Here is a 56820-nt window from a genome sequence, read left to right as displayed (position 1 = left end):
GCAGGGCGAGCGACACGTTGAGCACCACCAGGCCCACGGAGAACCAGAGGCTGGCGACCAGCGAGTCGTGCAGACCGGGGTCGGCGAGCATCCGCTCGTAGTTCGCCGTGCCGCTGAAGGTGAACGTGCCGGCGAGCACGTTCCACTCGTGCAGGGAGTACCAGACGACGGTGAGCAGCGGCACGATGACGAACACGACCGTGCCCAGCACCTGCGGGGCCACCATGGCGTAGCCCACCACGCGGTCACGCTGCGCCGCGGAGCCGCGGGTGCGCGACGTGCGCACCCGCGGCCGCGCGGCGACCGGCGTCGAGGTCATGAGCCCGCCAGGATCGGGTCGATCGACGCGCACACGTCCGCCAGCACCGCCTCGACGTCGGCGTCCGGCGTCCACAGCGGGTCCAGACCGGCGCGGACCGTCTCCTGCAGCTTCGCGAAGCTCGGGTGGGCGGGCTTCGTGACGGCGTCGGCGATGCCGTCCACGACGACCGCCTGGAGCTGCTCCTCGCTGAGGAGCGGGTTCGCGGCCCCCAGGACGTCGGCCGTCAGGAGCGACTCGCGCGGCGGCGGGAAGTAGGTCGCCAGCTGCTCGGCGTTCTCCGGGTCGGTGAACCACGCCAGGAAGTCCGCCGCGACGTCGGGGTGCTCGCCCTGGGCGAAGACGCCGATGCCCGCCTGACCGATGACGTTCTGACGGCCCTGCGGACCGGCGGGGAGCGGCACGACGTCCCAGGCGAAGCTCTCGTCGAGCGCCGAGGCGCGCGAGATCTGCGTGATCGTCATCGCGGCGTCGCCGGCGAAGAAGTCGGCGGTCGTGCCCGGACCGGGCATCGCGCCGTCGTCGAACGTCGCGTCGTGGATCCAGGTCATGGCGTCGACCATGGCGGGGTCCGTGAAGGTGCAGGTGGCCCCGTCGGCGCTCCACGGGGCGGCGTCCCAGCCGTCCCAGACCGTCGAGAGGTTCTCCCACACCTTGTAGTCGAAGTCCCGCACCACGAGCCCCTGCTTGCCCGACTCCTCGGCGGCCGCCGAGGCGGCGTCGCGGGCCGCGTCGTACGTCCACTCCCCGGAGGCCACGAGGTCCGCGGGCGAGGGCTGCCCGGCCGCCTCCAGCTGGTCGGTGTTGACGAACATCGCGAACGGGCTGTTCGAGAACGGGTAGGCGTAGAGCGCCTCGTCCTGCTGCCACAGCGCCAGCGAGCTGTCGAGCAGGTCGTCGTAGGCGTACCCCTCGGTGCGCTCGAGGACCGGCCGCACGTCGACCAGCGCGCCGCTCTCGACGAACTCGGGGGCGTAGCTCTCGAGGATCCAGGCCAGGTCAGGGGCGTTGCCGCCCGCGAGGCGTGTGGTGAGCGACGTCGTGTAGTCGTCGAAGGGGATCGCCTCGAACGTCACCTCGGAGACCAGGTCGGGGTGCTCGGCGACGTAGGCGTCGGCGATGGACTGGAACAGGGCCAGCTGTGCCTCGTCGGCCGTCCAGACGGTCATCGTCAGGGGCACCGGCTCGCCCGGCGCCTCGGGCTCGCCGGCGGTCTCCGGGTCGGACGAGCCGCAGGCCGTCAGGGCCAGGATCGCCGCCGTCGCGGTGGCCGCGGCGAGGCCGCGGCGTCGGGTGGTGTGCATCAGTGCTCCTTCGAACTGGATGGGCGGTGGGTGCAGCGTGGGGGACTGCCGTCAGTACGGGTGCGCGCCGTCGGCCCAGCGGATCTCGACCCCGGCGGCGGTGAGCTCCCCCTGGAGGTCGGCGAGCAGGTCGGGCTTGGCGTGCACGTCGTGCGGGCGCACGCCGCGCTCGGTGCAGAACGCCGCGAGGTGCCCGGCGACCTCGCCCACGTTCCACTCCACGGGGTGCAGGCGGTAGCAACCGTTGGTGATGTGCGTGGTGCCGATGTTCTTCGCGGCGGCCAGCAGGTTGGTCGTGCGCTCGGGCAGCAGCGCGCCGAGCGGGATCTCGAACGGGGTGGACGGCACGTCGATGTAGGTGTCCCCGCCGGTGGAGGGGTGCAGGTCGATGCGGTACATGCCGACGCCCACGCTGTCGTCGTAGCGGGTGGCGCCGCGGTCCCCGCGCACGGCGTAGGAGACGTCGTTCTCCGTCACGGTGGTCACGGCGCAGATCCGGCGGCCCTCGCGGTGGTAGGCCGCCTGGGCGAGCCCGTCGGCGGTGCCCATGACGTCGGGTCGCAGGCGCAGACCCGGGAATCCCGTGCCGCCGTCGGGCCGCGGGGCCTCCGTCTGCATCCAGTAGAGCATCGAGAGGCTGAGCTGCCGGGCGTCCTCGATCCGTGCGAGCTCCACGTCGCGCGGGACGTCGAGCACCGGCTCGAGGAAGTAGTCGATGGCCGGCCAGTTCACCAGGCAGACGTCACCGGCGAACGCGCCGGGCTCGAACTGATCGCGAGCGAGGATGCGACGGAACGTCCACAGGTTGCCGTCGCCGGGGTTGCGGGACTGGTCCGCCACGACCGCGCCCGCGTCGTCGCCCGGGTCCGGCGTGAAGCTGCGCACGTCCATGTCGAGCGTGCGCGGGTTGGGCGCGTGCCAGGAGAGCATCCGCTCGCCGTTCCACGGGCCGGGCCGGTAGGAGCTCCAGAAGTCGTACCGCTCGGGGCGGTCGATCGTGTGGTCGCCGTCGGTGTGCTCGACGGCGAAGCAGACGCTCAGCGCCTGCACGTTCTGCGGCTGCGCGGTCGCCGGGGCGCTCGGCTCGCCGGTGACCTCCCGCGACTCGAACCCGGTGACGTACGCGGTGCCCGTCAGGGGCAGCAGCTCGCCGGTCTCCGTGGCATCGAGCACGTAGCCCGCGGTCACCGTGGTCCGCGAGCCGTCGAGCACGGACTCCAGCGTCACGGCACGCACCGTGTCGCCGTCGGTGTCGGCCGCGACCGGACGGACGCGCTCCAGCAGCGTGAGGCGGCCCGCGGCGCGAGCCGGCAGCAGCATCTCCTCGAGGACGCCGACGGCGACGCGCGGCTCGTGGCACAGCTTCGACACCCAGCCCGCGCCGGGGTTGAGGTCCTCGCGGGCCCGGGCCGCCGCCGTCAGCGGGTACCGGCGCCGGTACACGTCCCGGACGCCGTCGCGCACCGCGCGGTAGCGACGGGTGACGCCGAAGTCCTCCACCCAGGGGTGCTCGTCCGGCGGGACGCCCTGGGACGTGAGCTGGCCGCCGATCCACGGGTGCTCCTCGGTGAGCACGACGCGGGCGCCGCGCTCGGTGGCGGCGAGGGCTGCGGCGACGCCGCCCAGACCGCCGCCGACGACGAGGACGTCGGTGGTGAGGTCGGTCTCGGTAGTGGGCACGGGTGCGGTCCGATCTGTCGAGGGGTGGGTCACGGGACGAGGGAGTCGGGGGTGGGGCGGGCGTCGTGCGGGGCCGGCGCCGCGACCGTGGCGCCGTCGACCTCCGCGCACTCCAGGAGGCGGTGCAGCTCGTCGTCGGGGACGTCCTCGCCCGCGACGAGCCGGGACAGGAGCAGGAGCGCCCGGGCGCCCATCTCCTCCCGGGGGATCGCGTACCCCGACCACTGCTGCGGGCGCCGCAGCCGGTGGTGCGGCTGACCGAGCAGCAGGACCGACACGTCGCCCGGGACGTCGAGCCCGCGTCGCGCGAGGGCGTCGTGCAGCTCCTCCGGGTCGCGCTCGGGGGAGAGGACGACGGCGGTGAGCTGTTGCTCGACGACCGCCGCGACGATCTCGTCCGGCTCCTCCTCCGGGACGAGGCGTGCGCCGAGTCCGGCGTCGCGCACCGCGTCGCGGTAGCCCTCCCAGCGGTCGGTGGTCGGCTGGTCGGTGCCCATCGCCCCGACGTAGCCGATCCGCCGGTGGCCGAGGGCCACGAGCCGTTCGACCACGCGGCGCGTGGCGCTGGTGTAGTCGGCCCCCACGTAGGGGAGCCGCCCGCCCTCGCTGGACCGCTTGCCGATGAACGCGAACGGGTAGTTGGTGTCCAGCAGGTGCTGCAGCTCGCTGCGGTCCTCGTGCTGGCCCAGCAGCAGACAGCCGTCCGCGATGCCGAGGCGCTGCCAGCCGTCCCGGGTGAGACGACGTCGGCCCTCGACCACCCGTGCGCTGGTGAAGAGCAGGATGTCGATGCCGAGCTGCTCGGCGGCGTGCTCGATCCCGACGAGGAACGGGCCGTAGAAGTCCCGGCCGCCGCCGGGGAACGTCGCCTCGTACGTGAAGACGCCGATGATCTGGTTGCGCCCGCCCGCGAGCCGCTGGGCCACGGGGTTGGCGGAGTAGCCGGTGATGCGGATCGCGTCGAGCACGCGCTGCCGGGTCTCCGCGCTGAGGCGGACACCGGCGGGCAGCCGGTCGTTCAGCACGAACGACACGGTGGCCTGGCTGACGCCGGCCATGGCGGCGACGTCGGCCTGGGTGATGCGACGCTTCGGCATCCGATCCTCCTCGATCCGGTGACTGCGACGTGATCGAGAGTCTGCCCGGGCCGAGGCGTCGTCAACAAGGCGATTATGCGCATTATTATCGCGCCCGCGAAAAGGCCCTCAGCCGCATGCTGCTGCGGCTGAGGGCCCTTCCTGGCGCATTATCCGGGCGGACGATTCACCCCCGGGCGCACGCTCCCTCGTCCTGCCACGGACCCCACGGCGACGCCCCCGGCTCCTGGTCCCGGGTCCACCAGGCCGCGGACCAGCGGTGACCGGCGTGCACGACGACGTCACCCGCCTCGTGCACGGCGCTCGCCGTCCACGCCTCGCCGCAGTCCGAGGTGGCACCCTTCTCGGCCCAGGGCCCGTGCACGCTCGCCCCCGGCACGTCACCGCGGCTCCACCAGAGCGCCTCCCACGTGACGCCGTCGTGCGCGACCGTCGCGCCGTCGTCGTACACCGCGGTGGCGTCCCACGTGCGGGCGTCGCACGCGGCCGACTCCTCCGCCGTCGGCGTCCACCGGAACCAGTCGAAGGTCGCCTCGATCTCGGGGGCCGACGTGGCACCACGCAGGGCAGAGACCCCGACGCCCGTCGGCGCGAGCTCGGCCAGCGGGACCGGACGGCCGATCGTCGCGAACTCCTGCCCGTCCGTCGAGGCCGCGGCGAGCACGTTCGTCCCGTCGCTCGTCAGCCGGAGCCAGACCGTCGTCCCGGTGCCGGCCGGGACCGGCGGCGTGTCGATCGAGGCGTTGCGCTCGGAGCCGTCCTGCCGCCAGATGTACGAGAACCGCAGCCCGTTCGAACCGAACCCGTAGTCGACCTTCGCGTACGTGTCACCCGCGGTGTGCAGGATCAGGCCGGCCTGCTGGTAGCGCTCGCGCGGGTCGACGTCCACCTCCGTGGTGACCTCCCAGGGTCCGTCCGGGACGGTCTGCACCGGGAACGACGCCCCCGCCACGCCCGAGCGGTACGTCGGGACCGTCAGCGCGCCGTCGGCCACCTCGTGCCGCGCACCGTCAGGGTTCACGACGTCCCATCGCTCGCCGAGGTCGCCGCCGTCGAACTCGTCCGACGCCGCACCGCTGCACTGCTCGCGCAGCGGGTCCGGGTCGGGCGGCGTGGGCTCCACCCGGGTCGCGTACGCGATGGTGGCACCGAGCCGGTCCCCGGACTCGTAGAACAGGTACGTGTCCGCACCCTCGGTGACGATCTCCGGGGCGGCCACGCGGCCGACGTCGTCCCCGACGCCCGAGGCACGGTGCAGGACCTGCTGCGGTCCGATCTCGGTCACCGTCGGGTCGATCGTGCGGGCATAGGTGACGCCCGAGGAGCCGTGATAAGTGAGGTAGTCCTGCCCCTGCCAGGTGAACAGGTTGCCGCCGGACACGTTCTGCCCGGTCTCGGCGTCCGGGACGACGACGGGGTCCGGCCGCACGTCCCAGCTCTTGCCGTCCACCGACTCCGCCATCTTGATGCGGCGGAGGTTGTCGGTGCGGTTCTGCATGTAGAACATGCCCCACCGGTACGCCGAGTCCGGGTCCGGGTGCTCGAAGACCCGGGCGTACGACGTCTCGGTGGTGCCCGCACCACCGTCGGCGTTCGTCACCGCGACGCCCGAGTCGCCGAACGTGACGCCGTCGTCCGACGAGGCCCAGCGGGTCGTGGAGTTGCTCCCGTGGAAGTACAGCAGCACCTGCCCGGTGGCCTCGTCCCAGACGGCGTCCGGCGAGGACACGTGCGGGACGTGGTCGTAGTACGGGGGCCACTCGTTGGTGATGAGCGGGTTCGCCGCGTACTCGGTCCACGGTCCCTCGAGGGAGTCCGCATACATCAGAGAGATGCCGCCCGGGTCGTCGTGCGGGGCGTAGTACAGGTACCACTCGCCGAGCGGGTCGGCGAGGTGCTCGCCCGCCGGGAAGATGCTCGGGAAGATGAACTCGTCCGTCGGGTTGTAGATCATCGCGTCCTTGTCGATGACCCGGCCCGAGAAGGCGAACTCGGGGAGCGCCGGCTCGTCGTCGGCCTCTGTCGCGGCGGCCGGGGCCGTTGCCGGGGCCGCTGCGGCTGCCGGGGCTGCCGCGGCGGACGGCGGCGCCACGAGAGCGCCGAGGGTCAGTACCGCTGCGGTGGCGAACGCCGCCGGTCGGCGGCCTCCGGGGGATCGTCTGCGTCTCACGTTGACCTCCGTCGGTGAGCCCGACGGCGTCGTCACCGACGGGCGCCGGGACCCGCCCGGCACCGGCAGTCTCCGGAGGCCGCGCGACTCAGGTCAACGAGATGATGCGCATTATTAGCGGGTGAACGGGTTCGACCGGTCGATCGTCGACTCGGGGTTCGTGCTGTTCGCGCCCGTGCCGGAGCCCGGCCCGGCGTCCGACCCGGCGTCGGACGACGCGGTGCGCTGCGCCCCGCGGATCACCCGCAGGAACGCGATGCCCGTGCCCGCCACGCACACAACGATCACCCCGAGGAAGGCGTTGAACGGGATGACGTCCAGCGCGAGGAGGATCACCGCCGTGCCCAGGAGCGCGCCCTCGACCAGCGCGATCGTCAGGAAGCTCCGGGTCAGGGAGGACGAGGAGCCGGTCGAAGCCTTGTCAGCGTTCATGCGCCGAGCCTAGGTGTACCCGGTCATGAGGTTGGTGCCAGTTCCGGTTGGCGAGAGGGAGGACCTCCGGGCTTAGTGGAGATGTCTGAAGTCTTCACAACCCGGAGGTCCTCGTGTCCCACGCTAATGCCCGTCTGACCGCTCGCGGCAGGATGTTGATCGTCGAGCGTCGCCGCCGGGGCTGGAAGCAGGCCCACATCGCTGCGGCGATGGGCGTCTCGCGCAAGTGTGTCCGCTACTGGTTGCACCGGTTCGCAGGCGAGGGCGAGGCCGGCCTGGCCGACCGGTCCTCGCGCCCGCACCACTGCCCGACCAGGACCCCACGTCAGGTCGAGGCCAGGGTCGTCGCCATGCGCCGGGCCGAGCGGCGCGGGCGCGACCAGATCGCGGCCGAGCTTGGGGTGCCGGCCCGGACCGTCTCGAGGATCCTGGCCCGTCACGGCATGCCACACCTGGCGCTGCTGGACCCGATGACCGGCGAACTCCTGCGCGCCTCGAAGACGACTGCCGTGCGCTACGAACGAGACCGACCCGGTGAGCTGGTCCACATGGACGTCAAGAAGCTCGGCCGCATCCCCGACGGTGGCGGCTGGCGTGCCCACGGGCGCGGCGCCGGGGACAACCGGGACCGCAAGAACGGGACCGGCTACGACTACGTCCACTCCCTCGTGGACGACCACTCCCGCCTGGCCTACTCCGAGATCCTCACCGACGAGAAGGGCACCACCTGCGCCGCGTTCCTGGACCGTGCGATCGTCTACTTCGCCGCCCACGGCATCACCCGGATCGAACGCCTCATGACCGACAACGCCTGGGCCTACCGCTGGTCCCTGCGCGAGATCTGCGCCGCCCACGGCATCCGGCAGAAGTTCATCAAGCCGCACTGCCCCTGGCAGAACGGCAAGGTCGAACGCCTCAACCGCACCCTGGCCACCGAATGGGCCTACCGGCAGGTCTTCACCTCGAACGACGAACGCACCGCAGCCCTGGCACCCTGGATCGAGTACTACAACACCCGACGCCGCCACCAAGCCCTCAATGGCCTACCCCCGACCAGTCGGCTGGCACCAACCTCATGACCGGGTACACCTAGGGCGTCGCTGCGCCACACGGCGAGACCCCCCGACGTGCTGCTACCCGCCCAGGACAACCAGCAGGTACGCCACGACAGCCATCAGCACGAGCGCGGCGAGCGCGGTGATCCGGTCGGAGCGCGAACCCCAGAACTGCACGACGAACGCCACGAGGAACCACACCGTGACGACGGACAGCGCGCTGCGAGGGTTCCCGAAGAACGCGTAGAGCGCCACCTCCGCGACGAGGAACATGGCCGCGCCGACCGGCACCGCGGTCACGTTCCACGGGGCCGGTGTGCGTGCGTCGGTCATTCATCGCTCCAGACGTCGGGTCGTGCTGGGAGCATAGACGCGACCGGCCGGCTGTCGACAGGCCCTACGCGTAGTGGTGGACCGTCCGGCGAAGATGCTCCGCGTGCTCGTAGATCTCGTCGAGCGTGTCGATCGCGTGCCGGGTCTCGACCTTGTCCTCGTCGAAGAGCCCCAGGTACTTCTGGGCGGTATTGAAGTGGAGCCGCGCGATCGGCTTCCGGTTGTTGTCGTCCAGCAGTATGCCCATGTAGCTCTTGGTGTCTCGGTGGACGATCCGCGGTGGTGCGACCTCGCTGCACGTGATGGCTCGGATGATCTGGTAGCCCTCCACCTCCTCCAAGGTCGTCTCGATCCCACGATCGTCGCTGACCTCTGCGTCGGCAGTGCTCTCCGCGGCGGCTTCCGTGCCCGAGATCGCTGCAGCAGCGGAGTCCGTGTAGGCCTGGCCGCCCAACGCCGCCTTCAGGCGGTCGTTCACCTGATCCGCGAGGAACTGCTTCATCGCCTTCGAGGTCAGGACCCGGAACTGGTCCCTCACTCGCTGAGTGAAGGACCCGTCGTAGACCCGGTTGGTGAGGTTCTTGACCCACTCGTCGTCCGGCTCGCGGAACTGGGAGCCCAAAGCCCTCTTCAGCGCACCGATGTACTTGAGCTCCTCGGCGGCGTTGACCACGGAATCGAGGTCGAACGACTCCTTGGTGAGCTTCTGCACCTCCGGGACGAGCGACTCGTCAAGATCCAAGAGGTCGAGCTGCAAGAACGGCTTGTCGTCCATCCGGTTGGGGCGGTCGAGGTCGGTGAAGAAGTGGAAGTGCTGACCGTTCGTCAGGATCGCGATCCGCGCATTCGTCGTGGCGAAGTACCGGAAGAGCTGCGACGCATGATTGAGGGTGAGCGGGGCGCCGACGGTCTTCGCCTCGATGAGGATCTGCACCTCGCCGCCGGTGACGACGGCGTAGTCGATCTTCTCGCCACGCTTCGTGCCGACGTCCGCCGTGAACTCGGGGATGACCTCGTTCGGATCGAAGACGTCGTAGCCGAGGACCAAGGAGATGAACGGCATGACGAAGGCATTCTTCGTCGCCTCTTCTGTCTCGATGGTGGGCTTCTGCTGCTGGATCTTCGTCGCCAATGACGTCAGTCGTTCGCCGATCTCCACCTGAAGCTCCTCGTCAGACAACACTGTCGCCTGGGCAACATATCGGCGCGGGTCGCTCCTGTCGCTCCACCGGAAGGCCTTCGGTGGGTGAAATCGCGATCCTCCCCAGGCTCGTCCCAGGAGGCGGGCCATGAACGAGTCGGGGAAGGCCCCTCCGCGGTCGGCTCGTGCGGACCGGACTCACGCGGGGTACGTCGGCGAGCCGGTGGGCATCCTGATCGCTCTCTCCACCCACGTGGTGGCGGGCGGCGTTGCCGGGGTGTCCGGGCTGGCGCCGGTCAACCATGCTGGCGTGGTGGAGACACTCGGCTTCCTGCGGCTCTGGACGTCGAGGCTCACCAGGAGTGGCTGGTGCGCCGACGCCGCAGGCAGAGCCGCGGAGGACCTGGTGTCAGGTCCCCCGCGGCCCCGCCCGCGGACGAGGCTGCCGCGGCTAGCCGAACGTGACGTCCAGCGACCCGTCGGCCGTGAACGACCAGGCCAGGTCACCGGCGTACTGGCCGCACGCCGATCCGTTCGAGCCGTCCCAGAAGGAGTTCCCTCCCGCGTCGGTGCCACGGTAGCGGTCGGTGGACCCGCTGTCGCAGGAGACGTTCCCGCTGAACACGGAGGATCCGCCGTCGAAGTTGAAGTTCCGTTCCTCGTTGCCGATCGACACGTTCCCGGTGACCGACATCGAACCAAGGTTCCGGTTGTACGTGAACCCGTGCTTGCCGTTGTCCACCGCGTACGAGCCGCGCACGACGTGGTCGACACGGATGTCCTCGCCGCCGAGCTTGAAACCGTTGCGGTCGCCGTCGCCGGACTGGGAACCGTCCGACAGCGTGCCGTTCTCGAACGCCAGCGAGCTCTCGATGGTCACCTCACCGATCGGCCCCGTCTCGGTCTTCGTGTACAGGTCCCAGCCGTCGTCGATGTTGTGGTGCGCCACCGTGTCGCGGAAGACGTTCCCCGGCCCGGACGTGAGCTTGGCCGCGAAGCCGTCTGCGTCCTCCCCGTCCGAGTCGGCGTTGTCGTGCGACTCGCTGCTGACGATGAGGTTGTACGACGGCCACTGGTCCGACGGCGCTCCCGCGATCAGGCGGGAGAGCTGCAGGCCGGTGTCGTGGTTGTACCGGGTCACGACACGCTCGATGACGTTGTGGTCGCCGCCGAGCAGGATGCCGTTGTCCCCGGCGTGCTGGACGACGATCCCGTAGACGTGCCAGTAGTCCCCACCGATGGCGAGGCCGCGGTTCGAGGAGTCCTCCGCCTGGGCGGAGAAGTCGAGCACCGGCGTCTCGCCCGGGTAGGCGGAGAGCAGGGTGCGGTCGCCCGCGGTGCCGTCGTTGCCGGGCTCGATCGTGACCGTGTCGGCCAGGTCGTACGTGCCGCCCCGCAGGAAGATCTCGCCGCCCGCGTTGACCCGGTCGATCGCCGCGGTGAGCGTGGTCGGGTCGCTCTCCGTCCCGGAGGCGCCGGAGGAGCCGCCCGGGGCGACGTAGATGGTGTCGGCGCCAGGCTGGGGCTCGTCGGTCGGGTCCGGGTCCGGCTCGTCGGTCGGGTCCGGGTCCGGCGTCGGGTCGGTGCCGGGGTCTCCCGCGTAGGTCTCGAACTCGCCGACGCGGGGCGTGCCGCTCGAGGACGTGATGACGAAGTCGATCTTGCTGAGCGACGTCGTCGGGATGTCGATCACGCCGGCTCCGTTGCCGGTGGCCAGCACCTGGTCGTTGTCGTGGTTGACGACCTGCCACGAGCCGATGTTGCCCACGGCGCCCGCGGCCTCGCGGATGTTGATCGAGGACACGGTGGTGTCGGTGCCCCACTTGACCGAGATCCGGCCGGTCGAGCTCGACGGCGACCAGTAGCTGCTCATGTCGCCGTCACGCACGTTGCCGTAGCTGGTGCCGCTGGCCTTGCTCGAACCGTCCGAGCCCGCACCGATGCTGAGGTTCTCGCCGGTGGGCGGGTCCGTCGGGTCCGGGTCCGGCGTCGGGTCCGGGTCCGGCGTCGGGTCCGGGTCCGGCGTCGGGTCGGGGTTCTGCGGCGAGCACGAGCCGTCCGAGACCCGGAGCCCCTTGTTCGCGCCGGCGGTGGCGGCGAGCAGGTTCGGGACGCACTGGGCGTCGTTGAGCTGGTAGGAGTACGGCACGGACACCGAGGTGGTCGACGTCGGGTTCGGCCCGGCGGGGTGGTTGTCCGAGCCGTCCGAGGACCAGGTGATGTTGTCCCAGATGTTGCCGCTGACCTCCCAGTACCCCATGTCGTCCGTGTAGAAGGTGCCGAGCGGGTCCTTCGAGTCCTCGAAGTAGTTGTTCTCGACCAGCGCCTCCGCGCCGAGGCGGGAGTTGATGCCCGACTTGGTCAGGCCCACGAAGTGGTTGTTGTACGTGTGCGCCGTCCCGGCACGCAGCAGCGGCGTACGGGAGTCGATGTTCTCGTAGAGGTTGTGGTGGTAGGTGACGGGACCGTTGCCCGTGTCGCCGTCGCTGGAGCCCACGAGGCCGCCTCGCCCGGAGTTGCGCAGGATCGAGTACGACAGCGTCACGTGCGTCGTGTCCGCCTTCATGTCGAACAGCGCGTCGTAGCCCTCGGACTCGCCGCCGGACGCCTCGAGCGTGAGGTGGTCGGCCCAGACGTTGCTGACGTCGCTCTCCATGCCGATGGCGTCGCCGCCGTTGGACGTCGGGGAACCGGACTTCTTGACGTTCCGCACGTGCAGGTTCTGCAGGATGATGTTGTCCGCCGAGCGGACGTGGATGCCGAGCTCGTCGAACAGGGCACCGCTGCCCACGCCGACCAGCGTGACGTTGCTGATCTCCTTGAGCTCGATCTTGTCGTCGGCGGTGTTGCAGCTGTCCCCGGACACCTTGCTGGTGTTGCCGTGGTTGATGGTGCCCTCGACCTCGATGATGATCGGGGTGTCGCTGCTGGCACGGGAGCACAGCGCCTGGTGGATCTCGGTCCCGGTGCTGGCGCTGACGGTCTGTCCGCCGGCGCCGCCGGTGGTCCCGCCGTTCTGGGTGGCGAATCCTGTGGCGTTGCCGGTCGCGGCCTGCGCGTCCGTCATCCACAGGGCGGTCATACCCATCGTGGCGGCCAGGGCCAGCGTGGCCCCTCCCGCCGTGAGCCGTCTTGCGGCTGTCGTTCTCATCATTGCCTCACTTCGTGATCGAAATCGGGCATGCGGTTGCGGTGGTGCGACGCGTCATGGTCCGACGGCGACCGCTTCGTCGCGGTGGCCGTCGGGTGCCGCGCTGCCTCATCGAAGAGCCCCTGTCGTGCTGCCGCTTCGTCGGTGAGGCAGCAGCACCCGGATGAGACCGGTCCCATCGGGAACCGATTTCTCACACTAGAGACCGGTTTCTCGGCGCGCAAGTTCACCCGCGTTTTCATCCGCTACCAGGTTGCGCGCCTCGCGACCTCCGGTCAGCCGAGCGCGAGCAGCCAGTCCAGCGCGACCGGCAGCGCGGCCAGGACGCTGACGTGGCCGTCGCGCGGCCGGAGCAACAGCTCGCCCGCCGGCAGCCCGTCGAGCAGCCGCTCACCGTGATGCTGCGGGACGACCCGGTCCTCGCCGCGCTGCACCACGAGGACCGGCACGGCGACGTCCGCGAGCGCCGTCCCCCACGGGCGGACGTACGCGACGTCGTCGTCCACCGCGCCGCCCGGCCACTCCTGGCCGGCCCGCACGGCGTCGTCGCCCAGCCCGGACCACCGTCCGGAGAGCATCGTGTAGTCCGCTCCGGTGAAGCTCGACTCGTCGAACTCGGCCGTCTCGGCGTACGCCTCGCGTGCGTCCGGGCCGGCGAGCGCGGCCCGCAGCCCGCCGTCGTCGGCCATTCCGGCGAACCATCGCTCGGTGCCGTCGTACGGGGCGACGCCCGCGAGGGTCACCGCGCCGCGCACGACGTCGGGGCGCGACCCGGCCAGGGCGAGAGCGTGCGGTCCGCCGCCGGAGGCGCCGACGGCGTAGCACGAGCTCACGCCGAGCACGGTGAGCGCTCGGCTCACGTCGGCCGCGGCGTCGGCCACGGACCTGCCCGGTACGCGCGTCGACCCGCCGTAGCCGGCGCGGGCGGGGGAGAGCACACGCAGCCCGCGCGCCGCAGCCGCCTCGACCACGGGCGCCAGCAGGGCACCGGACTGCGGCGTGCCGTGGTGCCAGACGACGGTCGGCGCGTCGGCTTCCTCCGGGCCGGTGTCGTGGACCATGAGGGTGCGCCCGTCAGGGAGGTCGATCACGTGCGACCGGTGGGGTTCGACCGAGTTCTTCACCCCGTCAGTCTCGTGGCAGGCTCCCTCGTGACGGGCCGGGCACGCCGGCCCCGACGCACCTCGTCGAGGGTGTGTCGGCTCCGACCACCGAGGGGAACGTCGATGCCGCACCCCGCCCGCTGGATCCTGGCCGGGTGCGTCGCGCTGAGCCTCACCGCCTGCACGGCGACCTCCGGGGAGCAGCCGCCGACGGCCTCGACCACACCCGGCACCACGCCGAGCCCGACCGTCGCGAGCCCGTCAGCCGTTCCTGCCCTCGACCACGACCTGGCGGACCTCGAGGACGAGCTCGACGCCCGCATCGGGGTCGCCGCCCTCGACACGGGCACCGGCGAGACCGTCGTCCACCGTGGGGACGAACGCTGGGGCTACGCGTCCACGATCAAGGTCTTCGTGGTCGCCGAGCTGTTGCGCACCACCACCGCCGAGCAGCGCGCCGAGCAGGTGACCTGGTCGCAGGAGGACGTGGACGCCGCCGGCTACGCGCCGGTCACCGGCGCGCACGTCGACGGCGGTCTCACGCTCGACGAGCTGGCCGAGGCGGCCGTCCGGGACAGCGACAACGCGGCGACCAACATCCTCTTCGAGCACATCGGCGGACCCGCGGGTCTCCGTGCGGCGTTCGAGCGGCTCGGCGACAGAACGACCGAACCGGCACGGACCGAGCCCGACCTGAACACCGTCGAGCCCGGCAGCACGGCCGACACGACCACGCCCGCCGCGTTCACGGCGGACCTCGACGCGGTCCTGCACGGCGGGTGGCTCGACCCGCAGGACGTCGATCGGCTCGTCGAGTGGATGACGGGCAACCCGACGGGCGACGCGCTGGTCCGTGCGGGCGCCCCCGACGGCTGGACGGTCGCCGACAAGTCCGGTGGCGCAGGCGCGCTCCGCCACGACGTCGCCGTCGTCACGCCCCCGGGTCGCGAACCGATCGTGCTGACGGTCCTCACCGAGCGCGAGGACGCCGACGCCGGCTCCGCGGACGCGCTCGTCGAGCAGGTCGCGGCGACCGTCCTGGATCGGTTCCGCTAGCGGACCGGCTCTCGACGGGTCGGAGCGCCGGGACCGTCCGGGGCCGCGCGCAGCTCCCTGCTCAGGGGGACCGGGGGACGACGGCGGTGGTCCTGCTGGTCGACGCGGCGCGCACCGCAGTCCACGCACCGGACGTAGAGCAGGCGGCCGGTCGACGTCTCGTGGCTGGACTCCACGAGCCAGCCGTGCTCGTGGACGGTCGCTGGAGCGGCGTAGCCGCGGTCGTCGTGAACCTCGAGTGTCGTCATGTCCCCCAGCGTGGTGTCATGGTCTTGTGCACCTCAACCCTTACGGCGAGTACGCGGTGCTCCTCGCCGCCTCGCTGGCCGACGACTGGCCCGCCGACCGGGCCGGCATCGAGTCCCGGACGCGCCAGTTCGGCATGACGATGGCGTTCCCGGTCGCGCCCGACGACCACCCCCGGACACGACGCGTCATCGACGGCTGGCTCCGCGTCGTCGACGCCCGGGACGACGCCGAGAGGGCGCTCCAGCTCAACGCCCAGATGGCAGCCGCCGCGGCCTATCCTCGGCTCACCGACCACGACGACGAGGGATGGCACCTGCACTACCGCGACGAGGACCAGTCGTTGCCCCACGTGCTCCATGCCGTCATCAGCGTCGGCACGGCGTTGCACCTCACGACCCGCGGCATGCACCGTCTGCGCCGGTGCGCCGCCGGGGGCGAACCCGGCGACCCGTGCCGCGCCGTCGTCGTCGACGTCACCCGCAACGGCCGCCGGCGCTATTGTTCCGTGCGCTGCGCCAACCGGTCCGCGGTACGGCGCCACCGGGCGCGCGCCGGGGCCTGACGAGGGCCTGACCAGGGCCGGGGCAGCACCAGGGCCGAGTCGGGGCCGGACGCCGGCCCCGGGTTTGAGGATCCCTTGAGGTCACGCATCCGGCGGTTTCCGTGCGCTCCGGGCAACCGCCCACTACCGTGGCGGGATGACCGCTGGACCGACACCGGGCCGACCCGGCCACGACGTCGGCCGCGCGCGCACCGCAGTCATCGTCGAGGACGACGCCGAGATCCGCTCGCTGCTGGACGAGGTGCTCACCCAGGCCGGGTTCATCACGTACACGGCCGTGGACGGGATCAGCGGTGTCGAGCTGGTGACCCGGACCGACCCCTTGGTGACGACGCTCGACGTCTCGCTGCCCGACATCGACGGCTTCGAGGTGTGCCGCCGCATCCGCGCCGTGTCGAACACGTTCGTCGTCATGCTCACCGCACGCACCGACGAGATCGACGCCCTGATGGGTCTCGACGCCGGGGCGGACGACTACCAGACCAAGCCGTTCCGGCCCCGCGAGCTGCGCGCCCGCATCGAGGCCATCCTGCGCCGGCAGCGTCGCGACGCCCCACCGGGAGCCGCAGGCGCGGCCAGCCCGGCGGCACCGCCGGGACCGGTCGTGCCGGCCCCCGTGCTGCCCGACGGCTCCGACCCGTCGGCGCCGACCGCCGCCGACGGGCTGCTCGTCGACACCGCGGGACGCACGGTCAGCGTGGAGGGGTCGGAGGTCCACCTCACCCGCTCCGAGTTCGACCTGCTGGCCGCGCTCGCCCGCGCTCCCGGACGCGTCCTGGCCAAGGACGCCCTGGTCCGCGTGCTGTGGGGCGACGAGTACGACGCCGGGACGCCGGTCACGCCGGCCGACCGACGCAGCATCGAGGTCCACATGGCGAACCTGCGCCGCAAGATCGGTGACGACCCGTCTGCTCCCCGGTGGATCCGCACCGTGCGCGGGGTGGGCTACCGCTTCGACCAGCGGGCCTGACCCAGCGCCGCCCGCACCAGGGCAGCGGCGGACTGGGCCTCGTCCACCAGGTCCCGCGCCAGGCTGCGCGCCGACGTCACGTCGTCGTCACCCCGCACCTCGTCCAACGCCGTCTGGCACCGCCACGCCGTCCGGGCGAAGTCGTCCAGACCCAGCATCACCGCCGAGCTGTGCAGCGTCAGCAACCGCACGCGTGCCGACTCCCGGTCGCCCCGGGCGAGGGCCCGGCGGCACGACGTGAGCCGGCGGGGCAGCAGCTCGAGCCAGATCGTCGCGAACCGGTCCACGGCCGCCTCGTCACCGTCGAGCTCGTCGATGAGGTCCTGCCAGGCGCGCGCCACCGCGGCCACCGGCTCCGGGCCGATCATGCCCGCGCCTCGGTCGGCTCGTCCCGCGCGGCTCCTCGGAGCGTCGACGATGAGCGCTGCGGGGGCAGGACGGTCATGGCGGGCTCCAGGATCGATCGGCTTCATCACCTTCGATCGTGGGGAACCGACCTCGCGGCGGGCTGCCGATCTCGGCAGGAACCGCTCAGAATTTCCTCAAGACGGGCGCACCACCAGGGCCGGTGGAGCCGTCGTCCTCAGGGCCGCAGGGCGTCGACCGACTCGCGCAGCCGGTCGGCGGCGGCGGGCAGGAGGTCCGCGTCCCCGCCGAGGAGCACGGACTCGAGGCGCAGCGCGGCGGCCGCGAGCTCGTCGTCGCCGAACGTCCCCGCCGAGCCCGCCATCGAGTGGCACAGCAGCGCGGCCTCCTCGCGGGCCTCGCCGTCCGGCCCGGCGTGTCCCCGCGCCGCGGGGCCCACCAGCACCAGGACGCGCTCCGCACGAGCCAGGTTGCGGCGTCGGGCATCGCCCGCGAGCCGCGCCACGGCGTCGTCCATCGCGCGGTCGTCCGCCCAGCCGTCGTCCGCGCGCGGCCCCCCGCTCACTCGTCCCACCCGAGGACGTCGGCCAGCCGGCCCGGCAGCCCGAGCGGGTCGAACGGCTTGGTGATCACCCCGACCGCGCCCAGCCCGTCGAGCCGCCGGATCTCCTGCGCACCGACCTTCGCGGTGAGGAACACGACGGGCACGTCCCGCAGCACGTCGATGGCACGCATCTGCGCGAGCACGGTCGGACCGTCCAGCGCGGGCATCATGACGTCCAGGAGGACCGCGTCGGGTCGCACCCGGCGGGCCAGCTCGACGCCGTCGGCCCCGTCCGCGGCCGTCTGCACGTCGTGCCCCCCGACGGCGGACAACGACAGCGCTGCCACCTCTCGGATCGAGGGGTCGTCGTCGACGACCACCACGCACCGTCCGCTCGTTCCCACGCTCACCGGCCCCCGCTCCCCCGTGTCAGGGTCTCGACGACCGTACCCCGGGACGGCGGACGGTGCCCGTCGCCCGGGGCCACCACCGGACGAACGGCGGCGCCGGCGGCCGTCACCTACGCTCGGGCCATGAGTGACGCGCACAGCGCTGCGGCACGAGCGCACAGCGTGTTCCTGCGCTGGTGCTGGGCCGGCGGGGGAGCACTGCTGCTGCTCGCCGTCGTGCTCGCGGGTCCGTTCGAGACGGCGGTCCGCGAGCTGGTGTCCCAGGTCGCGCTCGGCGCCGTCGCGGTCCTGGCCTCCGTGAGCTGTGCCTGGCGCGCCGCCCGTTCGACAGGTCGGCGGCGCCGCGCCTGGGGAGCCTTGTCGCTCGGGGGCGCCGTCGGGCTGCTGGGGAACGTCTACGCCGGGCTCGTGGGCGACCCGGCCACGGGCGACGCCGCCTACCTGGCAGCACTGGTGCTCGGCGTCGTCGGCCTCGCCCTGTTCCCCACCGTGCGGCCACGGGGCCGGGACATCGTGCGCATGCTGCTCGACAGCACGGTCGTGGGCGGGTCGGTCCTGTACATCGCGGTGTTCGCCGTCGTCATCGGCCAGCAAGAGTGGTCCGCCCAGCCCGCGATCAGCGCCTACGCCCTGCCCGTGGTCGACGCGCTGCTGGCCACCCTCGCGGTGCTCGTCATGACGCGATCGCCCGCCGCCGAGCGCGTCCCCCTGGTCCTCGTCGGGAGCGGTTTCGTCCTGTACGCCGTCGCCGACGTCGCCTTCGCGTTGCTCTCTGCCGGCGGCTCCTTCTCCTTCGGCACCCCCGTCGACCTCGGCTGGATCGGGGGATACCTCGCCATCGCCGTCGCCGCCCGGCACCCTGCCGCCTCCGGGAGCCCGCTCGGCGCCCAACGCCGCGACGGCTCGCCCGTGCTCGGGACCGTCGTCACGTTCTGCCTCTTCCTGGCGGCGGCGCTGGTCCGCGTGGTCCAGTCGAACGAGGCGTTCCCGTGGGCGGCGGACACCCTGTGGGCCGCGGTGCTCGTCGCGGTGGTGGCGCGGCAGATCCTGGTCGTCGTGGACAACGAGTCGCTGCGTCACGGCCTCGAGCAGCGGGTGCAGGACCGGACCGCCCAGCTGCGCGCCCTCGCCGGCGAACGGGAACGCACCCTCGAGTCCGTCGCGGACGGCATCTACGGTGTCGACGCCGAGGGCCGGCTGACCTTCGTCAACGCCGCCGGGTCCCGCACGCTCGGTGCGACGCCCGCCGACCTGGTCGGTCTGGACGCGCACGCCACCTTCCACGCGCCCGGCCCGGACGGGACCCCGTACCCGGTCGAGGGCTGCTACATCACCGAGGCCGTGCGTGACGGCGTCACCAGCACCGGTGAGCAGGACGTCTACCGGCGGGTCGACGGCAAGGAGGTCCCGGTCGAGGTCACCGCCAGCCCGCTGCGCGACGACGGCGCGATCCGCGGGGCGGTGGTCGTCTTCCGCGACATCACCGAGCGTCGGGAGATGGAGCGCATCAAGGACGAGTTCGTCTCCGTGGTCAGCCACGAGCTGCGCACACCCCTGACGTCGATCCGCGGCGCGCTGGGCCTGCTGGACTCCGGCGTGCTCGGGAGCGAGCCCGAGCGGGCACGGCGGATGGTCCACATCGCCCTGACCAGCAGCGAGCGCCTCGGCCGGCTGGTCGACGACATCCTCGACATCGAGCGGATGGCGGCCGGCTCCACGCCGCTCGACCTGGCGGACCACCCGGTGGACGCGCTCGTGGAGGCCGCCGTGGAACAGGTAGCGGTCCTCGCCGACACGGCGGCCGTCACGCTGGAGAGCGAACGCTCCGCGGAGGTCGTGAGGGCCGATGCCGACCGCATCGTGCAGACGCTGGTCAACCTACTGTCGAACGCCGTGAAGTTCTCCCCGCCCGGAGCGGTCGTGCGTACCAGCATCCTCCCCGTCGGGGACATGATCGAGGTGCGCATCGACGACCAGGGACGCGGTATCCCGCCGGACAAGCTGGAGACGGTGTTCCGCCGGTTCGAGCAGGTCGACACGTCCGACGCCCGCGAGCGCGGCGGGACCGGGCTCGGCCTGCCGATCGCGCGAGGCATCGTCGAACGCCACGGCGGACGGATCTGGGCGGTCAGCGACGGCGAGGGGACGGGGTCGAGCATGCGGTTCACCCTGCGCCGCGTCGGCCCGGGAGCCGCACCGCCGCACGATCCCGCCGACGGCGGCGCGGCGGCCGGCAGGCAGAGCTCGCCCGACGTCCTGGCCGCGCCGGCGCGCGCTTCGGCCGACTCCTCGGGCCCGTTCCCGGTCGAGCCCCCGGCACCCGCGGACGACAGCGAGGTGGACCGGCCCCGGGTCGTCGTCGTCGACGACGACCCCTACGTCGTGGACGTGCTGTGCACGCTGCTCGAGGAGCGCGGGTACGCCGTGGTGGGCACGACCGACGGCGACGCGGCGGTCGAGACGGTCGCCGCGGAGCATCCTGCCGCGATCGTCCTCGACCTGGCCATGCCGGGCACGGACGGTGCCGAGGTGCTGGCCCGGCTGCGACGCACGGCGGCGACGGCGCAGGTCCCCGTGGTCGTGGTCTCGGGCACGGACCCGGCCGGGGCGCGCCGGGCCGCCGCCCTGGCGGACGGGTGGCTGGTCAAGCCCGTCGAACCGCACCGGCTCGTCGCCACCGTGCGCGACGTCGCCCGCCGCCGGCCGCACCACGCGAGCGTCCTCGTCGTGGAGGACGACGACGACCTGCGCGGCGTCGTCGCGGAGGTGCTCGAGACCGGCGGTCTCGTCGTTACCCAGGCACACACGGTCGGCGAGGCGCGGGCCGCGCTGGCTGCCGTCCCGCCGGACATCGTGGTGCTCGACCTGGGCCTCCCGGACGGCTCCGGCCACGACGTCGTCGCCGACCTGCGCAGCGACGGGCGGCTGCGGGAGGTGCCGATCGTGGTCTACTCCGGCGCCCCGGTCGGAGCCGGGGAGATCGATGGCCTCCCGCCGGGCCGTACTGTCGTCCTCGCCAAGGAGCACGCGGCGCCCGACGCCCTCCTGCGACAGGTCCTCGACCTCCTGGACGTCGTCGCCGGCCGGGCCGGCGCCGCACAACCCGTCACCCGAACCCCGAGGAACCCATGAGCGAGCCTTTGACCATCCGCGTCAGCACCGGCACCGGCACCGGCCGGACCACCCTCGCGGCCTTCGACGCCGCCCTGGTAGCCGCCGGCGTCGGCGACTTCAACCTCGTCCGGCTGAGCTCGGTCATCCCGCCCGGCAGCAGGGTCCTTGAGGTGGACGGTCCGGACCAGCTGCCCGGGGAGCACGGCGACGCCCTGTACTGCGTGTACGCCGAGGCGCACGCCTCCCTGCCGGGGCACGAGGCCTGGGCGGGCATCGGCTGGTCCCAGCACGACGACGGCACCGGCGCGGGGCTCTTCGTCGAGCACGAGGGGCCCTCCCACGAGCAGGTCGCCACCGACCTCGTCCACAGCCTCGAGGACCTGTCCGCGGCCCGCGGCAACGTCTACCACCCGAAGGGCCGGCGGATCGCCGGCCTCACGTGCGAGACGTTGCCCGTGTGCGCCGTCGTCGTCGCGACGTTCCGGCGCGCCGGATGGGAGGAGCTGGGCGATGCCCGCTGACGTCACGTTCGAGACGACCGTGGACGGCGCGGTCGCCGACCGCTTCTGGCAGCTCTACCTCGAGGCCTTCGAACCCCTGCGCACCCGCGCCGCCGCCCGCCACGTGCTGCACCGCGAGGAGTTCGACGAGGAGCTGGCCGACCCGCGCGTGCTCAAGCTCCTCGCCCACGACGACGACGGCACCGCGGTCGGGATGACCACGCTCGCCACCGACCTCGCCGCCGTGCCGTGGGTCAGCCCCGAGTTCTTCGCCGCCCGGTACCCCGAGCACGCCGCCCGCGGCGCCGTCTGGTACATCGGCTTCACGCTGGCGCACCCCGGCCGCCGCGCCACCCGCACCTTCATGGACATGATCGACGCGCTCGTCGCCCACCTCGCCGAGCACCGGGTCGTGTGCGCGTACGACGTGTCCCGGTTCAACGACAACGGCCTGCGGTTCGCGGACAACCTGCGCCGCCATCTCGAGCGCACGCAGGACGTCACGGTCGAGACGGTGGACCGCCAGACGTACTACGCGACGACGTTCCACTGACGGGCACCTGGCCGGGACGTCACCGCAGGAGGAACTCGCGGACGACGGCCGCGAACATCTCCGGGTCCGTATGGTCGGCGACGTGCTGGTGCCCGTCCAGCGTCACCACCTCGCTGTCGCGGACGGACGCGGCCACCGCGTGCACGGCGTCCTGGAGGAACGCGGGGCTGTCCCCGCCGCGGATCAGGAGGGTGGGCGCCGCGACGGCGGCGGCCTCGTCCCGCGCCAGGACGAGCGGCACGCTCTCCTCGCGGGGGACGGTCGGCGCGCTGGCCACCCGGGCCGCCCAGCTCGGCTGGGCGCGCAGCGCGGCGACCTCGGCCTCCGGCATGTGCAGCACCTCGCGCATCATGAGCTCGACGACGTCCTCGTACCGGCCCTCGTCGGACGCCGCCCGCAGACGGGTGACGAGCTCGGCCGGCTGGGGGCGCTCCACGATCGCGGGCTCGTAGAGCACCAGACGGCGGACGTGCGACGTGCGGGCCGCGGCCCGCAGCGCCAGGTACCCGCCGAGGGAGTGGCCGAGCACGTCGACCGGCCACGCCGCCTCGTCGGACAGCGCCTCGACGACCGCGACGACGTCCTCGACCTCGCGCTCCGGCGACCAGCGAGGGCCGTCGGTGCTGCCGCCACGACCACGCCGATCCATCGCGTGCACGGTCCGGTCGCCGGCGAGGTGCTCGGTGATCCGCCACCGCCGGTGGTCCGACATCGTGCCGTGCACGAGCAGCAGCGGCGGGCCGGACCCGCTGCTCCACACCGCGATCCGTGCTCCGTCCGGCGCGTGGACGTGCCGCGGGCTCACCTCGCTCATCACAACCTCCTGTGGGCGACCTGTGTGACGCTCACCGTGTCACGCGGCCGGGAAGTCCTCCGGCCGGGTGCGCAGCTTCGCGGCGATCCGGGCGAGCGCCCGCTGGTCGGTGGGCGTCAACGGGTCGATGACGTGCTCTCGCACGGACCGCAGGTGGGCGGGGGCCGCCTCGACCACCTTCGCGTAGCCCTCGTCGGTGAGCGCCGCGATCGTGCAGCGACGATCGTCGGGGTCGGGGTACCGGTACGCCCAGCCGCGGGCCTCGAACCTCTTCATGACGTTGGAGAGCCGGGGGAGCGAGCCGTTGGTCAGGTAGGCCAGGTCACTCATGACCAGACGGCGGTCCTCCGCCTCCGACATGTGGCTCAGCGTGAGGTACTCGAAGAGGCTGAGACCGGCCGCGCGCTGCACCGCGGCGTCGAGGCGGCCCGGAAGCAGCAGCATCAACGAGGCCGCGCCGGTCCACGCCTCCTTCTCGCTCGGCGAGAGCCAGCGCGGCTCACCGTCGACGGCCTCGTCGACCTGTTCGTCCTGGGTCGGCTCGGGCATGCGCTGACCTTAGCAGCGCTGCCGATTACTTTCGACATGAAGTGAACCGTGGTACGTTCGGGACACCTTTTCAGTTCACGCATGAAGTAACGAGAGCGAGCGACCGATGACCGATCCCCAGTTCTTCGTCACCCCGGGCTACGGCGACATGCTGCGCGAGCAGCTCCACTACCAGCAGGCCGTACGCATCGGGGACACCGTCCACCTCTCCGGCCAGGGCGGCTGGGACGGCGACTTCCACTTCCCCGCGGACCTGCGCGAGGAGATCGTCCAGGCCTTCGACAACGTCGAGCAGACCCTGGCGCTGACCGGCGCCACGTGGCGCGACGTCGTCGCCGTCGACAGCTTCCACGTCCCCACGGCGACCGACGAGATCGGCGACGAGCACACGTCCGTCATGACCGAGCAGTTCCGGCTCCGGATGGGCGACCGCGCACCCGTGTGGACGGAGATCGGCGTCGCCGCGCTCGGCGCCGTCGGGATGCGCGTCGAGATCCGGGTCACCGCGATCGCACCACCCACCACCGACTCCTGAAGCCCTCACCGACGGAGGTTCCACGATGCGCATCCTGATCACCGGTGTCCGCGGCAAGACGGGTTCGGCGCTGGCCGACCGGCTGGCACCCCGCGACGACGTCGAGCTGTGGGGCGGCAGCAGCGACCCCGCGCTCGTCGACCGCACCGGCGTCGTCGCGGTCGAGCTCTCGTGGGACCGGCCGAGCGGCTGGGCTCGCGCGACCGACGGGGTGGACGCCGTCTTCGTCGTCGTCCCGCTCCGCGAGGACGCGCCCGACCTCGTCGCGGCCTTCCTCGCCACCACCCCGGCGTCGACCCACATCGTGCTGCTCTCCGAACGCGACCCGGAGCACTCGGGGCCGCAGGGCTGGTCGGCGACGGTGGAGCGCGCCGTCCGCGCGAGCGGGCGGTCGTGGACCATGCTGCGGCCGGGATGGTTCATGCAGGTCCTCACCGACCCGCGCTTCGTCGGCGACGAGATCGCCGACGGCGCGTTCCCCTTCCCGCACGCCAGCGCCCGCATGGCCTGGATCGACACCCGCGACATCGCCGAGGTCGCCGAGCTGGTGCTGACGGACGAGCGGCACGCCGGGCAGACCTACGAACTGTCCGGCCCGGAGGCCGTGCTGCCGGCGCGGACGGCGGCACTCCTCTCAGCGGCGCAGGGCCGGACGGTCCGCTACACAGAGCTCGAGACCGAGGAGGCTCTGAAGGGCCTGCGCGGGTTCGAGCGGGACCTGACCGCGCTGACCTACGAGCGGGTGGCCGCCGGCCACTTCGCCCTCGTCACGGACACGGTGCCCCGCCTGACCGGCCGTCCCGCGCGCTCCCTGGAGCGGTTCGTCGCGGACGCCGCGGCGGCCGGGACGTGGTCGCGGACGTCCTGAGGCGGGCCGCTCGCCGACCGGCCTCGTGCGCCAGCCCGCCGGTCAGCAGGTCTCGTACACGTACGCGTACATCAGTGCACCTCAGTGAGGCCTACCGCATCGCCGCGAGGCGACCCGTCACGTATCCCACGGCCCCGATGGTCGTGGCGAGCACAGCCACCACGGCGAGGGTGAGCGCGAGGGCTGGGTTGCCGACGCGCTCCTGCGCGTCTGACGCGTACCCCTCGATGATCGCAGTGAGCAGGATTCACCACACGACGGAACTGCGATACCAGCACTACCTCACATGGAAGGTCGCAAAGAAGAAGACCGGCGGAAACTACAACCAGAAGAATTACACTCAGAAGAATGTCGAGCACTTTTGCACCGGCACTACTGGCACAAACTTCAAGGGGACAACCCTTGGAAAGATCGTCTACAAGGGGAAGTCGTACTACTCACGCGTCTACACTTCTCCGGCACGGTTTGGGTGTCGAGTATAGTGACTTCTACATGCACTGCCATCTTTGGATACACTCCGCTAGGGGCAGAGGTCTTCGCAGGAGTAATACCTTCGGGGGCACGACACCTAGAGCGCCTGCAACAAGAAATCTACTCCAACCACGGCAGGATCCCGTACGGATTCGAGGGTGACGTGCCCTGGCACCGGGCCACCGAAGAAGGAGAATCCGTCCATGTTGTGGTCAGCCGCGACCCCGGCGATCCTGTCGCCATTGCGGCTTATGATCGACTCCAGGACGCGCGCAGGTCCGTGCGAGAACAGGCAGAGATCGGACGCGAGGCCAGGATCGTTACGACGACGATGGGCCATCTCGACGATGATGCGTTCAAAGTCACCTGACGAACGCACGCCCGTGGGGCGGTGAGAGGTTGAACCGGGTTCGACTTCTCATCGTCCTACCGCCCCTCCCGCAGAATTGCGACAGACCTTGGATGTTGTCGTCATGCCGGGTATGTTGACGGCCGGACGCGCCGAAGACGGCGACCACCAGGCCGTGCGGTGCTCGGCGAGGACACCTGAATCGGTCTGATGGGACCGACGTCGAGTCCTCCTACTCCGCCTTCAGACCCGACGCGCTCCCGGCCGACAGGAGGATCAACGCCGCCCCGGACGCGAACTGGGTCAAGCGGACGTCCACCCGGAGGCGCACCGATGTCTGCTCCGGCGATGAACTTCACCTGGCAACCTACGCCGCCCCCCCTCCAGATTGGCGGCGACCTACTGCCCGTCGTGTGTGCCGGCATGGCGCTGCGCCCCGGCGTCATCGACCGCAACGGGGCAGCCCTCGCACTCGTTCACGCCGTCACGGCCCAACAGCTCGGCGGACCTCCCGCCACTCGGCCCCTGGAACGCACCACCCGCTCCACGCGACGACATCGCCGCGGACCGCCCGGCCGGCACACGACCTCCGGCGACAACGAGGACGACCCGCCACCGCGCAACCGGCCCGCGTGACGACCCACCACGCCCACGAACGCCCCGCGACACCCCCTTGACGCTGCGTCCACCAGCTGGGGCATCAAGCCGCCGGCATTCAACCCGCCCCGGCGGCCCCGACCGACCCCACCGAACACAAAAAATCCCGGCCAGGAGAACCTGACCGGGACTTTCCGAAGGTGTTCCGGCCCTGAAGCCGAAACCCTCCACAAGTGCGCGAGGGGGGAGTTGAACCCCCACGCCCTCTCGGGCACACGGACCTGAACCGTGCGCGTCTGCCTATTCCGCCACTCGCGCTTGCCGTAGGAGATTAGCACGCACCATCGCCCGGGTCCCAACTCGATCCACCACCAACAGCAGGGACCTGCGTCACAGTCCGGGCCGGGTTCGCTCGCCAAGACAGCGTCATGAACCGCACCAGGACGTCGGGCGTGACCGCCCTGTGACCTGGCGTGCCACCTCTACCCGAGGGATTCGCACGAAATCCACAGGTTTCCGGGCGCGGGTGGTGCGCCCCTGCCTACGATCTGGATAGTCTGCCCGCGACAGGCACGGGTGGACGAGAGGAGGTGGCATGGGAGCGCTGGACCGCTTCGAGAAGAGCGTCGAACGACTGATGAACAACGCGTTCGCCAAGGTCGGGCGCGGCGGCGAGGTCAAGGCGGTGGAGCTGGCGAGCCGGCTGCGCCGCGAGATCGACGACCGTGCCGCCGTCGTCGGCCACGACCGGACGGTCGCGCCCAACGAGTTCACCATCGAGCTGAGCCCGAACGACTTCGGGCAGGTGCAGTCGTGGGGTGCGGAGACGCTCGCGGACGAGCTCGCGACGAACCTCACCGAGTACGCCGCGTCGCAGCACTACGCCTTCGTCGGCCCGGTGAGCGTGTCGTTCGAGAACCACGAGGAGCTGTCGGGCGGTCGCTTCCAGCTGCGTTCGGCCACGGTGCGCGGCAACGTCGCTCCGGCGACGAACCCGGCGCCGAGCACCCGCCACCCGCTCATCGACATCGACGGGCAGCGCTACCTGCTGACCGGCCCCGTGACGGTCATCGGCCGTGACGCGGAGGCCGACATCGTCGTCGACGACCCCGGCGTCTCGCGCCGCCACCTCGAGATCCGGGTCGCGCCCGAGGGTGTGGTCGCGACGGACCTCGGGTCCACCAACGGCCTGTTCGTCGAGGGGCACCAGGTGCCTGCGGCGACGCTCCTGGACGGCAACACCATGACCATCGGCCGGACCCGCATCATGTTCTGGACCGGCACGTCGGCCGGCCGCCCCAACGAGGACTGGTGATCGACCGAGGATGAGCGAGCTGACGTTCACCCTGCTGCGGCTGGGATACCTGGTGCTGCTCTGGGTGTTCGTGCTCTCGGCCGTCGCCGTCCTGCGCCGCGACCTCGCCCTGCGCTCCCCGCGGTCGCGCAAGCGGTCCGACGACGGCGGCACACCCGCGGCAGCGCCGGCGGCGGCGGCGGCGGGCAGCGGCTCGCCCCCGCCGCGCAGCTCCGGCCCGTCGCGACTGGTCGTCACGGCCGGCCCGCTGAGCGGGACGACGCTGCCGCTGTCGACGTCGTCGATCCTCATCGGCCGGGCACCGAGCTGCACCCTGGTCCTGGACGACGACTACTCTTCGTCGCGACACGCCCGCATCTTCCCGCAGGGGGACCAGTGGTACGTCGAGGACCTCGGCTCGACGAACGGCACCTTCATCGGCGACCAGCAGGTGACCTCCCCGATCCACCTCGCCCCGGGGGTCGGCGTGCAGATCGGCCGCTCCGTCGTCGAGCTGCAGGGGTGACGCCCTCGTGACCCTCGCCCTGAGGTACGCCGCGCGCTCCGACGTCGGCCTGGTGCGGCAGAACAACCAGGACTCCGCCTACGCGGGCCCGAACCTGCTGGTGGTCGCCGACGGCATGGGCGGCCACGCGGGAGGCGACGTGGCCTCCAGCCTCGCGATCGCCGCCCTCGCACCTCTCGACCGCTCGGAGCACGGCCCGCAGGAGGCCCTGGCCGACCTGGAGCGGACCGTCGAGCAGGCCCGTCAGGACCTGGTGCACGCCTCGGAGGTGGACCCCGACCTCGCCGGCATGGGCACCACGGTGACCGCCCTGCTGCGCTCCGGCAACACCCTGGCGATGGCGCACCTGGGCGACTCGCGCGCCTACCTGCTGCGCGACGGCTCCCTCAACCAGGTGACGGTGGACCACACGTTCGTCCAGCACCTGGTCGACACGGGCCGCATCTCGCCGGACGAGGCGGAGACGCACCCGCAGCGCAACGTCGTCATGCGGGTCCTCGGTGACTTCGACGTCGATCTCACGCCCGACATGTCGGTGCGGGAGGCTCGCCCCGGCGACCGCTGGCTGCTCTGCTCGGACGGACTGTCGGGCTTCGTGCCGATCGAGCAGATCACCGAGGTGCTCGCCGAGTGCGAGTCGCCCGAGGAGGCCGCGGACCTGCTGGTCACCCTCGCGATGACCGCCGGCAGCACCGACAACATCACGGTCGTCGTCGCCGACGTCGTGGACCCCGACGAGGACGACGCCGTGCCCTCGACGACGTCGACGCAGATCGTCGGAGCGGCCGCCGCGGAGATGGCGCCCGAGCTGGCGCGGCCCGCGCCGGAGACCCCTGCCGACGGCCCCCGCGACGACGACGAGGAGGACGACGAGGAGGACGACGACGGCGATGCCCGGCCCCGGCGCCGGCGCCCCTGGATCGGCGTGCTCGTCACCCTCCTCGTGCTCGGTGGTCTCGGCTACGGCGCCTGGTGGGCGTACGGCTGGACGCAGGAGCAGTTCTACGTCGGCGTCGCGGACGGCCAGGTCGCCGTCTACCAGGGCATCCCGCAGAGCGCGGGCCCTCTCGAGCTCTCCGAGCCGATCGAGCTGACGGGCACTCCCGTCGACGAGCTCCCGGCGTACTGGAGCGAGCGCCTCGACGGCACGATCCGCGCGTCCTCGCAGGCCGAGGCCCGCGAGCGTGCCGACAGCCTGATCGACCAGGCGCTCCCCACCCCCACCCCCACCCCCACCCCGGAGCCGAGCGGCACCCCGTCGCCGTCGGCCACCCCCTCCGCCACCCCGTCGTCGAGCCCGGCCGCGGGTTCCGGCGCCAGCCCCGAGCCCACCGACGAGGGGGCCGAGGCGTGACGTCCCAGACCTCCGCGGTCGAGCCTCGGCAGCGCCGTCCGCTGCGGCTCGCCGAGGTGTTCCTGCTGACCCTGGCGCTGGCCGGGGGCGTCGGCGGCTTCGCGATGGTCGGCCTGTCGATCCGCGGCGAGCTGCCGGACCAGTTCTGGTTCCGCAGCATGCTGCTCGGGCTGACGGCGCTGGTGGCTCACATCGTGTTGCGGCTGCGCGCCCCGTGGGCCGACCAGGTGATCCTGCCGGCGGTCGTGCTCCTCAACGGCATCGGCCTGTCGATGATCTGGCGTCTCGAGATCTCCGACGCCGCCGGGATGGCCCCGGCGGACGCCGCCGGCAACATGCAGGCGACGCTGCTCGGCGCCATCATCGCCTTCGCCCTGCTGTGGGTCCTCAAGGACCACCGCTGGCTGCGCCGCTACACGTACACCGCCATGGTGGTCGGCCTGCTGCTCATCGCGCTGCCGCTGATCCCCGGGCTCGGCACGGAGATCAACGGCGCGCGGATCTGGATCAACGTCGGCAGCTTCTCCCTGCAGCCCGCCGAGTTCGCCAAGATCGCGTTCGCCGTCTTCTTCGCCGGCTACCTGGTCACGAACCGGGACACGCTCGCGCTCGCCGGCCCCAAGGTCTTCGGTCTGCAGCTCCCGCGGCTGCGCGACCTCGGCCCGATCCTGCTCATCTGGGCCGCGTCGCTCGCCGTCCTCGTCCTGCAGCGTGACCTCGGGACCTCGCTGCTGTTCTTCGGCCTGTTCGTCGCGATGCTCTACCAGGCGACGGCCCGCTCGAGCTGGATCGTGCTCGGCCTCACCCTGTTCGCCGCGGGTGCCGTCGCCGCGGCACAGCTGTTCCCGCACGTCGGGGCGCGCATCGACGTATGGCTGCACCCGTTCGACTCGTCGCAGTACGACAGGGACCCTGGCGGGTCCTACCAGCTCGTCCAGGGGCAGTTCTCGATGGCGAACGGCGGGCTGTTCGGCACCGGGTGGGGCGAGGGGCGCCCGTTCCAGATCCCGTACGCCTTCTCGGACTTCATCTACGCGGCCCTCGGCGAGGAGCTCGGCCTGACCGGCCTCACGGCGGTCATCCTGTGCTACCTGCTCATCGTGCAGCGCGGCCTGAAGTCGGCGCTCAGCGTGCGCGACGGCTTCGGCAAGCTGCTCGCCGGTGGTCTCGCGTTCGCGATGGCCCTCCAGGTGTTCGTGGTGGTCGGGGGGATCACCCGGATCATCCCGCTGACCGGGCTGACCCTGCCGTTCATGGCGCAGGGCGGGTCCTCCCTGCTCGCGAACTGGATCGTCATCGCGCTGCTGCTGCGGATCTCCGACAGCGCCCGGCGGCCGTCCGACCTTCCGGTACGGGGTCAGGTGTCGGTGGGACCGCCCGCGCCGGAGCCGGAACCGATCCTCGTCGGTTCCGGGTCCGACGGCGGCACCCCGGCCGACGGGACGCCCGCGGCCGGCACAGCGGCGGCGGGCGACCTCCCGCGGCGGCGAGTCGCGGACCGCGCACCCGGCGAGGACACCAGCACCGCCGGCTCGGCAGCCACCGAGCACATCAGCACCGAGGATCCACCGCAGCACCGAGGAGGTGAGCGCTCATGAACACGACCACCCGTCGCCTGGCCGGGATCGTCATGGTCATGTTCCTCGCCCTCCTCGTCTCCACGACGTGGATCCAGTTCTTCGCTGCGGACCGGCTCAACAGCGACCCCCGCAACGCCCGCGCGCTGTACGCGCAGTTCGGCACCGACCGCGGCCCGATCGTCGTCGACGGCGACGCCGTGGCCAGCTCCGTGCCGGTCGACGACGAGTGGAACTACCAGCGCGAGTACGACCGGGGGCGGCTCTACGCCCCCCTGACCGGCTACTACTCCCTGGTGAGCGGCACGTCCGGCATCGAGCGCGCGGAGAACGACTTCCTCGCCGGCTCGGCCGACGCCCTGTGGGTGGAGCGGGTGCAGAACCTGCTGACCGGCTCCGACCCGCAGGGGTCGTCCGTCGAGCTGACTATCGATGCGGCGGCCCAGCAGGCCGCCTGGGACGCGCTCGGCGACCAGCGGGGCGCCGTCGTCGCGCTGGAGCCGTCCACCGGCAAGATCCTCGCGATGGTCTCGAAGCCGACGTTCGACCCGAACGACCTGGCGGTCCACGACACGGGCGCCGCCAACCAGGCATACCTCGATCTGCTGAACGACGAGGACAAGCCTCTGACCAGCCGTGCCACCGCCACCCACTACCCGCCCGGGTCGACCTTCAAGCTGGTCACGGCCGCCGCAGCGCTGGAGAGCGGCGACTACGACGAGACCACGGTGATCGACGCGCCGGTGACGTACACGTTGCCGGGAACCCGCACGGACCTGCCCAACTACGGCGGAGAGGCCTGCGCGCCCAGCGGCGAGCAGTCCCTCGCCGACGCCCTGCGCATCTCCTGCAACACGGCGTTCGCGAAGCTCGGTGTCGACCTGGGGGCGGACGCGCTGGCCGAGCAGTCCGCCGACTTCGGGTTCGGCGAGTCGCTGGACGTGCCGTTCACGGCGGTCGCGAGCTCCTACCCGGACCCGGCCGAGCTGACCCCGGACCGGGTGGCGCTGTCGGCGATCGGCCAGGGCGACGACAAGGTCACGCCGCTGCAGGTGGCGATGATCTCGGCGGCGATCGCGAACGGCGGCGAGGTCATGGCGCCGTACTCGGTCGACACGATCCGGGACGCGGAGCTCGAGGTCGTCTCCGAGACCCGCGAGTCGAGCCTCGGTGACGCGGTCTCGGAGGACACCGCCTCGCAGCTGACGGACATGATGGTGTCCGTGGTCGAGAACGGTTCCGGTACCGCGGCCCAGATCCCCGGTCTCACCGTGGCCGGCAAGACGGGCACCGCCCAGACCACCTCCGAGGTCCCGCCGCACGCCTGGTTCACCGGTTTCGCGCCGGCCGACGACCCGCAGGTGGCGGTCGCCGTCGTCGTCGAGCAGGGCGGTTCCATGGGCTCCGAGGCGACGGGCGGCCGGGTCGCGGCGCCCATCGCGAAGGCCGTCATCGAGGCGGTGCTCAACGGATGAGACCCTCGATCGGGCTCGCCCTGGGGGAGCGCTACCGCCTCACCCGCCAGATCGCCGTCGGCGGCATGGGCGAGGTCTGGGTGGCCGACGACGGCTACCTGGGCCGCGACGTCGCCGTGAAGGTGCTGCGCGAGGAGTTCACGGGCAACGAGGACTTCCTCAAGCGGCTGCGCACGGAGGCGCGCAACAGCGCCGCGCTGTCGCACCCCAACATCGCGCAGATGTACGACTACGGCGAGCAGGACGGCGCCGGGTTCCTCGTCATGGAGCTCGTGCTCGGCGAGCCCCTGGCGGACCTCCTCGAGCGCGAACCCGTCGTCGCGCCGCGCAAGCTGCTCCCGATCCTGTCCGCGACGGCGCGCGGACTGCACCATGCGCACCTCACCAAGGTGGTCCACCGGGACGTCAAGCCCGGCAACATCCTGCTGGAGCACGACGGCCGCGGGGTGAAGATCACCGACTTCGGCGTCTCCCTGGCCGCCAACCAGGCGACGATGACGGCGACGGGCATGGTCATGGGCACGGCCCAGTACCTCTCGCCGGAGCAGGCGGTCGGTCAGCCCGCGACGGCGGCCTCCGACCTGTACGCGCTGGGGATCGTCGCCTACGAGGCGACGGCGGGCAAGCGTCCCTTCACGGGGTCGACGCCGGTGGACATCGCCGTCGCGCACGTGAACAACGCGGTGCCGCCGCTGCCCTCCACCGTCCACCCCGGGCTCAACGACGTCATCATGCGGATGCTGGCGAAGGACCCGAGCAAGCGGCCCACGTCCGGCGCCGCGCTGGCCGACGAGCTCGACGCGCTGGCCCGGGAGATCGCCGAGGACCCGCTCGGCGCCCGCTCCCGCGCCGCTCGCCGGGCCGCCCGTGGCGGACGCCCCGCACCCGTCCGCCACGCCCGGCCCGACGACGCGCCCCCCGCCCGGTCGCTCGACCCGGTGCCGTCCGGGCAGCCTGGCTCCGCGCCGTCGTCGTCCACGCCGGACCTACCCGACCCGGTGGTGCCCCGCACCTACCCGGCCCGCCGCGACCTGCGGTCGGGCGGGGCCTCGCGGCCGACCCCTCCGCAGGGCGACCCCCGGACGCGAGCCGCGGCCCGCGAAGGCACCGCCCGCAGCGACGCCACGCGGACGACGGCGTCCCACCCGTCGCGCGCGTCCTCCAATCCCGTGCGCAGCTCCACGACGACGGGGCAGCGCCTCGGCCCGCTCGGGCGCCTCTCCTGGCCGCTGCTGGCCCTGCTGGGGCTGCTCGGCGTGCTGCTCGTCGCGACGCTCCTGAGCGGGGTGTTCGGCGGCGGTGACGGCGATGACGCCGCGCTGCCCGCCCTCGCCGCCGCCGCGCTCGTGACACGACCCGCGCGCCTGCGGGAGATGACCGAACCCGACTCTGGGATGATGCTCCCGGACCCGTCGTGCCCCGTCGGCGCGACAACGACCCAGAAGGACGTCTGAGTGGTGGACAACACGCCCCGAGTACTCGCGGGCCGGTACGAGGTCGGTGAGCTCATCGGCCGCGGTGGCATGGCCGAGGTGCACATCGGTCACGACACGCGCCTCGGCCGCACCGTCGCGATCAAGGTGCTGCGCTCCGACCTCGCGCGCGACCCGTCGTTCCTCGCCCGGTTCCGGCGCGAGGCGCAGTCGGCCGCCGCGCTCAACCACCCGGCGATCGTCGCCGTCTACGACACGGGCGAGGACACCTCCACCGACGCGGCGGGGCAGCCTGTCCACATCCCGTTCATCGTCATGGAGTACGTCGAGGGGCACACGGTTCGCGACATCCTCGCCGACGGCGCCGCGGTGCCCATCGAGGAGGCCGTGGAGATCACGGTCGGCATCCTCAGCGCGCTGGAGTACTCTCACCACGCCGGGATCGTGCACCGCGACATCAAGCCCGCCAACGTCATGATCACGCCCACGGGCGCGGTCAAGGTGATGGACTTCGGCATCGCACGTGCGATGGCGGACTCGGCGGCGACCATGACGCAGGGCCAGGCCGTCATCGGGACCGCCCAGTACCTGTCGCCGGAGCAGGCCCGGGGAGAGCAGGTCGACGCCCGCAGCGACCTGTACTCCACGGGCTGCGTGCTCTTCGAGCTCCTCACCGGCCGGCCGCCGTTCGTCGGGGACTCCGCCGTGGCGCTCGCCTACCAGCACGTGGGCCAGGAGCCGCAGCGTCCCAGCGAGATCGCCAACGACGTCCCCGAGGTGCTCGACCGGATCACCCTGCGCTCGCTCACGAAGGACCGGGACCACCGCTACTCGTCGGCCGGCGAGTTCCGCTCCGACCTCGAGGCCGCCATGCGCGGCGGCAACGTCATGGCCCCCGCGCTCGGTGCGGCCGGCGCCGGCGCGGCCGCCGGGTACGCCGCGACCCAGGTGCTGGGCGACCCCCAGGGCACCCAGGTCATGTCCCCGGCCGGGGAGCCCTCTCCCTGGGGTCAGACCGGCCTGCCGGCGGACCAGACGGCGGTCGGCACGCCCACCGAGCCCGACGACGACGGCAAGGGCAACCGCAAGTGGCTCCTGTGGACGCTCATCGGCGTCGGCGTGCTGGCCCTCGCGGCGATCCTGTTCTTCTGGCTCAACAGCGGTGAGGAGGAGCCCACCCTCGTCGCCGTGCCGGAGCTGACCGCGAACATGAGCCCGACGGAGGCACAACGCCTCGTCGAGGGCGCAGGCCTCGTGTACTCCTCACGCGTCGACGAGGAGTCCGACGAGCCGGAGAACACCCTCACCCGGTCCGACCCGGCCAGCGGCGAGCAGGTCGAGGAGGGCTCCCAGGTGGTCGTCTTCTTCTCCGGCGGCCCCGACACGTTCGGCATGCCGGACGTGACCGGCATGAGCCGGGAGCAGGCCGAGGCCGAGATCTCGGACGCCGGCCTGGAGCTGGGCGACGTCGAGGAGCAGGCCAGCTCGAGCGTCGACGAGGGCGACGTCATCTCGTCCGACCCCGGTCCCAACGAGGCCGTCACCCCGGGCGACTCCGTCAGCCTGGTCGTCTCCAACGGACAGGTCGAGCTGCCGGACCTCTTCGGCAGCACGCAGGACGAGGCCGAGTCCGCGCTCTCCGACCTCGGCCTCAACTATCGGATCAGCAGCGAACCGGTGCAGGACCCGAACGACGTCGGCCGCGTGGTGGACCAGTCACCGCAACCAGGCACGATCGATAGCGGCACCACGGTGGAGCTCACCATCGGCGAGGAGCCGGAGGCCGAGACGGTCAGCGTCCCGGAGGTCACGGGCATGACCGCCGACGAGGCCGAGAACGCACTGGGCGGCCAGTCCAACCTCAACCCGATCCAGCGCACGGAGTCGTCGGCCGACTACTGCCCGGGCTTCGTGAGCAACCAGGACCCGCCCGCCGGCACCGAGCTGGAGGTGGGGTCGGACGTCACGATCACGATCTCCACGGGCGCCGAGGGCCAGGACTGCAGCGCCGGGGAGGCCACGCCGGCCCCGCCGCAGGACGACGAGGAGCCGGGGCTCGGCCTCGGCGGTGGCGGCGACGACGAGGGCGAGAACCCCGGCGACGAGGGCTGAGGCACGCCACCCGCGGCAGGCTGAGGCTCCACCCGAGCGGCGCCGTCCCACCCGGGGCTGCGCCGCTCGGCTGCGGTACGGGCGCTGCTCAGCCCTGGTGGACGAGCGGTGCCATCCCGGCGGACCGCTCCACGGCCCCGGCGTCACCACAGACCGCGAGCCAGTTGGCGAGCAGCCGGTGGCCGCCCTCGGTCAGCACCGACTCGGGGTGGAACTGCACGCCGTACAGCGGCAGGTCGTGGTGCTGGACACCCATGACCACCCCGCCCGCCGTCGTGCAGGTGACCTCCAGCTCCGCGGGCACCGTCTGCGGCTCCACGGCCAGCGAGTGGTAGCGGGTCGCCGTGAACGGTGACCCCAGGCCGTCGAGGACGCCGACCCCCTGGTGCTCGACCTCGCTCGTCTTGCCGTGCATGAGCTCGGCGGCGTGCGACACGGTCGCGCCGTAGACCTCGGCCAGCGCCTGGTGCCCCAGGCAGACCCCCAGCATCGGTGTCTCGGAACGGGCGCACGCGCGGATCACGTCCTCGGACGATCCCGCGAGCTGCGGTGTGCCGGGACCCGGCGAGACGAGGACGCCGTCGAAGGGCGTGCCGTCGTCGTGCCAGAACCGGCCCTCGGCGTCGGGCTCGGGCACCGCGTCGTTGCGGACCACGGTGGTGCGGGCCCCGAGCTGGTCGAGGTACCCGACGATCGTGTAGACGAAGGAGTCGTAGTTGTCGACGACGAGGATGGAGGTCATGGGTGCGCCTCGACGGTGTTGTCGTTGATGGGGACGTAGGTGGACAACCAGGGGAAGACCCACTCGAAGCAGACCCACACGAGGGCCACGAACATCACGAGCAGGAACAGCACCCGGAACCACGCGGGTCCTGGGAGGATACGCCACAGTCCGCCGTACATCAGGCCTCCCCGTCGTCGGCGCCGCGGACCTCGACCCCGGCCTCGATCAGCTCGATGGGGGTGCCCTCCTCGACGGGAGCCCAGTAGTCGAGCTCACCGTGGACGATGAACCGCTGGGCGGCCGAGTACATGGGGTGGCACGCCGTGAGCGTGAGGAGCCGCTCGGTGAGCTCGGGTACGGGCTCGCCCGGCATGAGGCCGGGCACCGGCGAGATGACCTCGACCTGGTTCGGCCAGACGATCTCGTCCGTCGTCTTGCGGTAGACGTACCAGGTGGTCTCCGTGCGGAACACGAGGGCGTCGCCCTCCTGGAGCTCCGCGACCTGGTGGTACGGCTTGCCGTAGGTGGTGCGGTGGCCGGCCGTGGCGAAGTTGCCGACGTCACCGGGCATCGCGGTGCCGGGGTAGTGCCCCGCGCCGAGCCGGTCGAGCACCCGCGCCTTGTCGATGCCCTGCGCGACCGGGGTGACGTAGTCGGCGCCCCAGCGCGGGACGTACAGCTCCGCGAACACCGTCTCGTCCGCCGGCTCGTCCATCACCGGTGGGTCCTCGCGGTGCTCGCTCGCGATCGCCGGGCCGTTCTCGGTGGCGTCCTCCACGGCGGGGGGTTCCGGCCAGTCCAGCTCGGCGAGCACCTGGGTGTGGACCCGCTCGGCCTGGACGTCCGTCCACCACAGCTGCCACACGACGAACAGCCCCAGGAGCACGCCGGCGGTGATGAGCAGCTCGCCGAAGACTCCGACGACGGCGCTCACCGCACCCCCGCGGCGCCGCGGTCGCACGTGTCTCACGAGAACACGTCCATGCCGTCGGGGACGCTGGCGTACCGCAGCTCCTTGCCGCCGGTGTAGGCGGGCATCTCGATCAGGTCGTGCTGCTCGACCGCGTAGCCGAGGCCGATCCAGTCCACGTACTGCTGGTAGATCGCCACCCCCGGGGACGCCTCGAGAGCGGCCCGCAGGTCCTCGGGGTCACCGATCGCCTCGATGACGTACGGCGGGGAGAACACCTTGCCGTGCAGCAGCAGGATGTTCCCCGAGCAGCGGAAGGCGCTCGTCGAGGTCACCCGCTCGCCCTGGAGCGTCATCGACTCCGCGCCGCCGGCCCACAGGCCGTTGATGACGTGCTGCACGTCCTGCTGGTGCACGACCAGGTCGTCCGGGCGGACGTCCGGGTTGTCGAGCGCGGAGATCGGTGCGTCCTCGAGCGCGACGCTCACACCCTCGCCGGCGGCCGGCCACGCACCGGTGACCACCGACTCGCGGGCCCGCAGCTCGGGGTCGCGCCGCGGGACGTCGACGTCGACCTGCGCGCCGAGGCGCGCCACCTCCTCGTCGAGGGTGCTCACCTGCTCGGACAGCTCCTCCACCCGAGAGGACTCCGCGGCGACGACCGACGCGAGGTCGCCCGCGTGCCGGCTCTCCTGGCCGTCGGCGAGCCGGGCGCTGGCCGTGAAGAGCACGCCGGACAGGGCCAGCACGCACGCGACGGAGAGGCCCGAACGAAGCCGTGGCGACATCGCGATCCCCCTCCTGGTGCCGGTCCGGTACGACTGGCCACTACGCTAGACGAAAAACCCGTCGTCGGCGGTCGAGGACGATCCTCGGACGTCGCAGAGCACCCTGACAGGAGTCAGCCCGTGTCCGAGTCGCAGCCTGCCAAGAAGAAGTCCGACACCGGTGCGGACCCGGCCGCCCGGAAGTCGTCGGCCAACCCGCGCTGGCTCGTGCCCACGATGCTCGGCCTCATGCTCGCCGGGCTGGCCTGGATCGTCACCTACTACCTGACGAGCCAGAACCTCGGGCTGCCGGTGCCGCAGCTCGGCAACTGGAACCTCCTGGTCGGCTTCGTCCTCATCATCGCCGGGTTCTCCCTGACCACACGCTGGAAGTAGTCCGGCTGTACAAGTTCCACCGGTGTCATTCCACACCTGTGCATATCTCTGGGGATAACTCGTACGGGCCGGTTCAGAACAGCGCGAGGTAGCTCACCGACGAGTACTTCCACACCGACAGGGCGACGAGGACGACGCCGACGGCGGTCGGCAGCGCCCAGCCGACGAGCTTCTGCCTCTCCCGTGGCGCGGCCGCGTACCCGGCACCGATCGCCAGGCCGACGACGAGCCCGCCGACGTGTGCCTGCCACGCGATGTTCGGGACCAGGAACGGCAGCGCCATGTTGAGGGCGATGAGCACGACGATCTGACCGGCGTTGCGCCCCATCCGTCGCAGCACCGGGATGATGGCGCCGAAGAGGCCGAAGACGGCCCCCGAGGCGCCGACGACGCCGGTGTGCCAGCTCGGGTCGAGCGGGTCGGCGAGCAGCAGCACACCCACCGAACCGCCCAGCGCCGCGAGCAGGTACAGGGCGAGGAACCGGCCCCGTCCGAACGCCTGCTCGAGGAACGGCCCCACGAGCCACAGCGCGTACATGTTGAACAGGATGTGCAGCGGTGTGGTGGAGTGCAGGAAGGCCGCCGCGAGGAACCTCCACGGCTCGTCCTGGCCGACCGACGGCGCGAAGATCCACTGATCGGTCCAGGCGCCCGCCGTGGTGAGCTGCAGGACCCAGCTCACCACGCAGATCCCGATGATCGTCAGGGTGACGACGGGTCGCCCCCCGCGCACGGTCGCCCCGAACACGGTCCGGGCGCTCCTCGTGGTCCGGGCCGACTGCGCGACGCAGTCCACGCACTGGATGCCGACGGCGGCCGGCCGCTGGCACTCGGGACAGGTCGGCCGGCCGCAGCGCTGGCACCGCACGTACGCCACCCGGTCCGGGTGGCGTGGGCAGACCGGGGGAGCGTCGCCCGCGGGATCCGCGGGCGGCTGCTGCGGCGTGCTGATGGTGCGCCCCTCAGTCCTCGATGGTGACGCGCTCGATGACGATGTCCTCGACCGGACGGTCGCCCGGGCGGACCTTCGTCGAACCGATGGCGTCGACGACGGCGCGCGACTCGTCGTCGGCGACCTTGCCGAAGATGGTGTGCTTGCCGTTGAGCCAGGAGGTCTCGGTCGTGGTGATGAAGAACTGCGAGCCGTTGGTGCCCTCGGTCTCGCCCGTCACCGGGTTGCGGCGCTTGCCGGCGTTCGCCATGGCGAGCAGGTACTTCTGGTCGAAGACGAGCTCCGGGTGGATCTCGTCGTCGAACGTGTAGCCGGGGCCGCCCGTGCCGGTACCCAGGGGGTCACCGCCCTGCACCATGAAGTTGTCGATGACGCGGTGGAAGATGACACCGTCGTAGAGCGGGTCGTTGCGCTCGGCGCCCGTGCGGGGGTCGGTCCAGGTCTTGGTGCCCTGGGCGAGACCCGTGAAGTTCGCGACCGTCTTCGGCGCGTGGTTCGGGAACAGCTCGAGGCGGATGTCACCGGCGGAGGTGTGGAGAGTTGCGAACATGCGCCCATCCTCTCACCGCGGGCCCGGATGGTCGCCACCGGGCGTGTACCGGTGCGACCGTGCGCGACGAGTGGCAGAGTGGGCGCATGGTGCAGACCCCGAAGATCGACTCCGCCAAGGTGAAGGACTCTGCCGCGGAGGTCACGGCCGCTCTCGTCGGCGCGGGATCCCGTGCCGCAGACAGCGCCAAGGACGCCGCGGGACAGGCCAAGGACTGGGCCTCGCCGCGCGTGGACTCGTTCGTCGAGTGGCTCCGGCCACGCGTCGAGCAGGCGTGGAACGAGAGCGTCCAGGCCGCCGCGCCACGTGTCGAGCAGGCCGCAGGCAGGACCGGCCCGCTCGTCGACAGCGCCCACGACAAGATCGTGGACGAGTACCTGCCGAAGATCGTCGACGTGTTCAACGAGGCGGCGTCCCGCGCCGCCCTGACGACGGAAGAGGCCGCGAAGGCCGCGAAGAAGGCGGCCAAGGCCGCGGAGAAGTCCGCCCGCAAGGTGCAGCGCCGGTCCCGCCGTCGCAAGACGTTCGTGTGGACGGTGGTCATCGGTGGTGCGGCCGCCGCGGGCTACGCGTTCTACCGCCGGGCGCAGCCGCAGAACGACCCGTGGGCCGAGCCCTGGGAGCAGTCCACCGCCCCCGACTTCGACGGCGTGGCCCGTGATGCGCGGCACGTCGTCGGCGACGCGGCCGAGGCCGTGGGGGAGGCGGCCGGTGCCGCCGTCGCCAAGGGCAAGGAGGCGACGGAGAAGCTGTCCGGCCGGGCGTCCGAGGTGAAGGACGACGTCTCCGAGGCCGTGCAGGACGCCAAGGAGAAGACGGCGTCGCGTGCGTCCCGGGCCCGGAAGTCCACGACCGGCGCGGCCAAGGACGCGGTGGACGACACCACCGAGTCCGCCAAGAAGGCCACCGACGCCGCGCAGAAGAAGGCCGACGAGGCCGTCGACGCGGCGGACGATGCCGCCAAGAAGGCCACCGACGGCAAGCCGACCGACGACAAGAAGTAGTTCGCGACGCTCCGCGCAGCGAGGGCCTCCGTCCGTCCCGGGCGGGGGCTCTCGTGCTGCGGGGACTCTGCGCCCGCGGCCGTGGTCGCTCCCGCCCTCGGCCGACACCGGCCGCACCGCCGCCCGGTGCGCTCGTCCGCCGGGGGGCCGCCCGAAACGTTTAGCCCGTGGCGGTTCCCTGGCCGCAGGAAAGCGCCTCCCCCTAGAGTCGGAGGCGTCGTTTGGATCGATTCAATCGAGGCGACAGCGTGGCGACGGAGCACGCCGTCGCTGCGACGTGCCAGACCTTCGGCCGTGCCCGGCGCGGCCGTGCCATCTCACGAAGGAGTGAAGGTATGTCCAGGCGAAGAAGAAGAGCCGCCCTCGTGGCCGCACTCTCCGGCCTCACCGTCGCCGCGACGGGCGTCGGCGCGCTCAGCCCCGCGCACGCGGAACCGGTCCGCTACGAGGCCGAGACGGCGCCCGCCGTCTGCGACGGTGCCGTCGAGTCCAACCATGCGGGCCACTCGGGCAGCGGCTTCTGTAACACCGACAATGCCGTCGGAGCGGGCCTCGAGCTCACGCTCGACGCCGAGGGTGCCGGCACCGCCACCGTCGGCATCCGCTACGCCAACGGCGGCACGAACGACCGGCCGGCCGTCGTCGTGGTCGACGGCGCCACGGTCGCCACCGCCGCGCTGCCGCCGACGGGAGCCTGGGACACCTGGGCCACCCGCACCGTCACCTTCGCCGTCGACGCCGGCTCCAACGCCGTCCGCCTGTCCGCGACCAGCGGCGGCGGCCTGCCGAACATCGACTACCTCGAGGCCGACGTCGTCGTGGCGGCCACCCCCGAGCGGTACGAGGCCGAGGACGCGGTCTGCGACGGCGTCGTCGAGTCCAACCACGCGGGCCACTCGGGCAGCGGCTTCTGCAACACCGAGAACGCCGTCGGAGCCGGTGTCGAGCTCTCTGTCGAGGCCGCCGCGGCGGGCACGACGACGCTCGACGTCGGCTACGCCAACGGTGGATCGGGCAGCCGACCCGGAGAGGTCGTCGTCAACGGCACGCCGGTGCGGACCGCACAGTTCTCCGCCACCGGGGCCTGGACGAGCTGGGCGACCGAGACCGTCACCGTGGAGCTCGACGCGGGCGTCAACACGGTCGGCCTCCGGGCGGCCGGCGCGGACGGTCTGGCCAACATCGACTACCTGGACGTCACGGCCGGCGGGGCCGACCAGCCCGGCGGCGACGGCGCCTACGAGGTCGAGGCCCTGACCCGGGGCGTGAGCGTCCGGCCGACGAGCGACGGCAACCTGGTGAGCTGGCGCCTGCTCGGCACGGACGACCCGGGCGCGGCCTTCAACGTCTACCGGGACGGGCAGCGGCTCAACTCCTCTCCGCTCACCGGCGCCACGAACTACCGCGACTCCAGCGGCTCGTCGAGCTCGAGCTATGCGGTCGCCCCGGTGACCGGCGGGTCCGAGGGGGCGCGGGCGGCCACCGAGGCACGGTTCACCGCGGGCGGCTACCTCGACGTGCCGATCGACCGGCCCGGAAGCAACTACTCTGCGAACGACACCAGCGTCGGCGACCTCGACGGTGACGGCGACTACGAGTACATCGTCAAGTGGTACCCCGACAACGCCAAGGACAACTCCCAGTCCGGGTACACCGACAACACGATCATCGACGCCTACACCCTGGACGGCAGCCGCCTCTGGCGGATCGACCTGGGGCGCAACATCCGCTCGGGCGCCCACTACACGCAGTTCCAGGTCTACGACTACGACGGCGACGGCGACGCCGAGATCGCCATGAAGACCGCCGACGGAACGCGCGACGGCCAGGGGAACGTGATCGGCAGCGCCGGCGCCGACCACCGCAACTCGGGCGGCTACGTCCTGTCCGGCCCCGAGTACCTGACCGTCTTCGACGGGCGCACCGGCGCCGCGGTCGACACCGTCGACTACCAGCCGCCGCGCGGCAACGTCGCGAGCTGGGGCGACAGCTACGGCAACCGGGTCGACCGCTTCCTCGCCGGGACCGCCTACCTCGACGGGTCGAGCCCGTCCATGATCTTCGCACGGGGCTACTACACCCGCTCGGTCGTCTGGGCGGTCGACTTCGACGGGCAGAACCTGTCCACCCGGTGGATCTTCGACTCCGACGACCGGGGTTCGCAGTACCGCGGTCAGGGCGCCCACAGCCTGTCCATCGCCGACCTCGACGGCGACGGGCGCCAGGACGTCGTCTACGGCGCGATGGCGATCGACGCGGACGGTGACCCGCTGTGGAACACCCGTATGGGCCACGGCGACGCGCTGCACGTCTCCGACTTCGTGCCCGGCCGTCCGGGCCAGGAGGTGTACATGCCCCACGAGAGCAGCAGCGCCCCGTCCTCCAGCCTCGTCGGCGCGGACGGCACGGTCCTGTTCCAGACGAGCCCCGACGGCGACAACGGACGCGGCGTCGCCGCGAACGTCACCACCGCCAACCCCGGCGGCGAGTTCTGGTCGTCGAACGTGTCGGGGCTGCGCAACGCCTCCGGGAACACCGTGGGCTCCAAGCCGAGCTCGGCGAACTTCCTGGCCTGGTGGGACGGGGACGGCGAACGCGAGCTGCTTGACGGCACCCACGTGGACGACTACGACGACGGTCGCCTGCTGACCGCTTCCGGCGTCGGCACGAACAACGGGACCAAGTCGAATCCGGCCCTGTCGGGCGACCTCATCGGCGACTGGCGCGAGGAGGTCGTCTGGCGTACGAGCGACTCGTCGGCGCTCCGCATCTACGCCACGCCCTCCGTGACGGACCTGCGGATCCCCACGCTCATGCACGACCCGCAGTACCGCGTGGCGATCGCCTGGCAGAACACCGGCTACAACCAGCCGCCGCACCCCAGCTTCCACATCGGCAGCGAGGTCAGCAGCTACCCCTGGCCGGACATCCACACCCCGTAGCCGCGGGTTCCACGACGAAGGCCGCTGACCCCGTGGGGTCAGCGGCCTTCGTCAGGTCTGGTGGAGCCAGGGGGACTCGAACCCCCAACCCCCTGCTTGCAAAGCAGGTGCGCTACCAATTGCGCCATGGCCCCGGGAGGCGATCAGTCGAGGGAGTCGGTGACCTCGGTCCACAGGTCACGGTCGGCAGAGTCTGCCGAGACCCGGCGCCAGACGAGGTATCCCGCCGCGGCGGCGAGCAGGACGACGAACAGCTTCTTCATGCTGGACCTCCGCGTCTGCCAGGGAGTGGGGCTAGGAGGACTTGAACCTCCGACCTCTTCCTTATCAGGGAAGCGCTCTAACCGTCTGAGCTATAGCCCCTCCGCACGCGTCCGAAGAACGCGTGCAGCACGGAACATTACCGCACCGGGCGCTCCGCGCCCAAACCACGACGGGACCGTCAGGGTGTGACGTCCGTCGCGGCCTGCCGCGCCTCAGTCGTCGGTGAGAGTCAGGTGCACGCCACCGACCAACGCCGCGGTGATGTTGTACAGGATCGCCATGATGGTGGCGATCGCCGTGAACAGCACCATGTTCACCAGGGCGATGAGCGTCGACAGGGAAATCATGCGCTCGAACTCCACGAACTGCATGATGTCGATCGTCTGCGGCCCCATCGTCTCGATGAGGAACTCCTGGATGGTCGAGAAGGTCCCGAGGGAGTTCAGCGAGTACCAGACCACAGCGGTCGCGACGACGATCATGATGCCGATCGCGACGGACAGCAGGAACGCGAGCTTCATGATCGACCACGGGTCGATGCGCGAGACGGACAGCCGGACGCGCCGGGGGCTGCCGATCTCGGCCGGCGACGACGCCGACTGCGCGCCCGGCTGGGCGCCGCCACCGTACTGCGCACCGGCCGGGGGAGCGGCCTCGGCGGTGCCGTGGACGCCGCCCGCCGAGTAGTGCATCTCGGGCCGCGGGCCGCTCTGGGTGGAGCCCGCCGTCGGCTGGGGCGCGCCCGTCGGCGCGGTGGCGGCGTCGGGCGCCTCGGACCCGGTGCTCGACGACGCCGAGGCGGCCGACTGCACCTTCTTGGCGGCGTTGCGCGCCGCGGCGAGCGCGGCTGCCGCGGCCTTGACCGCGCCGTTCTTCTCGGCGGCGCCGTTCGCGGGCGCACCGGCGGACGACGTCGCCTCGGCCGATGTCGACGCGGCCGACGGGCCCTCCCCGGCGACGGCGTCCGACGAGGACCCCGCCGACGAGGTGTCGTCGGACGTCCGGGCACCGGTGGCCGACGTCGCGCCGTCCTTCTCCGGCGTCGTCGGCGCTGCGGGCACGGGCGGCACCTGCTGCGTGCTCTCCGCTGCGTCCGGCGTCGTCGGCGCTGCGGGCACGGGCGGCATCTGCTGCGTGCTCTCCGCTGCGTCCGTCGTCGTCGTCCCTGCCCGCCCCGCCGTGTTGTCGCTGGCCATCAGCTGTTCCCGTCTCCGGTCTCGTCCTGCTCGGGCGTGGTCGCCGCAGCGGCCCCGGCCGGGCCGCCGTCAGCGGCCTCTTCGTCCACGCTAACCGACACCACGTCCTCGCGACGCTCGACGTTCCGCGCGACGGCGATGATGCGGTCCTTCTTGTCGGGCTTGGCGAAGGTGACGCCCTGGGTCGTGCGACCCGTCAGGTTGACCTCGTCCACACGCGACCGGACGATCTTGCCACGCTCCATGATCACCAGGACCTCGGTGTCGGCATCCGTCACCAGGGCCCCCACAAGGTCTCCACGAGCCTCGACCAGGTTGGCGACCTTGATGCCGTATCCGTTGCGCCCCTGGATCCGGTAGTCGTCGATGCGGGTGCGCTTGGCGAAGCCGCCCTCGGTGACGACGAACAGGTCGGTGCCCGGGGTGACGACGTCGGCGTTGAGCAGCTCGTCGCCCTCGCGGAACTTCATGCCGGTCACGCCGGACGTCGCGCGGCCCATCGGGCGGAGCGTGTCGTCGTCGGCGGGGAAGCGGATCGACTGGCCCTTGCGCGAGACGAGGATGAGCTCGTCGTCGGCGTTCACCAGCCGGGCGGCCACGAGCTCGTCCGGGGTGCCGTCGTCGTCCTGGCGCAGGTTGATCGCGATGAGACCGCCGCTGCGCGGCGAGTCGTAGTCGCTCAGGCGGGTCTTCTTGACGAGCCCCCGGCGCGTGGCGAGCAGCAGGTACTCCGCGGCGTCGTAGTCGCGGACGGCGAGCACCTGGGCGATCTTCTCGTCGGGCTGCATCGCCAGCAGGTTCGCGACGTGCTGGCCCTTGGCGTCGCGCGCCTGCTCGGGCAGCTCGTAGCCCTTGACCCGGTAGACCCGCCCGGCGTCCGTGAAGAACAGCAGCCAGTGGTGGGTCGTGGTGACGAAGAAGTGGTCGACGATGTCGTCCTGGCGCAGCGTGGCGCCGCGCACGCCCTTCCCGCCGCGCCGCTGGGCCCGGTAGGAGTCGGTGCGGGTGCGCTTGGCGTAGCCGCCGTGCGTGATCGTGACGACCACGTCCTCCTCGGGGATGAGGTCCTCGATCGACATGTCGCCGTCGTAGGGGAGGATCGTCGTGCGGCGTTCGTCGCCCCACCGCTCGGTGACCTCGTCCAGCTCCGTGGCGACGATCTCGCGCTGGCGCGCCGGCTTGGCGAGGATGTCCTCGTACTCGAGGATCTCGGCCTTGAGCTTGGCGTGCTCGTCGAGGATCTGCTGCCGCTCGAGGGCCGCGAGCCGGCGCAGCTGCAGCGCGAGGATCGCGTTCGCCTGCGTCTCGTCGATCCCGAGCAGCTCCATGAGGCCGGACCGAGCCTGGTCGGCGTCGGGGGAGCGGCGGATGAGGGCGATGACGGCGTCGAGCGCGTCGAGGGCGCGCAGGTAGCCCTCGTAGATGTGGATCTTGTCCTGCGCCTCGCGCAGCAGGTAGGCGGTGCGCCGGCGCACGACCTCGATCTGGTGCTGCGTCCAGTGCCGGACGAACGCGTCGAGGCTCAGGGTGCGGGGCACCTCGTCGACGAGCGCGAGCATGTTCGCGCTGAAGTTGTCCTGCAGCTGGGTGTGCTTGTACAGGTTGTTCAGCACGACCTTCGCGACGGCGTCCCGCTTGAGCACGATGACCAGGCGCTGGCCCGTGCGTCCCGACGTCTCGTCACGGATGTCCGCGATGCCGGCGATCTTGCCGTCGTTGACGAGGTCGGCGATCTTGGTGGCGAGGTTGTCCGGGTTCACCATGTACGGCAGCTCGGTGATGACCAGGCAGATCCGGTTCTGGATCTCCTCGACGTTCACCACGGCGCGCATCGTGATCGAGCCGCGGCCCGTCCGGTACGCCTCCTCGATGCCCTTGGTCCCCAGGATCTGGGCGCCCGAGGGGAAGTCCGGCCCCTTGATCCGCTGCAGGAGCGCCGCCAGCAGCTCCTCCTTGGAGGCGTCCGGGTTGGCCAGGTGCCAGCGGACACCCTCGGCCACCTCGCGCAGGTTGTGCGGGGGGATGTTCGTGGCCATGCCGACGGCGATGCCCGCCGAGCCGTTGACCAGCAGGTTCGGGATCCGCGAGGGCAGGACCACCGGCTCCTGGGTCCGGCCGTCGTAGTTGTCCTGGAAGTCGACCGTGTCCTTGTCGATGTCCCGGACCATCTCGAGCGCCAGCGGGGCCATGCGGCACTCGGTGTACCGCGGGGCGGCCGCCGGGTCGTTGCCCGGGGAGCCGAAGTTCCCCTGCCCGGCGACCAGCGGGTACCGCAGCACCCAGTCCTGGACCAGGCGGACCAGCGTGTCGTAGATGGCCGTGTCGCCGTGCGGGTGGAACTTGCCCATGACGTCGCCGACGACGCGCGAGCACTTCGAGAAGGCGCGGTCCGGCCGATAGCCCCCGTCGTACATCGCGTAGAGCACACGGCGGTGCACCGGCTTGAGGCCGTCGCGCACGTCGGGCAGCGCTCGGCCGACGATGACGCTCATCGCGTAGTCGAGGTAGGAGCGCTGCATCTCGAGCTGCAGGTCCACCTGCTCGACCCGCCCGTGCTGGATCGCGGCCAGCGCGACGTCGTCGCCTGCCGGCACCTCCGCGGGGCCGTCGTTCTCGGGGCCGGGTGTCTCGTCCGTCACCGTGTCTCCGTTTCCTCCTGCGCCGCCCGGGCGCGGGTCCTGCCTCGATCAGTCCTGAAAGTTCTGTACAACTGCGCGCACATCGCGTGTACGCGCAGCTCCGGTCAGATGTCGAGGAACCGGACGTCCTTGGCGTTGCGCTGGATGAAGCTGCGGCGGGACTCGACGTCCTCGCCCATCAGCACCGAGAAGATCTCGTCCGCCGCGGCAGCGTCGTCGATGGTGACCTGCATCAACGTGCGGTGCTCGGGGTCCATCGTGGTGTCCCAGAGCTCCGTGTAGTCCATCTCGCCGAGACCCTTGTAGCGCTGGATCCCGTTCTCCTTGGGGATCCGCTTGCCCGCGGCGATGCCCTGCTCGAGGAACGCGTCGCGCTCCCGGTCGGAGTAGACGTAGTCGTGCGGGGCGTTGGTCCACTTGAGCCTGTACAGCGGCGGCTGCGCGAGGTACACGTGCCCCTGCTCGATGAGCGGGCGCATGTAGCGGAACAGCAGCGTCAGCAGGAGCGTGCAGATGTGCTGTCCGTCGACGTCGGCGTCGGCCATCAGCACGATCTTGTGATACCGCAGCTTGGCGATGTCGAAGTCCTCGCCGATGCCGGTGCCGAAGGCCGTGATCAGCGCCTGCACCTCGGCGTTGGACAGCGCCTTGTCCAGGCGGGCCCGCTCCACGTTGAGGATCTTGCCGCGCAGCGGCAGGATCGCCTGGTGGTGCGGGTCGCGGCCACGCACCGCCGAACCGCCGGCGGAGTCCCCCTCGACGATGTAGATCTCGCACGCCTCGGGACGGTTCGACTGGCAGTCCTTGAGCTTGCCGGGCATGCCGCCCGAGCTGAGGATCCCCTTGCGCCGCGTCGCCTCGCGCGCCTTGCGGGCCGCGATCCGCGCCTGCGACGCCGAGATGGCCTTGCGGATGATGTCGCGGGCCTCGTTCGGGTGGGAGTCGAACCAGTCGATCATCTTCTCGCGCACGACCCGCTGCACGAACGTCTTCGCCTCGGTGTTCCCGAGCTTCGTCTTGGTCTGGCCCTCGAACTGCGGCTCGCCCAGCTTGACACTCAGCACGGCGGTGAGTCCCTCGCGGATGTCGTCACCCGTGAGGTTCTCGTCCTTCTCCTTGAGGATCGCCTTGTCCCGGGCGTAGGAGTTGACGAGGCTCGTCATCGCCGCGCGGAACCCCTCCTCGTGCGTGCCGCCCTCCGTCGTCGAGATCGTGTTGGCGAACGTGTGCACCGACTCGCTGTAGGAGCTGGTCCACTGCATCGCGACCTCGAGCGAGATCTTCGCCGTGGTGTCCTCCGACTCGATGTCGATGATCTCGGGGTGGATGATCTCCGACCGCTTCGCCGCGTTGATGTGCTTGACGTAGTCGATGAGGCCGTCGTCGTACTTGTACGTGACGGTCCGCACCGCGCCGCCGTCGGACTCGGCGTCGTGCACCTCGTCGTCGGGGGACGCGGCGGCCGCGGCCGCTGCTGCCGCGTCCTGGTCCTCGAGCGCCGCCACCACCGCGGTGGTGTCCAGCGCTCCGGTGATCTCGTCCGGACCGGAGACGTGCTCGGCGCGCTCGTCGGTGAGCGTGATCCGCAGGCCCTTGTTGAGGAACGCGTACTGCTGGAACCGCGACCGGAGCGTCTCGAAGTCGTAGTCCGTCGTCTCGAAGATGGTGCCGTCGGCCCAGAACGTCTGGGTCGTGCCCGTCGCGTCCGTCGCCTCGAGCCGCTGCAGCTCGCCCACCGGCTCCCCGCCGTCGGCGAACTCCTGGCGCCACGCGTACCCGTCGCGACGCACCTCGGTGACGACCCGCGAGGAGAGCGCGTTGACGACGGAGATGCCCACGCCGTGCAGACCACCGGAGACGGCGTAGCCGCCGCCTCCGAACTTGCCGCCCGCGTGCAGGATCGTCATGACGACCTCGACCGTGGGACGACCCTCCGTCGGGTGCATCGCCACCGGGATCCCGCGGCCGTTGTCGACGACGCGGACGCCGCCGTCGGCCAGCAGGGTCACGTCGATCGTGTCCGCGTGGCCCGCCAACGCCTCGTCGACCGAGTTGTCCACGACCTCGTACACGAGGTGGTGCAACCCTCGCGCGCCGGTGGACCCGATGTACATGCCGGGTCGCTTGCGTACTGCCTCGAGACCCTCGAGGACGGTGATGTTCCCGGCGTCGTAGCTGCCGTCGGATCGCTGAGCCACAGGCTGGAGCACTCCTCGTCGTCCAGGCACGCGACGGTGTCCCGGACCGAGGTCCGGGCCGCAGCACGAGGACAGGCACGGGTGTGCCGGCTGCGGGTCGGTGCCGTGCGCCGCCGGGAGACCGTCGGGGCCCGAGCGGTCGACGACCGGCCTGGCACCTCACGGACAGGTCGGTCGGGTCGAACGTCGCGGGCCCGGATCACCGCCCGGGGACACCCGCCCAGTCTACCGGAGATCCGCAGGAAATCGCGGCCACCAGGCTCTGGCGCGTGTGCCGTGCCACACGTTGTCCACAGGTTTCTCCACACCGCCCGGGACGCCGGTCAGCCGAAGGTGTCGCCGGGCCCCGGACCCCGCACCGACCGGCGTCCCCGGCGGAAGCTCGGACCCGCCGGACCGAGCACCGTCACCTTCTCCACGACGCCCTCGCCGACCTCCTCGTCGAGGCGGCGCATGAGGGTCGGGACCAGCAGACGCACCTGCGTCGCCCACGCTGTGGAGTCGGCCCGCACCACGAGCACCTTGTCCTCGAATGTCTCGGGCGTGCAGTGGTCCGCCACCTGGTCGCCCACCACCTCGCGCCAGCGGCCGATCACCCCGCCGACGGAGACCTCCTCGTGCCAACCCTTGTCCCGCAGCAGGCGGGCCACCACGTCAGAGACCAGGCGCGGGTCCCGCGCGTTCGGGCCCTTGCCGGGGTCCTTGCGTGGCTCGGCCAGCGCCGAACGGCGCGACGGCGACCCCGGACGCAGGCCCTTGGCCCGCGCGGCCGCCTTCGCCCGGTTGAGAGCCTCCCGGGCGACCTCCGCCGGCGGTGTCAGCTCCGTCCGCTCCACGATCGGCCGCGGGTCGCGCTCCCGGGGGACACCTGGCAGGTCCTCGTCGTCCGCGCGCCCGCCGTCGGCACCGTCACCGGGAGGCTCAGACACGCCGCACCTGGCCGGGCGTGACCTCGAACCGGGCACCCATCAGCCGCTCCGGCACGTCCTGCGGGACCGCGGCCGTCACGAGCACCTGGCGGGCCTCGGCCACGAGCTCGGCCAACCGCTCCCGGCGGCGGACGTCGAGCTCGGCGAAGACGTCGTCGAGGATGAGGACGGGGTCCGCGTCCGACCCGTGGTCCGGGTCCCAGAACACGCCCGCGGTCTCGATCGGCTCCGTACCCCCGCCGAGCAGCCGGAAGGCGGCCAGCCGCAGCGCGAGCGCCACCGACCACGACTCCCCGTGGCTGGCGTACCCCTTCGCGGGGAGGTCGCCCAGGGCGAGGAGCAGGTCGTCCCGGTGCGGGCCCACCAGGCTCTGGCCCCGCTCGATCTCCTGCGGACGCTGCGCCTCGATCGCCGTGGCCAGGAGCTTCTCGAGCTCCTCCGGCGCGGCAGGTGCCGGCGGCGCCGCGGACGCCTCGGCACGGTCCGGGTCGTCCGGGAGCACCGCCGAGCGGTACCGGACCCGTGCCACGCTGTCCGCGTCGCTGACCTGCTCGTACGCGGTGGCCACCAGCGGCTCGAGCGCACGGACGAGCGCCGTCCGCCAGGCCAGCACCTGACCGCCGAGCTGAGCGGCCCGGGCGTCCCAGACCTCCAGCGCCGACAGGTCCGGGTGGCGGCCGGCGGCCCGGTGGCCGCGCAGCGACTTCAGCAGCGCGGACCGCTGGCGGACCACCCGCTCGTAGTCGGACAGCACCCCCGCGGCCCGGGGGAGGAGCTGGACGACGAGCTGGTCGAGGAACCGGCGACGCCCGTCGGGGTCGCCCTTGACGAGCGCCAGGTCCTCCGGGGCGAACAGCACCGTGCGCAGGATCCCCAGCACGTCGCGCGCACGGCCCAGCTGTCCGCGGTTGACCCGGGCGCGGTTCGCCTTGCCGGCCGTGATCTCGAGCTCCACGGTCGAGGCGCGCTCGCCGCGGACCACCCGGGTGCGCACGACGGCGCGCTCGGCACCCGCTCGCACGAGCGGGGTGTCGTTCGCGACCCGGTGGCTCCCGAGCGTCGCCACGTACCCCAGCGCCTCGACCAGGTTCGTCTTGCCGCGGCCGTTGCGCCCGACGAAGGCGTTGGGCCCGGGCTCGAGCTCGACGTCGACGGCCTCGTAGGAGCGGAAGTCGAGCAGGGACAGGTGCGAGACGTACATGACTCCAGTGTCGCGCGGGCTACTCGGCCGAGGGCTTCGTCGCGTGCCCGCCGAACTGCTGGCGCAGCGCCGCGACCGCCTTCATGGCCGGGGAGTCGTCCTGGCGCGAGGCGAAACGGGAGAACAGCGCGGCGGAGATCACCGGCAGGGGCACGGCGTTGTCGATCGCCTCGTCGACCGTCCACCGACCCTCGCCCGAGTCCGCGACCCAGTCGTCGATGGCCTCCAGCCGCGGGTCCTCCTCGAGCGCCTTCACCATCAGGTCGAGCAGCCACGAGCGCACGACGGTGCCACGCTTCCAGGCCCGCATCGTGCCGTGGACGTCCGTGACGACGTCGGACTTCGCCGACAGCAGCTCGTAGCCCTCGGCATAGGCCTGCATGAGCCCGTACTCGATGCCGTTGTGGACCATCTTCGCGAAGTGGCCGGCACCGACGTTGCCCGCGTGCACGAAACCCTCGTCGCGCGGACCCTCCGGACGCAGGGCGTCGAAGACCGGCATGAGCAGCTCGACGTGAGCGGCGTCGCCGCCGCACATCAGGCCGTAGCCATTCTCCAGGCCCCAGATGCCGCCGGACACCCCGACGTCGACGTAGCCGATGCCACGGTCCGCCAGCTCGGCAGCCCGCGCCTGGTCCTCCGGGTAGTGGGAGTTGCCGCCCTCGACGACGACGTCACCGTCCCCGAGGAGCTCACCGAGCTCCTGGACGACGCCTCGCGTCGGGTCACCGGCGGGCACCATGACCCACACGACGCGTCGTGGGCCGGGCAGCGCCTCGACCAGCGCGGCGAGGCTCTCGACGTCGGACACCTCGGGACGGGGGTCGTAGCCCGTCACCTCGATGCCGGCGCGGCGCAGGCGCTCGCGCATGTTGTTGCCCATCTTGCCCAGACCGACCAGACCCATGTGGCTGACCATGTGGAACCTCCGAGGTGGCGTCGCAGCGAGCGTACGGGCCGTGCCGTCCCGGCGCGCGACGGCCGGGACGGCACGGCCTCAGGACGAGAAGCGGATGGGGACCAGCAGGTAGCGGTAGGCCGAGGAGTCCTCGCCGTCCAGAGACTCCTGGCCGGTGAACTCGACCGGCTTGTTCGGGTGGGTGAACGACATCCGCACGAAGTCGGTGCCCAGGGCGCCGAGCCCGTCCAGCAGGAACTGCGGGTTGAAGGCCACCTGGATGTCCTCCCCGACCAGCACCGCCTCCAGGGCCTCGGACGCCTGGGCGTCGTCCCCCTGGCCGGCGTCGAGCACGACCTGGCCCTCGGAGAAGGCGAGCCGGATCGGCGTGTTGCGCTCGGCGACGAGCGAGACGCGCTTGGCGGCGTCGATGAGCGCCTGGGTGGGGACGACGGCGTGGATCGGCGTCGCGTCCGGGAACAGCCGGCGCACGGCGGGGTAGTCCCCGTCGACCAGCTGCGACGTGGTGTGCCAGCCGCCGGCCTCGAACCCGATGAGGTCCACACCCTCACCGGTGGACAGCCCGACGTTGACCTGCCCGCCGGCGGTGCCGAGCGACTTGGCGACGTCGTTGAGCGTGCGGGCGCGCACCAGCGCCACGGCGGAGTAGCCCGGGGTGGCGGGGGTCCAGGTGAGCTCGCGCAGCGCGAGGCGGTAGCGGTCGGTCGCGAGGAGCGTGATGCGCTCACCCTCGATCTCCATCCGCACACCGGTCAGCAGCGGCAGGGTGTCGTCCCGGCTCGCGGCAACGCTCACCTGCGCGACGGCGTGGGTGAGGGCGTCGCCGGTGACGGTCCCGGAGAGCTCGGGCATCGAGGGCAGGGCCGGGTAGTCCTCGACGGGCATCGTCAGGAGGGTGAACCGGGAGGCCCCGCAGGTCAGGGCGACCTTGTTGCCCTCGAGGGTGACGTCCACCGGCTTGTTCGGCAGCGCGCGCGAGATCTCGGCGAGCAGGCGCCCGGACACGAGCACGGTGCCGTCCTCCGACACCTCCGCCGGGATCTCGGAGCGGGCGGAGACCTCGTAGTCGAAGCTCGCCAGGCCGATCGTGCCCGCGGTGCTCGCCTCGATGCGCACCCCGGCCAGGACCGGGGCCGGGGGCCTGGTGGGGAGGGTGCGGGCCGTCCAAGTCACGGCCTCGGCCAGGACGTCGCGTTCAACCCGGAACTTCATCCCACTCCTCAGTGTTCTCGTGCGGTGCGACGACATGCCTGGCAGCAGCGTCGTCGTCCGTGCAAACCCTACCGTGCCGGGGCCCGGCAGGACGGGTGCCAGGTTCTGCTCGACCGCCCGTCGAAGGCGTGTGGATCCCCTCTGAGAAAAAACCCGTTCATCGTCGTCGTAGGGGTTGTGGATCATGGGGAAAAGCGGTGTCAGGCCAGGTCAGAGCGGCCGCGTGCCTGTGGAGGGACCTGGGGGCGGACCTGTGGGCAACTCGGTGCCCCTGTGGGCGACGGTTTCTGTCCCCACAGGCGTCCACCGTTCGGCTGCCGTTCATCCACCGGTTTCCCGGCGTGTTCCACAGGCATCCACAGATTTGTCCACAGGTGTGCATCGCCTTTTCGGGCAGAGCGGACAAGTTGTCCACCGATGACGTCCACAGGATGGGGACAAAGCACCCGCGATGGCGGGCTGGCGGGCTCCGGGTTGTGGGAAACCCTGTGAACTCGAGTTCTCCACAGGCCTGTGGAGATGTGGATCAACCGCGGTGCTGCTGCTTGATGCGGCTCGTCAGCTCGGTGACCTGGTTGTACGTCGACCGCCGCTCCGCCATCTGCCCGGCGATCTTCTTGTTCGCATGCATGACGGTCGTGTGGTCCCGGCCGCCGAACTGCTGGCCGATCTTCGGCAGTGACAGGTCGGTCAGCTCGCGGCACAGGTACATCGCGATCTGGCGCGCGGTCACCAGGACCCGCGACCTCGACGTCCCGCACAGGTCGTCGATCGTCAGGCCGAAGTAGGCGGCCGTCTGCGCGATGACCATCGCCGGCGTGATCTCCGTGGCCTGGTCGTCGTCGGTGATGAGGTCCTTGAGCACGATCTCGGTGAGCGCGAGGTCCACCTGCTGCTTGTTGAGGTTGGCGAACGCCGTCACCCGGATCAGGGCGCCCTCGAGCTCACGGATGTTCGTCGAGATCCGCGAGCCGATGTAGCTCAGCACCTCCGCGGGGACGTCCAGGCGTTCGCTCGCCGCCTTCTTGCGCAGGATGGCGATCCGCGTCTCGAGGTCCGGGGGCTGGACGTCGGTGATGAGGCCCCACTCGAACCGCGACCGCAGCCGGTCCTCGAACCCGTCGAGCTGCTTGGGCGGCACGTCGGACGTGATGACGACCTGCTTGTCCGCGTTGTGCAGCGCGTTGAACGTGTGGAAGAACTCCTCCATCGTCTGTTCCTTGCCCTGCAGGAACTGGATGTCGTCGATGAGGAGCACGTCCACGTCGCGGTAGCGGCGCTGGAAGGCCCCGGTGCGGCCCTCGCCGATGCTGTTGATGAAGTCGTTGGTGAACTCCTCGGAGTTCACGTACCGCACGCGCACGTGCGGGTAGAGGTTGTGCGCGTAGTGACCGATCGCGTGCAGCAGGTGGGTCTTGCCCAGACCGGAGTCCCCGTAGATGAAGAGCGGGTTGTAGGCCTTGGCAGGAGCCTCGGCGACGGCGACGGCGGCCGCGTGGGCGAACCGGTTGGACGACCCGATGACGAACGTCTCGAAGATGTACTTCGGGTTGAGCCGGGTGGGTTCGGCCGCTTCCTTGCGCGCCGGGGGAGCTGGACGCACCACCTCGGCACGGTCGGGGCCTGACTCGGGCTCCTCCGGCGGCGGGGTGTAGTCCTGCGTGGGACCGGTGAGGGACTCGTGGCTCAGCTCGGGGTCGACGGTGATGCCGAAGCGGATGTCGCGACCGAGGGTCGAGGACATCGCCGAGACGAGCTGGTCGCGCACGCTGGTCTCGAGATAGTTCCGCGTCTGCTCGTGGGGGACCGCGATGAAGACCGTGTCCTCGAGGATCGCCATCGGCTTGGCGAGCTTGATGAACGCCAGCTGGCGCTGGGTCATGTCCGATCGCGCCTCGAGCGTCGCCAGCGTCTGTGCCCAGACCTCGGTGATGTTGGTGTCGGGCTGGGGCAC

Annotated in this window: 51 protein-coding genes and 3 tRNA genes (1 of these 54 only partly in view); 20 read left to right on the top strand and 34 right to left on the bottom strand. The window is 71.6% G+C overall.

From position 1 onward, the window contains the following. The 6 genes from AC3RJ8_RS00270 to AC3RJ8_RS00245 form a co-directional block, all read right to left on the bottom strand. Positions 1–319 carry the 5' end (the start) of a carbohydrate ABC transporter permease gene (locus AC3RJ8_RS00270; RefSeq protein WP_489713979.1) on the bottom strand. Its footprint begins 614 nt before the window's first position, so the window shows 319 of its 933 coding nt (coding positions 1–319); the start codon lies at positions 317–319; the stop codon falls past the left edge of the window. Beyond that, entirely contained in the window at positions 316–1623 is a 1308-nt protein-coding gene (locus AC3RJ8_RS00265) for an ABC transporter substrate-binding protein (RefSeq protein WP_489713978.1), read from the bottom strand. The genes AC3RJ8_RS00270 and AC3RJ8_RS00265 overlap by 4 nt, the downstream gene beginning before the upstream one ends. Before the next feature lie 51 nt (positions 1624–1674). Then, on the bottom strand, positions 1675–3303 hold the full coding sequence (locus AC3RJ8_RS00260; RefSeq protein ID WP_489713977.1) for an FAD-dependent oxidoreductase: 1629 nt from the start codon (positions 3301–3303) through the stop codon (positions 1675–1677). Positions 3304–3332: 29 nt separating this feature from the next. Then, complete coding sequence (locus tag AC3RJ8_RS00255; RefSeq protein WP_489713976.1) at positions 3333–4400, bottom strand: LacI family DNA-binding transcriptional regulator; 1068 nt, start codon at positions 4398–4400, stop codon at positions 3333–3335. A gap of 166 nt (positions 4401–4566) precedes the next feature. Continuing rightward, a complete protein-coding gene (locus AC3RJ8_RS00250; protein ID WP_489713975.1) occupies positions 4567–6570 on the bottom strand; it encodes a carbohydrate-binding protein in 2004 nt (667 codons plus the stop codon). A gap of 114 nt (positions 6571–6684) precedes the next feature. Then, on the bottom strand, positions 6685–7002 hold the full coding sequence (locus AC3RJ8_RS00245; RefSeq protein WP_489713974.1) for a hypothetical protein: 318 nt from the start codon (positions 7000–7002) through the stop codon (positions 6685–6687). A gap of 113 nt (positions 7003–7115) precedes the next feature. Here AC3RJ8_RS00245 and AC3RJ8_RS00240 point away from each other — a divergent pair, with 113 nt between their 5' ends. After that, entirely contained in the window at positions 7116–8081 is a 966-nt protein-coding gene (locus AC3RJ8_RS00240) for an IS481 family transposase (protein WP_489713973.1), read from the top strand. A gap of 54 nt (positions 8082–8135) precedes the next feature. Here the strand turns inward: AC3RJ8_RS00240 and AC3RJ8_RS00235 are convergent, their stop codons facing one another. The 4 genes from AC3RJ8_RS00235 to AC3RJ8_RS00220 all read right to left on the bottom strand — a co-directional run bounded on the left by AC3RJ8_RS00235 (position 8136) and on the right by AC3RJ8_RS00220 (position 13806). Then, entirely contained in the window at positions 8136–8390 is a 255-nt protein-coding gene (locus AC3RJ8_RS00235; protein ID WP_489713972.1) for a hypothetical protein, read from the bottom strand. Positions 8391–8454: 64 nt separating this feature from the next. After that, complete coding sequence (locus AC3RJ8_RS00230) at positions 8455–9549, bottom strand: type I restriction enzyme HsdR N-terminal domain-containing protein (RefSeq protein WP_489713971.1); 1095 nt, start codon at positions 9547–9549, stop codon at positions 8455–8457. Between the two features lie 433 nt (positions 9550–9982). After that, positions 9983–12685, bottom strand: a complete 2703-nt coding sequence (locus tag AC3RJ8_RS00225) for a pectate lyase family protein (RefSeq protein ID WP_489713970.1) — start codon at positions 12683–12685, stop codon at positions 9983–9985. Positions 12686–12957: 272 nt separating this feature from the next. Beyond that, on the bottom strand, positions 12958–13806 hold the full coding sequence (locus AC3RJ8_RS00220; protein ID WP_489713969.1) for an alpha/beta fold hydrolase: 849 nt from the start codon (positions 13804–13806) through the stop codon (positions 12958–12960). 102 nt (positions 13807–13908) lie between these two features. Between AC3RJ8_RS00220 and bla the strand changes: the two genes are divergently transcribed. Further along, on the top strand, positions 13909–14841 hold the full coding sequence (bla, locus tag AC3RJ8_RS00215; protein ID WP_489713968.1) for a class A beta-lactamase: 933 nt from the start codon (positions 13909–13911) through the stop codon (positions 14839–14841). Here bla and AC3RJ8_RS00210 read toward each other — a convergent pair. Beyond that, the gene (locus tag AC3RJ8_RS00210) at positions 14838–15089 is read right to left on the bottom strand and encodes a hypothetical protein (RefSeq protein WP_489713967.1); all 252 of its coding nucleotides are present in this window, start codon (positions 15087–15089) and stop codon (positions 14838–14840) included. The two genes, bla and AC3RJ8_RS00210, sit on opposite strands and share 4 nt — an antisense overlap. Positions 15090–15115: 26 nt before the next feature. On the opposite strand from AC3RJ8_RS00210, the gene AC3RJ8_RS00205 reads away from it, so the two are divergent. Both AC3RJ8_RS00205 and AC3RJ8_RS00200 read left to right on the top strand, forming a co-directional pair. Continuing rightward, the gene (locus AC3RJ8_RS00205; protein ID WP_489713966.1) at positions 15116–15652 is read left to right on the top strand and encodes a CGNR zinc finger domain-containing protein; all 537 of its coding nucleotides are present in this window, start codon (positions 15116–15118) and stop codon (positions 15650–15652) included. Positions 15653–15788: 136 nt separating this feature from the next. Beyond that, on the top strand, positions 15789–16622 hold the full coding sequence (locus tag AC3RJ8_RS00200) for a response regulator (RefSeq protein ID WP_489713965.1): 834 nt from the start codon (positions 15789–15791) through the stop codon (positions 16620–16622). Here the strand turns inward: AC3RJ8_RS00200 and AC3RJ8_RS00195 are convergent. The 3 genes from AC3RJ8_RS00195 to AC3RJ8_RS00185 all read right to left on the bottom strand — a co-directional run bounded on the left by AC3RJ8_RS00195 (position 16598) and on the right by AC3RJ8_RS00185 (position 17942). Next, on the bottom strand, positions 16598–16990 hold the full coding sequence (locus tag AC3RJ8_RS00195; RefSeq protein WP_489713964.1) for an Hpt domain-containing protein: 393 nt from the start codon (positions 16988–16990) through the stop codon (positions 16598–16600). The two genes, AC3RJ8_RS00200 and AC3RJ8_RS00195, sit on opposite strands and share 25 nt — an antisense overlap. Positions 16991–17205: 215 nt before the next feature. After that, entirely contained in the window at positions 17206–17553 is a 348-nt protein-coding gene (locus AC3RJ8_RS00190) for an Hpt domain-containing protein (protein WP_489713963.1), read from the bottom strand. Further along, complete coding sequence (locus tag AC3RJ8_RS00185) at positions 17550–17942, bottom strand: response regulator (protein WP_489713962.1); 393 nt, start codon at positions 17940–17942, stop codon at positions 17550–17552. Before AC3RJ8_RS00185 ends, AC3RJ8_RS00190 begins: the two co-directional genes overlap by 4 nt. A gap of 123 nt (positions 17943–18065) precedes the next feature. Here AC3RJ8_RS00185 and AC3RJ8_RS00180 point away from each other — a divergent pair, with 123 nt between their 5' ends. The 3 genes from AC3RJ8_RS00180 to AC3RJ8_RS00170 are packed head-to-tail and all read left to right on the top strand — an operon-like array spanning position 18066 to position 22109. Further along, the gene (locus AC3RJ8_RS00180; RefSeq protein ID WP_489713961.1) at positions 18066–21074 is read left to right on the top strand and encodes a response regulator; all 3009 of its coding nucleotides are present in this window, start codon (positions 18066–18068) and stop codon (positions 21072–21074) included. After that, positions 21071–21577 (top strand): pyruvoyl-dependent arginine decarboxylase, encoded by a 507-nt coding sequence (locus tag AC3RJ8_RS00175; RefSeq protein ID WP_489713960.1) that lies wholly within the window; start codon positions 21071–21073, stop codon positions 21575–21577. The genes AC3RJ8_RS00180 and AC3RJ8_RS00175 overlap by 4 nt, the downstream gene beginning before the upstream one ends. Further along, positions 21567–22109: a hypothetical protein gene (locus tag AC3RJ8_RS00170; RefSeq protein WP_489713959.1), complete on the top strand. Its 543-nt coding sequence runs from the start codon at positions 21567–21569 to the stop codon at positions 22107–22109. Before AC3RJ8_RS00175 ends, AC3RJ8_RS00170 begins: the two co-directional genes overlap by 11 nt. Positions 22110–22128: 19 nt before the next feature. On the opposite strand, the gene AC3RJ8_RS00165 is transcribed toward AC3RJ8_RS00170, so the two are convergent. Then, positions 22129–22923 carry an alpha/beta fold hydrolase gene (locus tag AC3RJ8_RS00165; RefSeq protein WP_489713958.1) on the bottom strand — a complete coding sequence of 265 codons (795 nt, stop codon included), beginning with the start codon at positions 22921–22923 and terminating at the stop codon, positions 22129–22131. Between the two features lie 39 nt (positions 22924–22962). Next, positions 22963–23472, bottom strand: coding sequence for a MarR family winged helix-turn-helix transcriptional regulator (locus tag AC3RJ8_RS00160; protein ID WP_489713957.1), 510 nt, complete (start codon positions 23470–23472; stop codon positions 22963–22965). Between the two features lie 106 nt (positions 23473–23578). Here AC3RJ8_RS00160 and AC3RJ8_RS00155 point away from each other — a divergent pair, with 106 nt between their 5' ends. The 3 genes from AC3RJ8_RS00155 (at position 23579) to AC3RJ8_RS00145 (ending at position 25716) form a co-directional block, all read left to right on the top strand. Beyond that, positions 23579–24007, top strand: a complete 429-nt coding sequence (locus tag AC3RJ8_RS00155; RefSeq protein WP_489713956.1) for a Rid family hydrolase — start codon at positions 23579–23581, stop codon at positions 24005–24007. A 25-nt stretch (positions 24008–24032) separates the two neighbouring features. Further along, positions 24033–24875 carry an NmrA family NAD(P)-binding protein gene (locus AC3RJ8_RS00150; protein ID WP_489713955.1) on the top strand — a complete coding sequence of 281 codons (843 nt, stop codon included), beginning with the start codon at positions 24033–24035 and terminating at the stop codon, positions 24873–24875. A gap of 634 nt (positions 24876–25509) precedes the next feature. Continuing rightward, entirely contained in the window at positions 25510–25716 is a 207-nt protein-coding gene (locus AC3RJ8_RS00145) for a hypothetical protein (RefSeq protein WP_489713954.1), read from the top strand. A gap of 810 nt (positions 25717–26526) precedes the next feature. Here AC3RJ8_RS00145 and AC3RJ8_RS00140 read toward each other — a convergent pair. Next, positions 26527–26610: transfer RNA gene (locus tag AC3RJ8_RS00140), tRNA-Leu, on the bottom strand. A gap of 277 nt (positions 26611–26887) precedes the next feature. On the opposite strand from AC3RJ8_RS00140, the gene AC3RJ8_RS00135 reads away from it, so the two are divergent. Genes AC3RJ8_RS00135 through pknB form a run of 7 tightly spaced genes read left to right on the top strand, consistent with a single transcriptional unit; the run spans position 26888 to position 36063 of the window. Further along, entirely contained in the window at positions 26888–27607 is a 720-nt protein-coding gene (locus AC3RJ8_RS00135) for an FHA domain-containing protein (RefSeq protein ID WP_407319950.1), read from the top strand. Between the two features lie 10 nt (positions 27608–27617). Continuing rightward, positions 27618–28112, top strand: a complete 495-nt coding sequence (locus tag AC3RJ8_RS00130) for an FHA domain-containing protein FhaB/FipA (protein WP_489713953.1) — start codon at positions 27618–27620, stop codon at positions 28110–28112. 7 nt (positions 28113–28119) lie between these two features. Continuing rightward, positions 28120–29466 carry a Stp1/IreP family PP2C-type Ser/Thr phosphatase gene (locus AC3RJ8_RS00125; RefSeq protein WP_489713952.1) on the top strand — a complete coding sequence of 449 codons (1347 nt, stop codon included), beginning with the start codon at positions 28120–28122 and terminating at the stop codon, positions 29464–29466. Continuing rightward, the gene (locus AC3RJ8_RS00120; RefSeq protein ID WP_489713951.1) at positions 29463–31064 is read left to right on the top strand and encodes an FtsW/RodA/SpoVE family cell cycle protein; all 1602 of its coding nucleotides are present in this window, start codon (positions 29463–29465) and stop codon (positions 31062–31064) included. Before AC3RJ8_RS00125 ends, AC3RJ8_RS00120 begins: the two co-directional genes overlap by 4 nt. Further along, positions 31061–32518: a peptidoglycan D,D-transpeptidase FtsI family protein gene (locus AC3RJ8_RS00115; RefSeq protein ID WP_489713950.1), complete on the top strand. Its 1458-nt coding sequence runs from the start codon at positions 31061–31063 to the stop codon at positions 32516–32518. The genes AC3RJ8_RS00120 and AC3RJ8_RS00115 overlap by 4 nt, the downstream gene beginning before the upstream one ends. After that, the gene (locus AC3RJ8_RS00110) at positions 32515–33972 is read left to right on the top strand and encodes a serine/threonine-protein kinase (protein ID WP_489713949.1); all 1458 of its coding nucleotides are present in this window, start codon (positions 32515–32517) and stop codon (positions 33970–33972) included. Before AC3RJ8_RS00115 ends, AC3RJ8_RS00110 begins: the two co-directional genes overlap by 4 nt. Further along, the gene (gene pknB, locus AC3RJ8_RS00105; RefSeq protein ID WP_489713948.1) at positions 33973–36063 is read left to right on the top strand and encodes a Stk1 family PASTA domain-containing Ser/Thr kinase; all 2091 of its coding nucleotides are present in this window, start codon (positions 33973–33975) and stop codon (positions 36061–36063) included. Positions 36064–36151: 88 nt separating this feature from the next. On the opposite strand, the gene AC3RJ8_RS00100 is transcribed toward pknB, so the two are convergent. From AC3RJ8_RS00100 to AC3RJ8_RS00085, 4 genes are read right to left on the bottom strand one after another with little or no spacing between them, the layout of a single operon-like run. After that, entirely contained in the window at positions 36152–36805 is a 654-nt protein-coding gene (locus tag AC3RJ8_RS00100) for an aminodeoxychorismate/anthranilate synthase component II (protein ID WP_489713947.1), read from the bottom strand. Next, positions 36802–36966, bottom strand: a complete 165-nt coding sequence (locus tag AC3RJ8_RS00095) for a hypothetical protein (RefSeq protein WP_407319942.1) — start codon at positions 36964–36966, stop codon at positions 36802–36804. Before AC3RJ8_RS00095 ends, AC3RJ8_RS00100 begins: the two co-directional genes overlap by 4 nt. Next, entirely contained in the window at positions 36966–37721 is a 756-nt protein-coding gene (locus AC3RJ8_RS00090) for a class E sortase (protein WP_489713946.1), read from the bottom strand. Before AC3RJ8_RS00090 ends, AC3RJ8_RS00095 begins: the two co-directional genes overlap by 1 nt. Before the next feature lie 32 nt (positions 37722–37753). Next, positions 37754–38485 carry a DUF881 domain-containing protein gene (locus AC3RJ8_RS00085; protein WP_489713945.1) on the bottom strand — a complete coding sequence of 244 codons (732 nt, stop codon included), beginning with the start codon at positions 38483–38485 and terminating at the stop codon, positions 37754–37756. Between the two features lie 120 nt (positions 38486–38605). On the opposite strand from AC3RJ8_RS00085, the gene AC3RJ8_RS00080 reads away from it, so the two are divergent. Further along, positions 38606–38860 (top strand): cell division protein CrgA, encoded by a 255-nt coding sequence (locus AC3RJ8_RS00080; RefSeq protein ID WP_407319939.1) that lies wholly within the window; start codon positions 38606–38608, stop codon positions 38858–38860. 73 nt (positions 38861–38933) lie between these two features. On the opposite strand, the gene AC3RJ8_RS00075 is transcribed toward AC3RJ8_RS00080, so the two are convergent. Both AC3RJ8_RS00075 and AC3RJ8_RS00070 read right to left on the bottom strand, forming a co-directional pair. After that, positions 38934–39608: a rhomboid family intramembrane serine protease gene (locus AC3RJ8_RS00075; RefSeq protein WP_489713944.1), complete on the bottom strand. Its 675-nt coding sequence runs from the start codon at positions 39606–39608 to the stop codon at positions 38934–38936. A 214-nt stretch (positions 39609–39822) separates the two neighbouring features. Further along, positions 39823–40362 (bottom strand): peptidylprolyl isomerase, encoded by a 540-nt coding sequence (locus AC3RJ8_RS00070; protein ID WP_407319937.1) that lies wholly within the window; start codon positions 40360–40362, stop codon positions 39823–39825. 86 nt (positions 40363–40448) lie between these two features. Between AC3RJ8_RS00070 and AC3RJ8_RS00065 the strand changes: the two genes are divergently transcribed. Then, positions 40449–41366, top strand: coding sequence for a hypothetical protein (locus AC3RJ8_RS00065; RefSeq protein ID WP_489713943.1), 918 nt, complete (start codon positions 40449–40451; stop codon positions 41364–41366). Between the two features lie 365 nt (positions 41367–41731). After that, the gene (locus tag AC3RJ8_RS00060; RefSeq protein WP_489713942.1) at positions 41732–44308 is read left to right on the top strand and encodes a rhamnogalacturonan lyase family protein; all 2577 of its coding nucleotides are present in this window, start codon (positions 41732–41734) and stop codon (positions 44306–44308) included. 58 nt (positions 44309–44366) lie between these two features. Here AC3RJ8_RS00060 and AC3RJ8_RS00055 read toward each other — a convergent pair. From AC3RJ8_RS00055 to dnaA, 11 genes are all read right to left on the bottom strand, one after another. Beyond that, a tRNA-Ala gene (locus AC3RJ8_RS00055) sits at positions 44367–44442 on the bottom strand. Between the two features lie 9 nt (positions 44443–44451). Then, positions 44452–44571, bottom strand: a complete 120-nt coding sequence (locus tag AC3RJ8_RS00050) for a DLW-39 family protein (RefSeq protein ID WP_277213898.1) — start codon at positions 44569–44571, stop codon at positions 44452–44454. 26 nt (positions 44572–44597) lie between these two features. Beyond that, positions 44598–44671, bottom strand: a tRNA-Ile gene (locus tag AC3RJ8_RS00045). Between the two features lie 113 nt (positions 44672–44784). Further along, positions 44785–45768 (bottom strand): DUF3566 domain-containing protein, encoded by a 984-nt coding sequence (locus tag AC3RJ8_RS00040; protein ID WP_489713941.1) that lies wholly within the window; start codon positions 45766–45768, stop codon positions 44785–44787. After that, the gene (gene gyrA / locus AC3RJ8_RS00035) at positions 45768–48407 is read right to left on the bottom strand and encodes a DNA gyrase subunit A (protein WP_489713940.1); all 2640 of its coding nucleotides are present in this window, start codon (positions 48405–48407) and stop codon (positions 45768–45770) included. Before gyrA ends, AC3RJ8_RS00040 begins: the two co-directional genes overlap by 1 nt. Before the next feature lie 104 nt (positions 48408–48511). Beyond that, a complete protein-coding gene (gyrB, locus tag AC3RJ8_RS00030) occupies positions 48512–50605 on the bottom strand; it encodes a DNA topoisomerase (ATP-hydrolyzing) subunit B (RefSeq protein WP_489713939.1) in 2094 nt (697 codons plus the stop codon). 323 nt (positions 50606–50928) lie between these two features. Then, positions 50929–51444 (bottom strand): DciA family protein, encoded by a 516-nt coding sequence (locus tag AC3RJ8_RS00025; RefSeq protein ID WP_489715668.1) that lies wholly within the window; start codon positions 51442–51444, stop codon positions 50929–50931. Positions 51445–51526: 82 nt separating this feature from the next. Further along, the gene (recF, locus tag AC3RJ8_RS00020; RefSeq protein WP_489713938.1) at positions 51527–52735 is read right to left on the bottom strand and encodes a DNA replication/repair protein RecF; all 1209 of its coding nucleotides are present in this window, start codon (positions 52733–52735) and stop codon (positions 51527–51529) included. Between the two features lie 19 nt (positions 52736–52754). Further along, the gene (gnd, locus tag AC3RJ8_RS00015) at positions 52755–53654 is read right to left on the bottom strand and encodes a phosphogluconate dehydrogenase (NAD(+)-dependent, decarboxylating) (protein ID WP_489713937.1); all 900 of its coding nucleotides are present in this window, start codon (positions 53652–53654) and stop codon (positions 52755–52757) included. 78 nt (positions 53655–53732) lie between these two features. Then, entirely contained in the window at positions 53733–54866 is a 1134-nt protein-coding gene (dnaN, locus tag AC3RJ8_RS00010) for a DNA polymerase III subunit beta (protein ID WP_489713936.1), read from the bottom strand. Positions 54867–55392: 526 nt separating this feature from the next. Beyond that, positions 55393–56820 (bottom strand): chromosomal replication initiator protein DnaA, encoded by a 1428-nt coding sequence (dnaA, locus tag AC3RJ8_RS00005; protein WP_489713935.1) that lies wholly within the window; start codon positions 56818–56820, stop codon positions 55393–55395.

The sequence above is a fragment of the Isoptericola sp. MSGPD8_1_ISO-PGPR-S23-394 genome, from assembly GCF_058072785.1.
The sequence above is the reverse complement of the archived record's forward strand: the minus strand, read 5'-3'. Positions and strand labels throughout refer to the sequence as shown.

What these genes read in the sequence shown, in the direction of transcription:
- AC3RJ8_RS00265 (WP_489713978.1), bottom strand. Translation starts at nt 1,623, where the DNA reads ATGCACACCACCCGACGCCGCGGCCTCGCCGCGGCCACCGCGACGGCG.
- AC3RJ8_RS00255 (WP_489713976.1), bottom strand. Translation starts at nt 4,400, where the DNA reads ATGCCGAAGCGTCGCATCACCCAGGCCGACGTCGCCGCCATGGCCGGC.
- AC3RJ8_RS00245 (WP_489713974.1), bottom strand. Translation starts at nt 7,002, where the DNA reads ATGAACGCTGACAAGGCTTCGACCGGCTCCTCGTCCTCCCTGACCCGG.
- AC3RJ8_RS00235 (WP_489713972.1), bottom strand. Translation starts at nt 8,390, where the DNA reads ATGACCGACGCACGCACACCGGCCCCGTGGAACGTGACCGCGGTGCCG.
- AC3RJ8_RS00225 (WP_489713970.1), bottom strand. Translation starts at nt 12,685, where the DNA reads ATGATGAGAACGACAGCCGCAAGACGGCTCACGGCGGGAGGGGCCACG.
- bla (WP_489713968.1), top strand. Translation starts at nt 13,909, where the DNA reads ATGCCGCACCCCGCCCGCTGGATCCTGGCCGGGTGCGTCGCGCTGAGC.
- AC3RJ8_RS00210 (WP_489713967.1), bottom strand. Translation starts at nt 15,089, where the DNA reads ATGACGACACTCGAGGTTCACGACGACCGCGGCTACGCCGCTCCAGCG.
- AC3RJ8_RS00200 (WP_489713965.1), top strand. Translation starts at nt 15,789, where the DNA reads ATGACCGCTGGACCGACACCGGGCCGACCCGGCCACGACGTCGGCCGC.
- AC3RJ8_RS00195 (WP_489713964.1), bottom strand. Translation starts at nt 16,990, where the DNA reads ATGATCGGCCCGGAGCCGGTGGCCGCGGTGGCGCGCGCCTGGCAGGAC.
- AC3RJ8_RS00180 (WP_489713961.1), top strand. Translation starts at nt 18,066, where the DNA reads ATGAGTGACGCGCACAGCGCTGCGGCACGAGCGCACAGCGTGTTCCTG.
- AC3RJ8_RS00175 (WP_489713960.1), top strand. Translation starts at nt 21,071, where the DNA reads ATGAGCGAGCCTTTGACCATCCGCGTCAGCACCGGCACCGGCACCGGC.
- AC3RJ8_RS00170 (WP_489713959.1), top strand. Translation starts at nt 21,567, where the DNA reads ATGCCCGCTGACGTCACGTTCGAGACGACCGTGGACGGCGCGGTCGCC.
- AC3RJ8_RS00165 (WP_489713958.1), bottom strand. Translation starts at nt 22,923, where the DNA reads ATGAGCGAGGTGAGCCCGCGGCACGTCCACGCGCCGGACGGAGCACGG.
- AC3RJ8_RS00160 (WP_489713957.1), bottom strand. Translation starts at nt 23,472, where the DNA reads ATGCCCGAGCCGACCCAGGACGAACAGGTCGACGAGGCCGTCGACGGT.
- AC3RJ8_RS00155 (WP_489713956.1), top strand. Translation starts at nt 23,579, where the DNA reads ATGACCGATCCCCAGTTCTTCGTCACCCCGGGCTACGGCGACATGCTG.
- AC3RJ8_RS00150 (WP_489713955.1), top strand. Translation starts at nt 24,033, where the DNA reads ATGCGCATCCTGATCACCGGTGTCCGCGGCAAGACGGGTTCGGCGCTG.
- AC3RJ8_RS00135 (WP_407319950.1), top strand. Translation starts at nt 26,888, where the DNA reads ATGGGAGCGCTGGACCGCTTCGAGAAGAGCGTCGAACGACTGATGAAC.
- AC3RJ8_RS00130 (WP_489713953.1), top strand. Translation starts at nt 27,618, where the DNA reads ATGAGCGAGCTGACGTTCACCCTGCTGCGGCTGGGATACCTGGTGCTG.
- AC3RJ8_RS00115 (WP_489713950.1), top strand. Translation starts at nt 31,061, where the DNA reads ATGAACACGACCACCCGTCGCCTGGCCGGGATCGTCATGGTCATGTTC.
- AC3RJ8_RS00110 (WP_489713949.1), top strand. Translation starts at nt 32,515, where the DNA reads ATGAGACCCTCGATCGGGCTCGCCCTGGGGGAGCGCTACCGCCTCACC.
- AC3RJ8_RS00100 (WP_489713947.1), bottom strand. Translation starts at nt 36,805, where the DNA reads ATGACCTCCATCCTCGTCGTCGACAACTACGACTCCTTCGTCTACACG.
- AC3RJ8_RS00095 (WP_407319942.1), bottom strand. Translation starts at nt 36,966, where the DNA reads ATGTACGGCGGACTGTGGCGTATCCTCCCAGGACCCGCGTGGTTCCGG.
- AC3RJ8_RS00085 (WP_489713945.1), bottom strand. Translation starts at nt 38,485, where the DNA reads ATGTCGCCACGGCTTCGTTCGGGCCTCTCCGTCGCGTGCGTGCTGGCC.
- AC3RJ8_RS00070 (WP_407319937.1), bottom strand. Translation starts at nt 40,362, where the DNA reads ATGTTCGCAACTCTCCACACCTCCGCCGGTGACATCCGCCTCGAGCTG.
- AC3RJ8_RS00065 (WP_489713943.1), top strand. Translation starts at nt 40,449, where the DNA reads ATGGTGCAGACCCCGAAGATCGACTCCGCCAAGGTGAAGGACTCTGCC.
- AC3RJ8_RS00050 (WP_277213898.1), bottom strand. Translation starts at nt 44,571, where the DNA reads ATGAAGAAGCTGTTCGTCGTCCTGCTCGCCGCCGCGGCGGGATACCTC.
- AC3RJ8_RS00040 (WP_489713941.1), bottom strand. Translation starts at nt 45,768, where the DNA reads ATGGCCAGCGACAACACGGCGGGGCGGGCAGGGACGACGACGACGGAC.
- recF (WP_489713938.1), bottom strand. Translation starts at nt 52,735, where the DNA reads ATGTACGTCTCGCACCTGTCCCTGCTCGACTTCCGCTCCTACGAGGCC.
- gnd (WP_489713937.1), bottom strand. Translation starts at nt 53,654, where the DNA reads ATGGTCAGCCACATGGGTCTGGTCGGTCTGGGCAAGATGGGCAACAAC.
- dnaN (WP_489713936.1), bottom strand. Translation starts at nt 54,866, where the DNA reads ATGAAGTTCCGGGTTGAACGCGACGTCCTGGCCGAGGCCGTGACTTGG.